Source organism: Limibacillus sp. MBR-115 (assembly GCF_040549425.1).
GTDB classification, from domain to species: domain Bacteria; phylum Pseudomonadota; class Alphaproteobacteria; order Kiloniellales; family CECT-8803; genus Limibacillus; species Limibacillus halophilus.
Window position 1 is genome coordinate 1 of sequence record NZ_JBEPTJ010000009.1, and the last position, 57,671, is coordinate 57,671.

At 55.4% G+C, this 57,671-nt stretch carries 55 protein-coding genes (1 of these 55 running past the window's edge); 13 read left to right on the forward strand and 42 right to left on the reverse strand.

Annotation, left to right across the window (positions count from 1 at the left end):
• The 11 genes from ABIE63_RS15530 to ccsA form a co-directional block, all read right to left on the reverse strand.
• A partial coding sequence (locus ABIE63_RS15530; RefSeq protein ID WP_354505737.1) for a TCP-1/cpn60 chaperonin family protein occupies positions 1-416 on the reverse strand: 416 nt, incomplete at its 3' end.
• 70 nt (positions 417-486) lie between these two features.
• Positions 487-774, reverse strand: coding sequence for a co-chaperone GroES (locus ABIE63_RS15535; RefSeq protein ID WP_354505740.1), 288 nt, complete (start codon positions 772-774; stop codon positions 487-489).
• A gap of 151 nt (positions 775-925) precedes the next feature.
• On the reverse strand, positions 926-2,206 hold the full coding sequence (gene hflX, locus ABIE63_RS15540; protein WP_354506087.1) for a GTPase HflX: 1,281 nt from the start codon (positions 2,204-2,206) through the stop codon (positions 926-928).
• A gap of 73 nt (positions 2,207-2,279) precedes the next feature.
• The gene (hfq, locus tag ABIE63_RS15545) at positions 2,280-2,531 is read right to left on the reverse strand and encodes an RNA chaperone Hfq (RefSeq protein ID WP_183416738.1); all 252 of its coding nucleotides are present in this window, start codon (positions 2,529-2,531) and stop codon (positions 2,280-2,282) included.
• A gap of 120 nt (positions 2,532-2,651) precedes the next feature.
• Positions 2,652-3,359, reverse strand: a complete 708-nt coding sequence (locus ABIE63_RS15550) for an HAD family hydrolase (protein ID WP_354505744.1) — start codon at positions 3,357-3,359, stop codon at positions 2,652-2,654.
• A 9-nt stretch (positions 3,360-3,368) separates the two neighbouring features.
• Positions 3,369-4,745: a Trk system potassium transporter TrkA gene (gene trkA, locus ABIE63_RS15555; RefSeq protein WP_183416736.1), complete on the reverse strand. Its 1,377-nt coding sequence runs from the start codon at positions 4,743-4,745 to the stop codon at positions 3,369-3,371.
• Positions 4,746-4,773: 28 nt separating this feature from the next.
• Positions 4,774-6,165, reverse strand: coding sequence for a sigma-54 dependent transcriptional regulator (locus ABIE63_RS15560; RefSeq protein ID WP_183416735.1), 1,392 nt, complete (start codon positions 6,163-6,165; stop codon positions 4,774-4,776).
• 10 nt (positions 6,166-6,175) lie between these two features.
• On the reverse strand, positions 6,176-8,467 hold the full coding sequence (locus ABIE63_RS15565) for a PAS domain-containing sensor histidine kinase (RefSeq protein WP_354505748.1): 2,292 nt from the start codon (positions 8,465-8,467) through the stop codon (positions 6,176-6,178).
• A gap of 8 nt (positions 8,468-8,475) precedes the next feature.
• The gene (gene ntrC / locus ABIE63_RS15570; RefSeq protein ID WP_354505751.1) at positions 8,476-9,987 is read right to left on the reverse strand and encodes a nitrogen regulation protein NR(I); all 1,512 of its coding nucleotides are present in this window, start codon (positions 9,985-9,987) and stop codon (positions 8,476-8,478) included.
• Positions 9,984-11,189: an ATP-binding protein gene (locus ABIE63_RS15575; protein ID WP_354505754.1), complete on the reverse strand. Its 1,206-nt coding sequence runs from the start codon at positions 11,187-11,189 to the stop codon at positions 9,984-9,986. Before ABIE63_RS15575 ends, ntrC begins: the two co-directional genes overlap by 4 nt.
• Positions 11,190-11,217: 28 nt before the next feature.
• The gene (gene ccsA / locus ABIE63_RS15580) at positions 11,218-12,030 is read right to left on the reverse strand and encodes a cytochrome c biogenesis protein CcsA (protein WP_354505757.1); all 813 of its coding nucleotides are present in this window, start codon (positions 12,028-12,030) and stop codon (positions 11,218-11,220) included.
• A gap of 83 nt (positions 12,031-12,113) precedes the next feature.
• On the opposite strand from ccsA, the gene ABIE63_RS15585 reads away from it, so the two are divergent.
• Genes ABIE63_RS15585 through ABIE63_RS15595 form a run of 3 tightly spaced genes read left to right on the forward strand, consistent with a single transcriptional unit; the run spans position 12,114 to position 14,274 of the window.
• Positions 12,114-13,295 (forward strand): bifunctional 2-C-methyl-D-erythritol 4-phosphate cytidylyltransferase/2-C-methyl-D-erythritol 2,4-cyclodiphosphate synthase, encoded by a 1,182-nt coding sequence (locus ABIE63_RS15585; protein ID WP_354505760.1) that lies wholly within the window; start codon positions 12,114-12,116, stop codon positions 13,293-13,295.
• A complete protein-coding gene (locus ABIE63_RS15590; protein ID WP_354505763.1) occupies positions 13,292-13,807 on the forward strand; it encodes a phosphatidylglycerophosphatase A in 516 nt (171 codons plus the stop codon). The genes ABIE63_RS15585 and ABIE63_RS15590 overlap by 4 nt, the downstream gene beginning before the upstream one ends.
• Positions 13,786-14,274 carry a CinA family protein gene (locus ABIE63_RS15595; protein ID WP_354505766.1) on the forward strand — a complete coding sequence of 163 codons (489 nt, stop codon included), beginning with the start codon at positions 13,786-13,788 and terminating at the stop codon, positions 14,272-14,274. The genes ABIE63_RS15590 and ABIE63_RS15595 overlap by 22 nt, the downstream gene beginning before the upstream one ends.
• Here the strand turns inward: ABIE63_RS15595 and ABIE63_RS15600 are convergent.
• The 13 genes from ABIE63_RS15600 to tpiA all read right to left on the reverse strand — a co-directional run bounded on the left by ABIE63_RS15600 (position 14,271) and on the right by tpiA (position 28,151).
• A complete protein-coding gene (locus ABIE63_RS15600; RefSeq protein WP_183416728.1) occupies positions 14,271-14,711 on the reverse strand; it encodes a type II toxin-antitoxin system RatA family toxin in 441 nt (146 codons plus the stop codon). The genes ABIE63_RS15595 and ABIE63_RS15600 overlap by 4 nt on opposite strands.
• Before the next feature lie 53 nt (positions 14,712-14,764).
• Positions 14,765-15,814 (reverse strand): TauD/TfdA family dioxygenase, encoded by a 1,050-nt coding sequence (locus tag ABIE63_RS15605; protein ID WP_354505769.1) that lies wholly within the window; start codon positions 15,812-15,814, stop codon positions 14,765-14,767.
• Positions 15,811-16,770 (reverse strand): lipoyl synthase, encoded by a 960-nt coding sequence (gene lipA, locus ABIE63_RS15610; protein ID WP_354505772.1) that lies wholly within the window; start codon positions 16,768-16,770, stop codon positions 15,811-15,813. Before lipA ends, ABIE63_RS15605 begins: the two co-directional genes overlap by 4 nt.
• Before the next feature lie 28 nt (positions 16,771-16,798).
• The gene (gene lpdA, locus ABIE63_RS15615) at positions 16,799-18,199 is read right to left on the reverse strand and encodes a dihydrolipoyl dehydrogenase (RefSeq protein ID WP_354505775.1); all 1,401 of its coding nucleotides are present in this window, start codon (positions 18,197-18,199) and stop codon (positions 16,799-16,801) included.
• Between the two features lie 19 nt (positions 18,200-18,218).
• The gene (locus ABIE63_RS15620; RefSeq protein WP_354505778.1) at positions 18,219-19,553 is read right to left on the reverse strand and encodes a pyruvate dehydrogenase complex dihydrolipoamide acetyltransferase; all 1,335 of its coding nucleotides are present in this window, start codon (positions 19,551-19,553) and stop codon (positions 18,219-18,221) included.
• Positions 19,554-19,616: 63 nt separating this feature from the next.
• Positions 19,617-21,005 (reverse strand): pyruvate dehydrogenase complex E1 component subunit beta, encoded by a 1,389-nt coding sequence (locus ABIE63_RS15625; protein ID WP_354505781.1) that lies wholly within the window; start codon positions 21,003-21,005, stop codon positions 19,617-19,619.
• A gap of 34 nt (positions 21,006-21,039) precedes the next feature.
• A complete protein-coding gene (pdhA, locus tag ABIE63_RS15630; RefSeq protein WP_183416722.1) occupies positions 21,040-22,122 on the reverse strand; it encodes a pyruvate dehydrogenase (acetyl-transferring) E1 component subunit alpha in 1,083 nt (360 codons plus the stop codon).
• Positions 22,123-22,261: 139 nt separating this feature from the next.
• Positions 22,262-22,618 (reverse strand): septum formation initiator family protein, encoded by a 357-nt coding sequence (locus ABIE63_RS15635; protein ID WP_354505785.1) that lies wholly within the window; start codon positions 22,616-22,618, stop codon positions 22,262-22,264.
• A gap of 191 nt (positions 22,619-22,809) precedes the next feature.
• Positions 22,810-24,084 (reverse strand): phosphopyruvate hydratase, encoded by a 1,275-nt coding sequence (gene eno, locus ABIE63_RS15640; protein ID WP_354505788.1) that lies wholly within the window; start codon positions 24,082-24,084, stop codon positions 22,810-22,812.
• 122 nt (positions 24,085-24,206) lie between these two features.
• Positions 24,207-25,058: a 3-deoxy-8-phosphooctulonate synthase gene (kdsA, locus tag ABIE63_RS15645; protein ID WP_183416720.1), complete on the reverse strand. Its 852-nt coding sequence runs from the start codon at positions 25,056-25,058 to the stop codon at positions 24,207-24,209.
• A gap of 18 nt (positions 25,059-25,076) precedes the next feature.
• Complete coding sequence (locus ABIE63_RS15650) at positions 25,077-26,702, reverse strand: CTP synthase (protein ID WP_183416719.1); 1,626 nt, start codon at positions 26,700-26,702, stop codon at positions 25,077-25,079.
• Positions 26,703-26,909: 207 nt separating this feature from the next.
• Positions 26,910-27,287 carry a preprotein translocase subunit SecG gene (secG, locus tag ABIE63_RS15655; RefSeq protein ID WP_183416718.1) on the reverse strand — a complete coding sequence of 126 codons (378 nt, stop codon included), beginning with the start codon at positions 27,285-27,287 and terminating at the stop codon, positions 26,910-26,912.
• Between the two features lie 120 nt (positions 27,288-27,407).
• On the reverse strand, positions 27,408-28,151 hold the full coding sequence (tpiA, locus tag ABIE63_RS15660) for a triose-phosphate isomerase (protein ID WP_354505793.1): 744 nt from the start codon (positions 28,149-28,151) through the stop codon (positions 27,408-27,410).
• Positions 28,152-28,394: 243 nt separating this feature from the next.
• Here tpiA and ABIE63_RS15665 point away from each other — a divergent pair, with 243 nt between their 5' ends.
• Both ABIE63_RS15665 and trpE read left to right on the forward strand, forming a co-directional pair.
• Positions 28,395-30,302 (forward strand): SurA N-terminal domain-containing protein, encoded by a 1,908-nt coding sequence (locus ABIE63_RS15665; RefSeq protein WP_354505796.1) that lies wholly within the window; start codon positions 28,395-28,397, stop codon positions 30,300-30,302.
• Positions 30,303-30,315: 13 nt separating this feature from the next.
• Positions 30,316-31,827 carry an anthranilate synthase component I gene (gene trpE / locus ABIE63_RS15670; RefSeq protein ID WP_354505799.1) on the forward strand — a complete coding sequence of 504 codons (1,512 nt, stop codon included), beginning with the start codon at positions 30,316-30,318 and terminating at the stop codon, positions 31,825-31,827.
• Positions 31,828-31,859: 32 nt separating this feature from the next.
• On the opposite strand, the gene ABIE63_RS15675 is transcribed toward trpE, so the two are convergent.
• Positions 31,860-32,894, reverse strand: coding sequence for a divergent polysaccharide deacetylase family protein (locus ABIE63_RS15675; protein WP_354505802.1), 1,035 nt, complete (start codon positions 32,892-32,894; stop codon positions 31,860-31,862).
• A gap of 198 nt (positions 32,895-33,092) precedes the next feature.
• Positions 33,093-33,494, reverse strand: a complete 402-nt coding sequence (gene cueR, locus ABIE63_RS15680; RefSeq protein WP_183416713.1) for a Cu(I)-responsive transcriptional regulator — start codon at positions 33,492-33,494, stop codon at positions 33,093-33,095.
• Positions 33,495-33,658: 164 nt separating this feature from the next.
• Here cueR and ABIE63_RS15685 point away from each other — a divergent pair, with 164 nt between their 5' ends.
• From ABIE63_RS15685 to lexA, 6 genes are all read left to right on the forward strand, one after another.
• Positions 33,659-34,252: an aminodeoxychorismate/anthranilate synthase component II gene (locus tag ABIE63_RS15685; RefSeq protein ID WP_354505806.1), complete on the forward strand. Its 594-nt coding sequence runs from the start codon at positions 33,659-33,661 to the stop codon at positions 34,250-34,252.
• 15 nt (positions 34,253-34,267) lie between these two features.
• Entirely contained in the window at positions 34,268-35,302 is a 1,035-nt protein-coding gene (gene trpD, locus ABIE63_RS15690) for an anthranilate phosphoribosyltransferase (protein ID WP_354505809.1), read from the forward strand.
• Positions 35,299-36,108, forward strand: a complete 810-nt coding sequence (gene trpC, locus ABIE63_RS15695; protein ID WP_354505812.1) for an indole-3-glycerol phosphate synthase TrpC — start codon at positions 35,299-35,301, stop codon at positions 36,106-36,108. Before trpD ends, trpC begins: the two co-directional genes overlap by 4 nt.
• A 3-nt stretch (positions 36,109-36,111) precedes the next feature.
• Positions 36,112-36,588 (forward strand): cyclic pyranopterin monophosphate synthase MoaC, encoded by a 477-nt coding sequence (gene moaC, locus ABIE63_RS15700; RefSeq protein ID WP_183416709.1) that lies wholly within the window; start codon positions 36,112-36,114, stop codon positions 36,586-36,588.
• Positions 36,588-37,790, forward strand: coding sequence for a gephyrin-like molybdotransferase Glp (glp, locus tag ABIE63_RS15705; protein ID WP_354505815.1), 1,203 nt, complete (start codon positions 36,588-36,590; stop codon positions 37,788-37,790). Before moaC ends, glp begins: the two co-directional genes overlap by 1 nt.
• 128 nt (positions 37,791-37,918) lie before the next feature.
• On the forward strand, positions 37,919-38,614 hold the full coding sequence (lexA, locus tag ABIE63_RS15710) for a transcriptional repressor LexA (RefSeq protein ID WP_183416707.1): 696 nt from the start codon (positions 37,919-37,921) through the stop codon (positions 38,612-38,614).
• A 41-nt stretch (positions 38,615-38,655) separates the two neighbouring features.
• Here lexA and ABIE63_RS15715 read toward each other — a convergent pair whose 3' ends face one another.
• Positions 38,656-40,626 carry a ComEC/Rec2 family competence protein gene (locus ABIE63_RS15715; protein ID WP_354505819.1) on the reverse strand — a complete coding sequence of 657 codons (1,971 nt, stop codon included), beginning with the start codon at positions 40,624-40,626 and terminating at the stop codon, positions 38,656-38,658.
• A gap of 400 nt (positions 40,627-41,026) precedes the next feature.
• Between ABIE63_RS15715 and gltX the strand changes: the two genes are divergently transcribed.
• Positions 41,027-42,454, forward strand: coding sequence for a glutamate--tRNA ligase (gltX, locus tag ABIE63_RS15720; protein WP_354505822.1), 1,428 nt, complete (start codon positions 41,027-41,029; stop codon positions 42,452-42,454).
• 67 nt (positions 42,455-42,521) lie between these two features.
• A complete protein-coding gene (locus ABIE63_RS15725; RefSeq protein ID WP_183416704.1) occupies positions 42,522-43,817 on the forward strand; it encodes a citrate synthase in 1,296 nt (431 codons plus the stop codon).
• A 30-nt stretch (positions 43,818-43,847) separates the two neighbouring features.
• Here the strand turns inward: ABIE63_RS15725 and lpxB are convergent, their stop codons facing one another.
• From lpxB to rpsB, 15 genes are all read right to left on the reverse strand, one after another.
• On the reverse strand, positions 43,848-45,053 hold the full coding sequence (lpxB, locus tag ABIE63_RS15730) for a lipid-A-disaccharide synthase (RefSeq protein ID WP_354505826.1): 1,206 nt from the start codon (positions 45,051-45,053) through the stop codon (positions 43,848-43,850).
• A complete protein-coding gene (locus ABIE63_RS15735; RefSeq protein WP_354505829.1) occupies positions 45,043-45,903 on the reverse strand; it encodes a UDP-2,3-diacylglucosamine diphosphatase LpxI in 861 nt (286 codons plus the stop codon). The genes lpxB and ABIE63_RS15735 overlap by 11 nt, the downstream gene beginning before the upstream one ends.
• Positions 45,881-46,669, reverse strand: coding sequence for an acyl-ACP--UDP-N-acetylglucosamine O-acyltransferase (gene lpxA, locus ABIE63_RS15740; RefSeq protein ID WP_183416701.1), 789 nt, complete (start codon positions 46,667-46,669; stop codon positions 45,881-45,883). The genes ABIE63_RS15735 and lpxA overlap by 23 nt, the downstream gene beginning before the upstream one ends.
• Positions 46,669-47,142, reverse strand: a complete 474-nt coding sequence (fabZ, locus tag ABIE63_RS15745; RefSeq protein ID WP_354505834.1) for a 3-hydroxyacyl-ACP dehydratase FabZ — start codon at positions 47,140-47,142, stop codon at positions 46,669-46,671. Before fabZ ends, lpxA begins: the two co-directional genes overlap by 1 nt.
• Before the next feature lie 2 nt (positions 47,143-47,144).
• Positions 47,145-48,161, reverse strand: a complete 1,017-nt coding sequence (gene lpxD / locus ABIE63_RS15750; protein ID WP_354505837.1) for a UDP-3-O-(3-hydroxymyristoyl)glucosamine N-acyltransferase — start codon at positions 48,159-48,161, stop codon at positions 47,145-47,147.
• Positions 48,162-48,184: 23 nt separating this feature from the next.
• Complete coding sequence (locus ABIE63_RS15755; RefSeq protein WP_354505840.1) at positions 48,185-48,742, reverse strand: OmpH family outer membrane protein; 558 nt, start codon at positions 48,740-48,742, stop codon at positions 48,185-48,187.
• Between the two features lie 26 nt (positions 48,743-48,768).
• Positions 48,769-51,078: an outer membrane protein assembly factor BamA gene (gene bamA / locus ABIE63_RS15760; RefSeq protein WP_354505843.1), complete on the reverse strand. Its 2,310-nt coding sequence runs from the start codon at positions 51,076-51,078 to the stop codon at positions 48,769-48,771.
• A 43-nt stretch (positions 51,079-51,121) separates the two neighbouring features.
• Entirely contained in the window at positions 51,122-52,258 is a 1,137-nt protein-coding gene (gene rseP, locus ABIE63_RS15765) for an RIP metalloprotease RseP (protein WP_354505846.1), read from the reverse strand.
• Between the two features lie 151 nt (positions 52,259-52,409).
• Complete coding sequence (locus ABIE63_RS15770; RefSeq protein ID WP_354505849.1) at positions 52,410-53,588, reverse strand: 1-deoxy-D-xylulose-5-phosphate reductoisomerase; 1,179 nt, start codon at positions 53,586-53,588, stop codon at positions 52,410-52,412.
• Entirely contained in the window at positions 53,581-54,414 is an 834-nt protein-coding gene (locus tag ABIE63_RS15775; RefSeq protein WP_354505852.1) for a phosphatidate cytidylyltransferase, read from the reverse strand. Before ABIE63_RS15775 ends, ABIE63_RS15770 begins: the two co-directional genes overlap by 8 nt.
• Positions 54,392-55,135 carry an isoprenyl transferase gene (locus ABIE63_RS15780; RefSeq protein WP_183416693.1) on the reverse strand — a complete coding sequence of 248 codons (744 nt, stop codon included), beginning with the start codon at positions 55,133-55,135 and terminating at the stop codon, positions 54,392-54,394. The genes ABIE63_RS15775 and ABIE63_RS15780 overlap by 23 nt, the downstream gene beginning before the upstream one ends.
• 5 nt (positions 55,136-55,140) lie before the next feature.
• Positions 55,141-55,698, reverse strand: a complete 558-nt coding sequence (gene frr, locus ABIE63_RS15785) for a ribosome recycling factor (RefSeq protein ID WP_354505856.1) — start codon at positions 55,696-55,698, stop codon at positions 55,141-55,143.
• A gap of 5 nt (positions 55,699-55,703) precedes the next feature.
• Positions 55,704-56,438, reverse strand: coding sequence for a UMP kinase (gene pyrH, locus ABIE63_RS15790; protein WP_183416757.1), 735 nt, complete (start codon positions 56,436-56,438; stop codon positions 55,704-55,706).
• A gap of 112 nt (positions 56,439-56,550) precedes the next feature.
• Entirely contained in the window at positions 56,551-57,474 is a 924-nt protein-coding gene (gene tsf / locus ABIE63_RS15795; protein ID WP_183416691.1) for a translation elongation factor Ts, read from the reverse strand.
• Positions 57,475-57,521: 47 nt separating this feature from the next.
• Positions 57,522-57,671, reverse strand: partial view of a 30S ribosomal protein S2 gene (rpsB, locus tag ABIE63_RS15800; RefSeq protein WP_183416690.1) — the 3' portion only. It continues 714 nt past the right edge of the window; the window shows 150 of its 864 coding nt (coding positions 715-864); its start codon lies beyond the right edge, outside the window — the gene reads right to left on this strand; its stop codon occupies positions 57,522-57,524.

Below are 57,671 nucleotides of genomic sequence, written 5' to 3' on the forward strand. Positions count from 1 at the left end.
CTCTTGATCTTCTTCGAGCGCTTCTGCAGGTCTGCAACAACCGCCGCGACCGCCGTATCGACGCCGCGCTTCAGGTCCATCGGGTTCATGCCCGCAGCAACCGCCTTGGCGCCTTCGCGAACAATAGCCTGTGCCAGAACCGTCGCCGTGGTCGTGCCGTCGCCCGCAACGTCATTAGTCTTGCTGGCGACTTCGCGCACCATCTGCGCGCCCATGTTCTCGAACTTGTCGGAGAGTTCGATTTCCTTGGCGACCGAAACGCCGTCCTTGGTGGTCCGCGGCGCACCGAAGGACTTGTCCAGCACGACATTGCGGCCCTTAGGACCCAAGGTAACTTTAACAGCGTCTGCCAGGGTATCGACGCCGCGCAGCATCCGCTCGCGCGCGTCCTGACCGAATTTTACTTCTTTAGCCATAGATCGCAAACTCCCTTGCGTTATTTGGCATTAATTACAGATACTTGATCGTCGTTTTTAAAGCAATAATCTAGGCCATAATGCCCATGATATCGGACTCACGCATGATCAAGACGTCCTTACCATCGACCTTGACCTCGGTGCCCGACCACTTGCCATAAAGCACGACATCGCCGGATTTCACGTCGAGTGGGCAGAGTTTGCCACTATCGTCGCGTGATCCCGGACCCACTGCGAGGACTTTACCCTGCATCGGCTTTTCCTTGGCGGTATCGGGAATGATGATCCCACCCGCGGTTTTCTCTTCAGACTCGAGCGGTGCTACGACCACGCGATCATGAAGCGGCCTGAATTTCATGGCTCTTCTCTCCATCGCTTCGCGGTTAACAGAATAGGGTGAAACGATCGACTTCATCGATCGATTAGCACTCATGCCAGCAGAGTGCTAAGGGTGTTTAACGAACCCCAGAAAGACTGTCAACGCTTTAGCCCTGCTTCGATTGCCGGACTCACACGTCTGAACGTTTGCGAGGGAATTTCCGATCAAACCGCGCGATATCCGCAGCGGCCAACCTAACCTCCAAATGAGCCGCGGCATCATCATCTTCACGCGCTATAATTTCGCCGTGGCTATACAGCCATGCCAAGGCTTTGCCATCATTCAGAGGAACGTCTCGTTGGACTGTATCGCGACCCAGGGCAAGATGATCCTCTATCGCCTGCAAAAGCAACTCGGCACCCTGCCCGGTCAGCGCTGAACAGGCGATCGCCCTTCGATCCCTGTCCGTTTGGTTTAAGACAATGTTAGCCTGCTCGGCCGGAAGAAGATCAATTTTGTTCAGCACTTCAATCACGCTGCCGTCGAGCCTTTCTTCGAGCCCTAGATCACGCAGGACATCCAGGACTTCCGATCGCTGCAGTTCACTGTCCGGATCCGCAATATCGCGCACATGGACAATCAAATCCGCTTCGACCACCTCTTCGAGCGTTGCTCGAAAAGCAGCGACGAGGTCTGTTGGCAAGTCGGAAATAAACCCGACGGTGTCGGAAAGGATCACCTCCCGTCCCCCGGGCAACTTCAGGCGCCGCAGAGTTGGGTCAAGCGTTGCAAACAGCAAATCTTTCGCGAAAACCTTGCTGTCGGTGAGACGATTGAACAACGTGGACTTTCCGGCATTTGTATAGCCAACAAGCGCAACCACGGGGCTGGGCACGGCTTTGCGCGCTTTGCGGTGCAGTCCCCTTGTTCGGCGCACTTGCTCAAGCTGTCTTTTAAGTTTTGTGATCCGCTCGGTGATCAATCGTCGATCAATTTCAATCTGGCTTTCGCCAGGACCGCCGATGAATCCCAGACCGCCACGCTGACGCTCCAAATGCGTCCAGGAACGCACTAAACGCGATCTTTGGTAGGTCAAGGCAGCCAGTTCAACCTGAAGCTGACCTTCCCTCGATTGGGCTCGCTCACCAAAAATCTCGAGAATCAAACCGGTGCGATCTATAACCTTACAATTCCAGGATCGCTCCAGATTGCGTTGCTGTACGGGCGTGAGCTGCGCATCCACGAATGCAACTTCAATCTCCAAATCTGCAATCAGCTCGCAAAGGCGCGCAACCAAGCCACCACCCAGCAAGGTTGCGGGCACCACTTTGGAAAGCGAAACCGCTTCCTGGTACGCCACTTTCAGAAAAATTGCCTGAACCAAACCGACGGCCTCCGCCAGTCGGCGCTCCGGATCGCGTGCTACCTTGCCAGCTTGCTGCTGCGCGGCGCGGCGGTATTGTGGGAAAATGACAAGAGCGCGGCCACTGCCGGCGCCTCGCCAGCCCTGACCACGCTCCGATCCATCATGTCCTTGCGCCAGATTAGGCCTCCTCGTCTTCCTTGCCACCGTCAAAGAGCTGTATCGGCGCCGCCGGCATTACCGTTGAAATTGCATGCTTGTAGACAAGCTGTGCGTGGGCGTCGCGCTTCAACAGCACAGAGAAATTATCGAACCAGGATACAATGCCTTGCAACTTCACGCCGTTCACCAAGAACACGGTGACAGGCACCTTGTTCTTACGGATATGATTGAGGAAAACGTCCTGGACGTTCTGGGATTTTTCAGCGGCCATTTTTTGGCCCCTCCTTATTTTTGGCTCGTGGTTATAGGGGTCACTCGCTTCTTGTTTGGAATCGCCGCTGCTTCACCGTCCTCGCTGAAAGCCCGGCGAAACGTCGATCCCTCGTGTTTTCTAACACGGAAGTTGCGATTTAAAAAAGCCATGCTGAGCAAGCAAAGTATGCAATTCTGAAAAATTCTTAGCATGGAGGTCCGGCGGGCATTCAGCAAACTCCCGCGCAATTGGCGGCGTATCGCGCAACAATACAGACGTACACCCGGCATTCTTGGCACAAACCAGATCGACGTCGGTGTCACCGACAAACCAAACCGACCTACCGGCTTCTACGCCACTTATCGAAAGAGCCATGAATACAGGCGCATGTGATGGTTTGTCACACTCTGCGTCTCCAGCACCAATCAAGGCGCTGAAAAAGCCTGTCCAACCAAGCTGTGCGGCTTCATCTCGTAAAGTCGCTCCAGTCTTGTTACTGACCACCGACAGAGGGCCGCAGCCTTCGTTTGCTGCTTTCTCCAGAAAGGCCTGACTACCTTCCAAACCCTTGAGTTTGCCAATGCTTATCTCTCGGTAATGCTGGATATAGGTCGCGATTGCCTGCTCGGCACGGTCCCCGAAAAGTTCAGGAAAGGTTTCTCTCGCCGAACGGCGCACATGCTGCCGTGTTTCCTCAAAACTCCAGGGTTGGAGGCCAAACTCCCGGAACGTGGGTTCCAGAGCCGCATGAAGCAGCGCCCAGGTATCGATCAGTGTATTGTCCCAATCGAAAATCAACGCTATCGGCGGCTGAATTTCCACCACTTTTCTAGAGAAAGGCTGCACGGTGAAATCCTAGAAAAATTCAAGCCTGACCGAGAACAGTTTCTCGACCTTTTTTACAGCTTCAGCACTGGCAAACAGGACAACGCGATCATGCGCTTTGATGACCGTATCACCGCGGGGGATAATCACTTCCGGCGGGCGCACGATTGCACCGATCAAAACGCCTTCGGGAAGTCGAGCTTCCCGTAGAGGAATGCCTACTAACCCGGAAGTTTCAAGCGCCTCTGCCTCAATGACTTCACCAAAACCGTCCGCCAAGCTATGAACTGACCGGATGCGGCCGCGGCGGACATGCTGAAGAATTGTCGACACGGTAATGGCACGCGGGCTAACGATAGCATCAATTCCTAGTGAACCGACTAAGGCTCCATAAGAAGTCTTGTTGACCAGTGTAACGGCCCGCTGACAACCAAACTGCTTTGCCAAAAGCGAGCAGAGAATATTGACCTCGTCATCGTTCGATACCGCGATCAAGGTCTCCGTTGCCTTTACATTTGCTTCCTCAAGGATATCCGAGTCCAAGGCGTCGCCGTGGATAACAACCGTGCTTTCCAGGGTTCGAGCCACGAACTCTGCGCGACCCTTATCAACCTCTATGAGCTTCAGATTCACGTGCGGATGCTTTTCCTCGAAGCTCTGCGCCAAATTGAGCCCAATGTTTCCGCCGCCGACGATGATTACCCGCCTGGCTGCTCGTTCCTCGTGCCCAAAGGAGGCCATCGCGCGCTGCAGATGATCGCTATCGGCAATGAAATAAACGTCATCGCCCTCTCTCAGTTCATCTTCGGGGCGCGGAACGAAACCTTTTCCCCCTCTTTGAACGCCAACGATCACAATATGCAAATCCGGGAACAAATCAGTTAGCTGTCGCAATGGGGTATTTAGGATCGGCGTTTCTTTTGAACAGCGCACGCCGATCAGCGTGACCTTCCCATCCGCCAGCGCGATCGCGTCGAAGGCGCCGGTGATCTGGAGGCGTCTTTCAATACCGCGGGCGACCTCCAGCTCCGGCGAGATGATATGGTCGATCGGCATGTGGTCACTACTGAACAAATCCGACCACATGGGCTCGAGATAACTTTGGTTCCTGACGCGGGCAATCTTCGTCGGTACTTCGAAGATCGAGTGGCAAATCTGACAGGCCACCATATTGACCTCGTCGGCGTAGGTAACCGCGATCACGAGGTCGGCATCGCGCGCGCCTGCGCGCTCAAGCACCTCGGGATAGGAGGCGAATCCCACAAGACCCTTTACATCCAGGTTGTCGCTAATCTTCTGGACAAGGTCCGGGTCGCGATCGACGACCGTGATATCGGCCCCCTCGCTTGCAAGGTAACGCGCAATATTGAAGCCAACCTGTCCGGCTCCGCAGATGATTACCTTCATGGACTATTGCCCTTGTTGCACCGACATCTCAATGGCGATCGGCTGAAGATGAAATGCCAAGGCTTCGTAGTTTTCTGTGGAGTGCTGACCGCTCCATCCCCACAAAAGCCGCCGTCCGTGAAATGTTACCGCCGAACCGAATCACTTGCGCCTCAAGATACTGCCGCTCGAACATCTCACGCGCGTCGCGCAGCGGCAATGACATCAACTCCGAGGCTCCTTCACTCCGCAGAATCACGGGAGTAATCGCACCGATCTCCACTGGCAACATATCAGCCGTGATCACGGCCTCGTCACCATCTCCTCCCATGATCAGCATCCATTCCACAGCGTTACGTAACTGACGCACATTCCCCGGCCAGTCGTATGACTGGAGAGCCGCTAGCGCATCTTCACTAAAGACCCTTTTCGCAACACCTGCCGCCTCTGCGGAGCGTTGCATGAAGTGTTGGGCCAACATAGGAATATCCTCGCGCCTCTCACGCAAGGGTGGAACCTTCATCGGGACGACATTCAAGCGATAATAGAGATCTTCGCGAAATGTCCCCTCCTCGATACGCTTTGCCAGATCGCGATTTGTCGAGGCGATGACGCGGACATCAACTTCGACCCGCCGATCGCCCCCGAGACGCTGAAAAGTTTGTTCCTGCAAGACGCGAACGATCTTGCCTTGAGTTTCCAGCGGCATATCCGCGACTTCATCCAACAACAAGGTGCCGCCGTGGGCGCGTTCTAAAGTGCCAGCCTTGGCAGTGCGGCCAGCCTCTCCGTCCCCTTCAATTCCAAACAGCTCTTCTTCCAGTCGGTCGGGATGCATCGAGGCACAATTAACAACAACGAAAGACGCATCGGCCCGGCGAGACTGTAAGTGCAAACAACGAGCGACAACTTCTTTTCCGGTGCCGGCTTGGCCGGTGATCAAGACTCGGCTGCCCGTCGGTGCCACCTTTTTGATCGTCTGACGAAGGTTGTTGATACTTATCGTCTTTCCGATCAACTTTTCCTCTGGCCCGGCGCGCATCTTTAATTCGCGGTTTTCCCTGCGAAGACGCGATGCCTCCAATGTGCGCGTCAAGATCAGCAAAAGCCTATCGCTATCGAAAGGCTTCTCGATGAAATCGTAAGCCCCCATCTTTATGGCCTTAACCGCAGTCTCGATAGTGCCATGACCGCTGATCATGATGATTGGCAGGTCTGGGTCGTGTTGACGTATCCATTTCAAGATTCCCAAACCATCCAAGGGAGAATTGTTGAGCCATATATCCAAGATGACGAGGCTTGGCCGGCGTGCTTGAATCGCAGCAATTGCGGCATCACTGTTTGCCGCATCCCGCGTTTGATATCCCTCGTCCTCAAGGGTTCCCGCAATAAGCATCCGGATGTCGGATTCGTCGTCAACGATCAGAATTTCTGTGGCCATGGTTACTTTTTTAGTTTCCTTCGTCCTGAGAAGTGACACCTGAGCGATCTTCTTTTGTGAAGACGAGCCGCACCATTGCCCCCCCTTCCGGGATATCCTCCAGCCCCAAATGACCTTGATGATCTTCCATTATTTTTTTGACAATCGCCAGTCCTAGGCCGGTCCCTTTTTCCCGGGTCGTAACGTAAGGCTCTGTAAGTCTGTGCTTTTCTAACGGCGGCAAACCCTTTCCGTTGTCGCTAAACAGCACCTCAATCTGGTCGCCTTGCAGCGAGACCTGGATGCGAATCCGCCCTTGAGGTGCGTCCTCCCCCCGGCCTTCAATTGCCTCTGCGCCGTTTTGCAGAATGTTTGTAAAGGCACGTCCTATCTGTTTGCGGTCACAGTGAAGTTCTACCGGTGCTTTAGGAAAATCCTTTTCGTAGATTATACCAGTGTTGCTTTGTTCCTGCAGAACCAAAGCCTCTTTAAGCACGGAAACCAGGTCCTCATTCTTAAACACCGGTTGCGGCATGCGGGCAAACGACGTGAACTCATTTACCATTTCGCCGATGTCAGACACATGACGCCGGATAGTGTCTATGCACACCTCAAAAGTGTGTGGGTCGCTTTTTATTTCCTTGAGATATCGCCGCTTTAAGCGCTCTGCAGATAATTGAATCGGTGTAAGAGGGTTTTTGATCTCGTGCGCAATGCGGCGCGCGACATCCGCCCAAGCTGCCTTTCGCTGTGCGGAAACCAACTCCGTGATATCGTCAAATGTGATTACAAAGCCCAGCAGAAATCCTTCTTTTTGAAACTCTGCCGTCACGCGGATCAAGAGGCTCCGTGCATGACCATCGGTATCGATAACCTGTATCTGGCTTTCCGCCGGCCGCCGTAGCCGCTTTCGCGACAGTTGAATCAGCTCTGCAGCTTCGGGCAAAACATCACTTAGCGGCCTGCCCTCAAGTTCATCGGCGCTTTGCCCCAGAAAATCCGTAGCAAAGCGGTTTGCCAGCGTGATACGGCCCATTTCATCCAAGCCGATAATCCCCGCCGTGACGCCCGCAAGAACCGCTTCTATGAATCCTTTCCGGTGTTCAAGTTCAGCGTTGGCTTGCAACAAAGCGTTCTGCTGGCTTCCCAGTTGGCTCGTCATGCGGTTGAAAGCGCGCGACAGATGCGCAAGTTCGTCTGTATCTTCGCCTTCAACCACCCGGGCTTGGAGATCGCCAGCACTCACTTTCTCCGCAGCACCGATCAGGTTTCTGATCGGCTCGCTCAATCGGTTGGCAAACGCCATGCCCACCCAAAACGAACAGAGCAGAAGAAGTGTCGCGACCAACAAGAAGACAACCGCGAATGTCACTTGAAGACCTGACCGTTGTCCTTCCAGCTCGGTGTAGAGTTGGTAAGCGCCTCTCGTTCGATCCATGTGGCCGATGACCCGGGGGTCGATCAATCGGCCGATAACCAAGAAAGCATCGGCGAAGCTCTCGAGCTTAACGATGGCCCGCACACGTCCTTCCGACTCGCTCGAATAGACCACGACTTCACTGGCGCGTGCGCGATCCAAGTAACGCTGTGGCACGGTTGGTGGGATCGACAAACCCAAGACAAGGTCGGAACGGGCAAATATGTTCCCGCCACTATCGATAACCGTTGCATCACTTAACGCACGGATCGCAGCCTGCTGCTTCACGAATGATTGAAGGCGTTGCGGGCTGTAAAGCAGCGCAGTTCCGGCTCGTCCCATGTCCTGTGCCATCGCGACCGCATCGCCAGCAATAGTTTGACTGTGCTCGTCCATGTAGGCTTCGGCAACCTCGAGCGAGTTCCGGATCGCTGTAGAGACTTGATCGCTAAACCAAGCGCGAAGCCCATACTCGAACACGATTGCCGAGAATGCCGCGACCACCACGGCCGGTAACGCCGCAACAAGGCCAAACAGTCCCACCATCCGCGCATGTATTCTTGCGCCTGCGAGCCCCTTCCGCCGCTCTAACCAGATATAGACCAAGCGTCGGCCCACAAGGACCAATAGGCTTAGCAGGAACACCATATCCAGGATCAAAAGCGCTGTTAACGTCCGGTCATCGACCTCCACCAAAGCGTTGCCGGTCGTAATCAGAAAAGTGGAGACGCCACTTACCACCGATGCAAAAACCAACAGGAAAACAAGCTTCCGCTCGAGTCCTATTCGCCGAGCCCAACGGCTCCAACGCCAAATCAATGTCTCTTTTGGTGAGCCGAGGAATTCATCGGGCAATTTTCTATTGCTTTCGACGACAGCTGCCTTGGCCTCGATGCTTTCTGGCATGCTTTTCTCTATTTGCGCCGACGTGGTGTTAAACGGCTCGTCGGCCGCGTTCGAATGCCCCCGGAGGGGTACTTTAAACTACGGACAACTTGAATGTCCAAATCGCGTATTTTTTTCCGCAAGGTATTGCGGTTTAGCCCCAACAATTGCGCCGCGCGAATCTGATTGCCTTTCGTCGCAGCAAGCGAAAGCTCAATCAGCGGTCTTTCAACCTCTTGCAAAACGCGCTCATAAAGGCCGGAAGCCGGCAAGGAACCTTCATGCGCCTCGAAGTACTGCCTGAGGTGCCGTTCCGTCGCATCGGAAAGAGATTCCTCGCGGAGTTCCGACATACTCGCCGGATCTTTTTGCTCGGCCTGCTCGGTTAATTCCTGAGCAATAATATCGAGGTCTATGATCTCTTGAGTATAGAGTGCCGCCAATCGGCGCGTCAGATTCTCTAGCTCACGCACATTGCCCGGCCAGGGATAATTCTTGAGGTAAGCCATTCCGGCAGGATCAGGTGATTTGAGCGGCAATCCTTCCCTGTGGGCCAGATTGAAGAAATGTCTTACCAGTTCGGGAATATCCTCACTTCGTTCACGCAGAGGCGGAATACGGATTGGCACGACATTCAAGCGATAATAGAGGTCCTCCCGAAACTGACCGGCACGCACCATCTGACGTAAATCACGGTGTGTTGCCGCGATAATACGAACATCTGCTTTGATCGGTTGGCGCCCGCCGACCGTGGTGTATTCGCCTTCCTGCAAGACCCGAAGCAAACGCGTCTGCGCATCCAGGGGCATATCGCCGATCTCATCAAGAAACAGTGTCCCCGCTTTTGCTTGTTCAAAACGGCCTGCTGATCTTTGAGTCGCGCCCGTAAAAGCGCCCTTCTCGTGCCCAAAAAGCTCGCTTTCTATCAATTCCCTCGGAATCGCGGCCATGTTAAGGGCAATGAACGGGCCTTCCTTGCGTTTTCCATAATCATGCAGCGCCCGGGCGACCAGTTCCTTGCCTGTGCCAGACTCACCAAAAATCATGACGGTGAGATCGGTGCCCATAAGCCGCGCCAACACACGGTAGATCTCTTGCATCGCCGGCGAACGTCCGATCAATGGCAAGCGTTCCTCGTCGCCGTCGCCAAGCTTTGCGAGAGATGCATCATCACCGGGACTTGCTAACGCCCGCCGCACCGTTTCGACAAGTGTCTGAAGATCGAAGGGTTTGGGAAGATACTCGAACGCGCCCCGCTCGGTGGCTTTAACCGCTGTCAGTAATGTGTTTTGTGCGCTCATTACAATAACCCGCAAATCCGGACGCGCTTTACGGATTCGGGGTACCAAATCCAACCCATTCTCATCCGGCATCACGACATCGGTAATAACCAAATCTCCGTCGCCACCACTCACCCATTGCCAGAGCGCAAGTCCGCTGCCTGTGGCGCGCACATCATAGCCCTGTCGGCTCAGCGCTTGCGAAAGCACGGTGCGAATCGCCTTATCATCGTCGGCGAGAAGGATGGTGGCGCCGGTCATGACCGTTTGTTCCGCATGGGGGCAAGAGGAAGCATAATTCTGAACTCCGTGCGCCCCGGCTCGCTGTCGAACTCAATGACCCCACCATGAGAATCGACAACTTTCGCCACTAAGGCCAGACCTAGGCCCTTACCGCTTGTTTTCGTCGTAACAAAAGGATCAAACAAGCGCAGTTGAATATCTTCCGGTATCCCGCCTCCGTTGTCCCTAACACTCACCATCAACGGCAGGTCCACACGGTCTCCGCCACCACGTACCGCCAATCGAACACCCTGCAAGAATCTAGTTCCAATATGTATCTCCCCCCCTTGATCCGGCACCGCCTCCGCCGCGTTTTTGACGAGGTTCAAGAGCGCTTGAATCAAAAGGTCACGGTTCCCGAGCACTGGCGGCAAGGACGGATCATAGATCTCGAAGAACCTGACATTACGGCCAAAACCACTCTGTGCGATGCGTCGAACATGTTCCAGCACCTCATGGATGTTGACTGAACCACGCTCGATCGGTCTGTCATCTGAAAAGCTTTCCATATGACCAACCAATGAAACAATGCGGTCAGCTTCCTCGCAGATAAGATTTGTCAGTTCCCGGTCTCCAGGATTCTCGACTACGCCCTCGAGCAGTTGAGCCGCTCCCTTAATGCCGGAAAGCGGATTCTTGATCTCGTGAGCCAGCATTGCACCCATCGCGCTGACCGAACGCGCTGCGTTGCGATGGCTTAGTTGATGGTCGATCTTGCGGGCAATGGAGCGCTCTTGAATCGAAACAACCACCTGACCCGGCGTTTCTGCAATTGCAGACGCGTCGATAGAAACAAAATGCGATCCTATTCTTTGCGTCTCAATTGTCAGTCCATACTCCGAGACCGAAGAATGCGACGAGCGCGCCTGCGTGATCAGCGAGAAAACTGTGGAGTCTTCCTGAAGAAAATCGCTTAACGGACGATCTATTAGCGTGGCGCTGCTGGATCTGAAGAACTGCTCGCAAGCTAGATTCACATACAAAAACCGATCCTGCGCATCCAACACGAACACCGGTTCCGGCAGAGCGTTCAAAACAGCGGCAATATCCAACGGCACTGAATCCATGGCATCTGAGGCAATAGCGGCCGCCATAAAGTTACTTCTCCGAAAACGATTTACAAAGCACCTAATTTCAGCAGTTGGGCAGCTGTGCCCAAAATTTGTGCTGTTGTACCGCAAGCGCCAGTCAAGACAAAGCTTTTGCTTTTTAGGATGCCAGCAAAACGTCCGTTACGAACTTCACGCCAGGATAACTGAGGGTCAGCAGCAGATATGCACCAAGGGCCAATCGCGCCGCCCTTTGACCGCGTAAACCGCTTCTGGTTTGAACAAGGAGTAAAAGCCCAATCAACGCAAAAGCCGCCAGCGATAGCAGGGTCTTATGGTCTGGTTCGATCAGAGGCTGATTGTGCATCAAGCGAATGGCAATGCCAGTCACGATACCAACTCCCAAAACCGTTTCGGCGATCTTGAGAAATCCGACCTGAAAGGCCTCGCCTTCAGCCAGTGCCGGAAGCCGCCTGGTTAGCCGCGTTGGTCGCTTGGACTTGAGTGCCGCCTGTTGCAGCAAAACTGCGACACCTGCTACAGCGGCGAGCGTGGTCGCCGCGTAGGTCAACAACGAAAGTAGAACATGCAGCAGAAATAGGCCGTCAAAAGCGCCTTGTAGTCGGTGCGCCTGCGCCGTGCCGCTCCACACGGTTGCCAGCAAGCCCAATAAAAAGAGATAAGGCATTAGCAACGGCGACAGGTCCAAAAGCCCACTCCATCGGAAACTAAGCAACAGCAATACCGTGAGCGTGACCGACAATGACAACCAAAGTGCAACGCTAAATCCGGCGGGCCATCCGGCCGTTGCCAGCAAGGGTCCAAGAAAGCCGAGAAGGCTCCCCACAGCCGCTACAAGCACCAGCAAGCGCTGTCGGCCCTCAAACTCACGGCGCCCAGGACTTCCAGCCGCAAGCAAAGCAGGAAGAAGGGATATCAGGGCAACGAGACTGAACAAAATCGGCTGTGGCATGAGGACTATATAATGCTCTCTTGGCGCTGGTGACAGAGAACTTTAGTCTGCACCACACATTGCTGATCCAAGATAGGGAATTGATGGGACAAAATGTACCAAAAGGCGGGACTATCGCACTGGTCGTAGCGGCAGGCCGGGGAACCAGAGCAGGCGGCGATGTGCCCAAGCAATATCAGCCACTCGGGGGCCGACCATCGCTGCTCTATTGTTTGGAAACTCTTGTGAACCATCAGGCCATTGACGCGGTACGCGTGGTGATTGGTCCAGACGATTCCAGTATTTACAACGCCTCAGTGCCGAACATCGCCTTGTTAGACCCGATTGTCGGCGGAGCGGAACGCCAGGAATCCGTCCGCCTCGGGTTGGAAAGTTTGGTCGCGCTGGAGCCCCGCCGAGTCCTCATACATGATGGTGCACGCCCCTTTATAGATCCTGGCCTTATCGATTGCTTGCTGCAATCGCTGGACAGCTTCAACGGTGCCATTCCAACCATTCCGGTTATCGACACTCTCAAGCGTGGTGATGGTGCGCTTTGTCGAGAAACAGTTCATAGAGAGGGCCTCTACCGCGCACAAACACCACAAGCATTCCAGTTCCAGGAGATTTTAGATGCGCACCAAAGCTGTCGCGGTCAAACCTTGACCGACGATGCCGCCGTCGCGGAAGCCCACGGAATCACCGTAGCCATGGTCGCTGGGGACGAAGACAACATGAAGCTCACCGAGAGCAGAGATTTTATTCGTGCAGAGAAGTTGTTGCGTGCAGCTTTCGAGACACGGAGCGGTCAGGGGTTCGATGTTCACCGCCTCGCGCCAGGGTCCGGCATCATGCTTTGTGGTGTAAACATCCCTTGCGATCTTTCCTTGATCGGCCATTCCGATGCAGACGTCGGATTGCATGCTGTCGTGGACGCGGTCCTAGGGGCCCTCGCGGAAGGCGATATAGGCAGCCATTTCCCGCCAAGCGAGGCGCGTTGGCGCGGCGCGGACTCTTCTTTATTCGTAAAGGAGGCCGTTAGGCTGATGACCACGCACCATGCTAGACTCTTGCACCTTGATGTCACCTTAATCTGTGAGCGCCCGAAGGTTGGCCCTTACCGGGAGGCAATGCGAGATAGATTAGCGGATCTATTTAGCGTTCTGCCGCAGCGAATCAGCGTCAAAGCAACCACCACCGAGCAGCTAGGATTTACCGGGCGTGGTGAAGGAATTGCGGCCCAAGCGCTGGCTACGCTTCAGGGTCCCGTGAGGGAAAGTCTATGAGGTCCGCTCATGGCCCCAAGATAATGGGTTGGTACGACCCCGCTCGCTTGCTCGCTACGTGGTTCGGCAGTGGGCTTTTGCCGGGTGCGCCTGGAACCTGGGGATCGCTTGCCGCCCTCCCCTTCGCTGCCGTCATTCTTTGGATCGGCGGAAGCGCGCTTTTGCTTGTCGCCTCGACCCTCGTCTTTCTGATCGGGATATGGGCATCCAACCGCTATGCGGAATCAATTGGCAAGAAAGACCCCGGCGCCGTTGTCATCGATGAAGTGGCTGGACAATGGCTGGCGCTGACACCCGTTTGCCTTGAACCGGTGGGGTTCCTAGTTGGCTTTGCGCTGTTCCGAACCTTCGATATTTTGAAAACTTGGCCGGCCAACTGGCTAGAGCGCTCGCTACCTGGCGGATTAGGGATCATGAGTGACGATATGGTTGCCGGTTTCTATTCGGCTATTGGTACCGTTCTTCTTTTAGATTTATTCGGAATTGCAAAGTGTTGGACAGTGACATTCTAGATTTGGCTGAAGAAGTTATCGTGCGCTGCACAGCACGCTCGGCTACCCTGGCCACGGCGGAAAGCTGCACAGGTGGCTTGATCGGCGCCGCCCTGACCTCGATCGCGGGTTCCTCCGCTGTGGTGGATCGCGGTTTCATCACCTATTCAAACGAAGCCAAGTCCGAACTATTGGACGTTGCGGCGGATTTGATCGCCATTAAGGGTGCGGTGAGTTCCGAGGTCGCCGCTGCAATGTGCAGAGGTGTATTGGCAAAGTGTCCTGTCGATTTCGCTGTGTCTGTAACGGGCATCGCCGGACCTGGTGGCGCGACCCCGGATAAACCCGTGGGCCTCGTCTTTGTTGCTGTGCAGCGCCGCGGTCGTGACCCAATTGTTACTCACAATGTATTCCCCGGGAACCGCGCGGCGGTGCGGACAGCCTCGGTAGCCACCGCGCTGAATCTGCTGTTGAAGGAACTAAACTAAACGTTTTTCCCGTAGAGCGCTGTCGCCCGCGTTTCAAAAGCGCGCACCATTCGGCGAACGGCTTCATCAAAAAGCGGCTGAATCACTCGCTGCAACAGGCGGGAACGAAATTCGAAGTCCACATAGAAATCGATCAAGCACCCGTCGGGATGGTCTTCAAACACCCAATGATTGTTGAGATAGCGAAAGGGCCCGTCTATATACGACACATGAATTCGTCGAGATTCCGGGTTCAATGTGACCTTGCTTGTGAACCGCTCCCTGAACATTTTAAAACCGATGATCAGGTCCGCGATTATCAAGGCTCCCTCTCGTTTGCGGATGCGCGCCCCGATGCACCACGGTAAGAATTCGGGATAACGTTCGACGTCGGCAACCAACTCATAGAGCTGCTCTGGACTATGGGGCAGAACTCGTTTTTCAGCGTGCGTCGGCATGTCCAGCTAGTCTCGTTGGTGCGGGTGAAGGGGGTGACTAACGGTGTTAGCCATCAAACGTCAAGGATAACCTGAGGAATTACGCCAGGAACCCTGATACCGCCCCGAATTTCACCGGGCGTGACAGTGCCGTAGCGCTCGCAAAACACGGGTGGCAATGCCCGCCCATTTGGCGTCGAGAGCCAAAGCCGCAAAAGGTGTCGCCGGCGCTCCACTTCGGACCAATCCTCATAGGCCGCCCGCGCATGCAAAATCTGATGATTGTGTAAAAGCTGAACATCGCCCGGTTGGAAATCCATCGCCAGATAAAGACTTGGGTCATTTGCAAGACTATCCAGATAATCCAGAGCCTCAATCTGCCTGTTCGTCAAACGCGGGATCTCAGCAAAGCGCTGCTGGGCCGCCTCAATGAAATCCCTTGCATAGAACCCAGTGATGCGGTCGCCATATCTATGGAAAACCGGTATCTCGTAATAGGGCCCCTTTCCCTCGGGTACTTCATTCTTCCGATCCAGGACGAAGGGCTCATAGAGGACATTCAGTAAGTCTGGGCGCCTCGCCAGCATCTCATTGTGTAAAGTACTCGAACTGACGATCCTGCTCTCTCCACCTTGTTTGGCAGGACGAAGACAAAGCAGGCCGACAATATCGCAGGAATCCGTATGGAAAGGCTGGCGGTAGTTTGTTTGATAAATCCGTACGGCGGGATCTCGATAGTCTTTGCCAAGGTTTTTCACATGGCCAAGCAAATGCCCGTCTCCATTCTGAGGCACGGGGATCCCAAAATAGAGACCAAGCATCCAATAGACCCAAGCGGTCGTTTCGCGATCCCAACGCTCGACCGGCAAGCCACGCAGTAAGATGAAGCCTCTGCCGGTCAGCACCTCTTCGGCGGCGCGTTGGAACTCTGGAAACTTTGGCACCTCGGAAAAATCCGTATCCTGCAGCTCCTTCCCGGCATGCCGCAGAATCTCAATGGCACTTTCAAATGCCATGATCTGTTCGGTGGTAACTTCGACGATCCAATCACCGCGTCCGGCCATCTCGGGGCCAAACCAGACCCCTGGGCCAACTTCCGCCGCCATTGCGACGGTCGCGGTCATCCCGCGACAGCAGCTAAGCGCTCTTCGCGTGTCCGACGCATCTTCTCGAAATCCTCATCTGCGTGGTACGAAGAGCGCGTCAAAGGTGACGCTGAAACCATCAAAAAGCCTTTGTTGTAGGCTTTCCGTTCAAAAGCCTTGAACTCATCGGGCGGCACGAACCGGTCAACGTGATGGTGCTTGGGAGTCGGTTGCAGATACTGACCAATAGTCAAGAAATCGACGTCGGCCGACCTCAGGTCGTCCATGACTTGGTAGATTTCTTCTTTGGTCTCTCCAAGACCCACCATCAATCCCGATTTCGTAAAAATCGTCGGGTCGATTTGTTTGACTTGGTCTAGTAAACGAATGGAATGGAAGTAGCGTGCGCCCGGACGGACGGGTCCATACAAGCGAGGTACCGTTTCCAGATTGTGGTTGAAGACGTCCGGTTTGGCGGAAACCACAACCTCCAACGCTCCATCCTTCCGCAAGAAGTCCGGCGTCAGAATTTCAATGGTCGTATTTGCAGACGCCTCACGAATCGCGAGAATCGTATCGGCAAAGTGGCGCGCTCCACCATCATCCAGGTCATCCCGGTCAACCGAGGTGATAACAACATGCCGAAGACCCAACTCTTTCACCGCCTTGGCAACATTGAAGGGTTCAAAGGGGTCCAACGCGCCTGGTTTACCTGTGGCTACGTTGCAAAAACTGCAGGCGCGGGTACAGATACCGCCCATGATCATCATTGTAGCGTGCCGCTTGGCCCAGCATTCTCCGATATTGGGACAAGCCGCCTCTTCACAAACCGTCGTCAGTTTGTTCTCGCGGACGATCTTGCGGGTTTCGTGATACTCCTTGCTGACAGGCGCTTTTACCCGAATCCAATCCGGCTTTTTGCGGTGAACCGGCTGATCGGGTTTGTGGGCCTTCTCCGGATGGCGAACGCGGAGCTTTTCAATTTCAGCGGACATTGCGAACCTTTATTCCTTGGGATGTGCCCTAGAAGTGGATCGCCCGACCATAGGCGTCAAGCACGGACTCATGCATCATTTCCGAAAGTGTCGGATGCGGGAAAACCGTGTGCATCAATTCTTGTTCCGTTGTCTCCAGATTCATGGCCACAACATAGCCCTGGATCAACTCAGTCACCTCCGCGCCCACCATATGTGCGCCTAGAAGCTCGCCCGTTTTCTCATCAAACACGGTCTTGACCAATCCTTGATCCTCACCCAGAGCAATTGCCTTGCCATTCGCTATGAACGGGAAGCGGCCCACTTTAACTTTATGCCCCTTCTCTTTGGCCTTGGCCTCCGTAAGGCCAACACTGGCGATCTGTGGGTGGCAATAGGTACAACCGGGTATCTTCGACTTGTCGAAGGCATGGACATTCTGGCCAGCTATCTTCTCAATACAAACGACACCCTCATGTTCTGCCTTGTGCGCCAGCATCGGCGGGCCCGCCACATCTCCGATAGCATAGACACCAGCGACATTGGTCCGCCCATAGCCATCGGTTACGACACATCCGCGGTCGGTTTTGACTCCCAAAGCCTCCAGCCCCAGATTCTCGATGTTGCCAACGACACCGACAGCGGAAATAACTTTCTCAACAGTAATTTCCTGCGTCTTACCCTTGGCGTCCTCAAGGTGACAGGTGACCGAATCCTTTGCTTTCTTGACCGAAGCCACTTTGGTTCCGGTCATAATCTTGATGCCCTGCTTTTCAAACTGCTTGCGCGCCAGGCCTGCAATCTCCGCGTCCTCTACCGGCAGCACCTGGTTCATCACCTCTACAACGGTCACTTCGGATCCCATCGTGCGGTAAAAAGAAGCAAACTCTATGCCGATTGCCCCAGATCCAATCACCAGTAGCGATTTGGGCAAGGTCTCCGGAACCATGGCCTCGAAATAGGTGAGGATTTGCTTCTTGTCAGGCTCGATACCTGGCAAAGCGCGCGGCCTGGCGCCGGTTGCAACAATGATATGTTTGGCGGCGTACTCGCCCACGGCCTTCCCGTCTTTCGATACGGAAATCTTGCCCTGACCTTGCAGGACCGCCTCACCGTCGATCACCTCGACCTTGTTCTTCTTCAAGAGGTGTCCAACGCCGCCATTCAAGCGCTTAGACACCCCCCGCGAGCGCTGCACCACGGCTTTCATATCGAAGCCGACTTTCTCTGCCGACAAGCCATAGTCCTTGGCGTGGGACATATAGTGAAAAATTTCCGCGCTCCGAAGCAAAGCTTTGGTCGGGATGCAACCCCAGTTGAGACAGATTCCACCAAGATGTTGCTTCTCTACTATCCCAACCTTCAGGCCTAGCTGCGCCCCGCGAATAGCGGTCACATAACCACCTGGACCGGCACCGATGATGAGTACGTCGAAGCTTTTCTCAGCCATGCGTCTAATTTCTCCGTTCTCAGAGCAACATCGACAGCGGGTCTTCGATCAACACCTTGAAAGCTGCCAGATACTCAGCGCCGACCGCGCCGTCCACGACACGGTGGTCGACGGAAAGAGTGCAGCTCATGACCGTACCGATGGCCAAGGCTCCGTCTTTAACCACAGCGCGCTGCTCACCGGCACCAACCGCCAGGATGCAACCCTGCGGCGGATTGATAACCGCTTCGAAGTGCTTCACGCCGAACATGCCTAAATTCGAGATGGAAAAAGTACCGCCTTGGTATTCCTCCGGGGTCAGTTTTCCATCGCGGGCTCTAACCGCCAAGTCTTTCATTGCGTTTGATATTTCGGCCAAGCCCTTACCTTCTGCAGCCTTGATGATAGGCGTTATCAAACCGGCGGGCGTTGCCACCGCAACCGATATATCCGCGTGCTTGTAATAGAGGATGCCACTTTCATCGTATGAAGCGTTGGCCGCCGGGACTTTCTTTAACGCAAGTGCCGCCGCCCGAATTACGAAGTCATTGACCGAAAGCTTATAGGCGTCAGAACGAGAGTTCAGGTCCTTACGGACCTTCAATAACTCATCCACCTGGCAATCGACTGTCAGGTAAAAATGCGGGACGGTTTGCTTCGATTCAGTCAGGCGTTTGGCAATTACCTTGCGCATGGAAGTCAGCGGCTCTTGCCTGTACTCCATTCCCAACATGTCGGCGAGTTTCTTGGCACCCGGACCGGAAGCCGTAGGCGCCGACGCTGGCGCCGTGACGGCCGTGGTAGCTGCAGCTGCAGCGGCTGCTCCTGGCTGTGCGGCCGCCGTCGTGCCACCCTTGACCGCCGCCTCGACATCCGCTTTGACGATCCGACCGTTGGGACCGCTTCCGCTGATCTTCGACAGTGTTAATCCTGCCTGTTCCGCCATGCGTTTTGCGAGGGGGCTAGCCAGAACGCGTTCCTCGCCAGCGCCACCTTTTGGCGCGCTCTGCGGTTGCGTTGCTTGCGCCGCGGGCGCCGTATCCGACTTAGAGGGGGTTGTCTCGGTCGGCTCAGGCTTCGACGGCGCTGGGCTCTCTTCGCTCCCGACACCCTCCAGGGCGGATTTATCTTCGCCCTCCTCAAGCAGGATTGCGATCACGTCGTTAACGGGAACGCCCTCTGTGCCTTCTGCCACAACAATCTTACCGACAACGCCTTCCTCGACGGCCTCAACCTCCATGGTTGCCTTGTCGGTCTCGATCTCGGCGATGACATCGCCGGAGGCGACTTCATCACCTTCCTTAACCAGCCACTTAGCCAGTTTGCCCTCTGTCATCGTGGGCGATAACGCCGGCATAAGAACCTTCACGGTCATAGTTGGTCCTCCGCGCCCTGGCCACTTCCCTTGAGAAGCCCCAGGCATATCAAAGTCCTAAAATCAATCCGCATAACAAACGGCTTTAGCGGCTGCCACAACATCCTCAGCCTGAGGTAACGCCAGTTTTTCGAGATTGGCCGCATAAGGAAGCGGCACATCCTTACCGCAAACACGTGCGACCGGGGCATCCAACCAGTCAAATGCCTGTTCCATGCAAATGGCGGCGATTTCCGACCCAATGCCACAGGGCGCCCAACCCTCCTCGACGCTAACGATTCTATTGGTCTTCTTGACCGACTGGATGATTGTTGCCGCATCGAGAGGCCGCAGACTGCGCAGGTCGATGACTTCTGCCTCAATCCCGTCTTCCGCCAGTTTCTCAGCGGCCTGCAATGCCTTGGCCACGCAAATTGCGTAGGCAACGATCGTTACGTCGCTGCCTTTGCGAACGACTTTGGCCTTACCAATCGGCACAACCCAATCGTCGCTCTTGGGAACCTCGAACGATTGCCCATAAAGTATCTCATTTTCCAAGAAGACAACGGGATCCGGATCACGAATGGCTGCCTTCAGCAACCCTTTCGCATCGGCGGCACTGTAAGGCGCCACCACCTTGATGCCGGGTATATGCGCATACCAGCTCGCATAGTCCTGCGAGTGCTGAGCGGCAACACGTGCTGCGGCACCGTTGGGACCACGGAAAACAATGGGAACGTTCACTTGACCGCCTGACATATAAAGCTGCTTTGCCGCCGAGTTGATGATGTGATCAACCGCCTGCATGGCGAAGTTCCAGGTCATGAATTCGACGATGGGTCTCAACCCGTAATAGGCCGCGCCCGTGCCCAAGCCGGCAAACCCCATCTCGGTTATAGGCGTATCAATGACACGCTTGGCCCCAAACTCCTCCAACAGCCCTTGCGTGACCTTATAAGCGCCCTGGTACTCAGCGACCTCTTCACCCATTACAAATACTTTTGAATCGGCACGCATTTCCTCGGCCATCGCGTCGCGCAAAGCCTCGCGCACGGTCAAGGTCTCGGTTTCGCCGTCCCATTCCGGTTCGGGTTCAGGATCACTGCTCTGGGCGGAAACCACCGGCGCAGGCATCGCGGCTGGCGTCGACGCTTCGGCCTCCGCTGCCGCAGCCTTTGGCGCAGCTATGGTTTCACCGCCGCCTGCGCCTTCGAGAGCACCGGCATCCTCACCTTCCTCCAGCAGCAAAGCGATAGCGGCGTTGACGGCCACACCCTCTGTTCCTTCTGCGACCAATATCTTGCCGAGCTTCCCCTCCTCGACCGCCTCCACTTCCATGGTGGCCTTGTCGGTTTCGATCTCGGCGATAACGTCGCCGGAGGAAATATCGTCCCCCTCCTTAACCAACCACTTTGCCAGCTTGCCTTCCGTCATGGTGGGCGATAGCGCCGGCATCAAAATCTCGATAGGCATCCTGCGGCCTCCCTATATCCTGTTACCGGCTGCCCTAAAGCGGCGCTGCATAAACATCTGTGTAGAGCTCAGACGGATCCGGCTCCTGGCTGTTCTGAGCGAATTCCGCGGCATCTGAGACGATATCTTTCACCTCGCGGTCGATCTTCTTCAACGCATCTTCCTCGCCGAGTTTGTTGTCCAGAATCAGCTTTTTGAGTTGATCTATCGGATCATGCTCGCTGCGCATTTTCTGAACTTCCTCGCGAGACCGATACTTCGCCGGGTCAGACATTGAATGCCCGCGATATCGATAGGTCATGACTTCGAGAATATAGGGTCCCGCGCCACCACGAACCTTCTGGATCACTTCACGTGCGACGTCACGCACTTTGATTACATCCATACCGTCGGCTTGAACGCCTGGAATGCCGTAAGCCATTCCGCGTTTATAAAGCTCGGTTGATGCAGACGCGCGCTGCACGCTGGTTCCCATGCCGTAGCGGTTGTTCTCGATTACATAGACGATCGGGATTTTCCAGAGCGCGGCCATATTAAAGGATTCGTAAACTTGCCCCTGGTTCACCGCGCCGTCACCCAAGTAGCAGAAATGAACACTGTTCTCGCCCAGATACTTTTGCGCGAAGGCTATGCCGGTGCCAATCGGTACCTGAGCGCCCACTATGCCATGGCCGCCGAAGAAGTTCTTCTCGCGGCTAAACATATGCATAGAGCCACCCTTACCCTTGGAATAGCCACCGCGCCGGCCAGTCAATTCCGCCATCACGCCCTTGGCGTCCATACCGCAAGCGAGCATGTGGCCATGGCACCGATAGGAAGCCACGACCGAATCGCTTTCCTGCATTGAGGCTTGAATACCCGTTACGACCGCTTCTTGTCCGATATAAAGGTGACAGAACCCGCCTATGAGGCCCATGCCGTACATCTGCCCGGCCTTCTCCTCGAAGCGTCGGATCAGCAGCATGTCGCGGTAATACTTCAGAAGTTCGTCGGCACTGTAATTTGTGGATCCGGCCTTTTGAGTTCGAGACTTTTGGGCCGTTGTGGCTTTGCGGCTTCGCGAACGAGTCGCTCCAGAAGCCGCCTTACTGGCGGCAGCACCACTCTTGGTCGCCATTGGCTCTCCCCGCTTTTGATTGCTGGGCGGCCGCGTCAGGGCGGTCGCGTTCCATAACAATCTCAAGGTAAGGCTAAAAACGACAAATTGCAATGAGCGTTAACTCATTGCAATTGCCGCATTTTCTTTGTTTAACTTGTTATTGGTTATCTTCGCCCGTGACCGGCTCGACAGCACTCTCGCCAGATGCTTCACCGAGCCAAACAACGGCTTCGTCACCGCCGCCATAATTGAGTAAAAGCCGTGCTCGTTCATCGAGTAAGTCGAGGTCAAGGCTCTCCGGCCTCAAGCCCGCGACCTGTGTCTCTAACTCACGTCGCTCTTTGGAAACGGCAGCCTCTTGGGCTGCAATCTGAGCCAATTCCTTATTTAGCTTCACATAAGACAGGAAACCGCGCTCACCCTGTACAGCGTGATAGCCAAAATACACCACCATACAGGCCGCGAAGGCCTGCAGTGAAACGGCGACACCCCGTTTGCGTATTTCCTGAACCATTGTCATGCCCTTATGGAATCACGAAACGACTCGGAGAACAAGTCAAAAAACTCAATGATTCCAAGAGGATTCCATTTGTTGCTCAGATAGCGCTTTGTTCTGGTTTTGGACTCTCTCTGGAACGCCATCACAACCACATCTTGTGGTTTTTGCGCGCAGTGAACACAACTCCGGATCTATCAAACGATCTATCACCGGCGCAGAGAAACGCCATTATATCGCCCTGCGCCACCTAACTCTTCCTCGATTCGAAGAAGCTGGTTGTACTTTGCAAGGCGATCAGAGCGCGACAGCGAACCAGTTTTGATCTGCCCACAGTTCGTTGCAACGGCCAGGTCGGCAATTGTCGAATCCTCGGTTTCTCCGGACCGATGCGACATGACGGCGGTAAAGCCCGCACGATGGGCGGTTTCTACGGCCTCCAATGTTTCACTTAAGGTGCCAATCTGATTGACCTTCACAAGAATCGAATTTGCCGCTGATTCGGCGATGCCCCGGCGCAGGCGCTCAGGATTGGTGACGAACAGGTCGTCTCCCACCAGCTGCACTTTAGAGCCAATTCGCCCGGTAAGGGTCTTCCATCCTTCCCAATCATCTTCGGCCATACCATCTTCTATGGATGCAATGGGGAAGATTGAACTGAGGTGCTCCAGGTATGCCGCCATTTCCCCGCCATCAAGCTTACGCCCCTCACCCGTCAGGTCGTAGAGACCATCGCGGTAAAACTCGGTCGAAGCACAATCCAACGCCAGCAAGACATCTTCGCCCGGGCGATAGCCGGCTTTCTCGATAGACTTCATAACGAAGCCCAAGACTTCCTCGGATGAGCCAATATCAGGCGCAAAGCCACCCTCGTCGCCAACATTCGTATTGTGACCCGCATCGGAAAGCTGATTGCGCAAGGAGTGAAAAACTTCGGCGCCGCAACGTAAGGCCTCGGCAAAGGATTCCTGCCCGACCGGCATAATCATGAACTCTTGAAAGTCCAAGGCATTGTCCGCATGTGCACCGCCGTTGATGATGTTCATCAAGGGAACCGGCAGTGTCCGGGCATAGGCCCCGCCAAGGTAACGATAAAGCGGCAACCCGGCCTCCTCTGCCGCAGCTTTTGCGATTGCCAAGCTGACGCCGAGGATAGCGTTGGCCCCCAAGCGGGATTTGTTTGGTGTGCTGTCGAGCTCGATCATCAACTGATCAAGGTGAACCTGCTCTTCGGCATCGTAACCCAGAAGTGCTTCACCGATCTCATCATTGACGGCCTCAACAGCTTTTAAGACCCCTTTCCCGCCATAGCGCTTCTTGTCGCCATCCCGCAATTCGACCGCTTCATGCGCACCCGTTGATGCACCCGACGGTACGGCTGCTCGACCAAAAGCCCCGCTTTCAAGCACCACATCGACTTCAACGGTCGGATTGCCTCGGGAATCCAGGATTTCGCGCGCATGAATGTCGACAATGACGGTCATCTCAGATCACAGCCTCTTTTTTGAAAGGGGTCCAAACATTGGGCGCAGGAATACCCGCTCCGCCCCCTCGGAGCAAGAACGACGGCATGAAGATGGAAGAAATTGACGCCGTTAGCGCCCGGTTAGATCCGAACGGGATTGGCTTTGGCTATAGCGTCGAGCGCCACCAAAATGGAAAGCACGCCTTCTAGCTCCTTGAGCGGTATCATATTCGGACCATCGGACGGCGCTGAATCGGGATCTTGATGTGTTTCTGCGAAAACACCGGCGACACCGACTGCGATTGCCGCTCTCGCCAATACCGGTGCGAACTCGCGCTGCCCACCCGAAGCCGAGCCCTTGCCGCCAGGTTGCTGAACTGAGTGAGTCGCGTCGAAAATCACCGGGCTGCCCGTATCACGCGCCATGATTGGTAGGCTCCGCATGTCGGCAACAAGCGTATTGTAACCAAACGACGCTCCTCGCTCCGTAACCAACACCCGGTCGTTGCCGGAACCATGGAGCTTGGCCACAACCTGGATCATGTCCCATGGAGCCAGGAATTGACCTTTTTTTACATTGATCGCAGCGCCGGTTTGCGCCGCGGCTACAAGCAAATCGGTCTGGCGGCACAGAAAAGCCGGTATCTGAAGCACATCGACCGCCTCGGCAACCGGCGCACACTGTTCGGCTGCATGGACATCGGTCAGAACCGGGCAAGCGTAAGTCGCCTTGACGTCCGCGAGAATATCAATGCCTTCGGCCATGCCGATCCCACGCACGGCCTTTAGGCTCGTGCGGTTGGCCTTGTCGAACGAGGATTTGTAAATCAAACCGATTCCCAGACGATCGGTGATCTCCTTAATCGACGCACAAGTTTCCAGCGCATGGGCCCGGCTTTCAATCGCACAGGGTCCGGCAATCAGGGTAAAGGGTCTATCATTCGCGACCTCCAGTTCCCCGATTGAAACGCGTTGCGCGGACGTGCCGGACATAATGTATCTCTTCCTGCTCTACATGAGCCTAGATTGTTCGACCGCTGCCTTGATAAAGGCAGTGAAGAGCGGATGTGGGTCGAAGGGCTTCGATTTCAACTCCGGATGAAATTGTACGCCAATAAACCAAGGATGGTCGGCCAGTTCGACAATCTCAGGTAACTCACCATCCGGTGACAAGCCGGAAAAGGTCAAACCGGAACGCTCCAACGCTTCCCGGTAATTGATATTGACCTCGTAGCGGTGGCGATGGCGTTCGGTGATCTCGCGCTCTCCGTAAATATCCAAGACCCGAGAACCGTCGCGCAGTATACAGGAATAGGCGCCAAGGCGCATCGTGCCACCCAATTCGCTGTCGTTGTCCCGTCGTTCGACCCGATTGCCACGGGTCCATTCAGTCAACAATCCAACGATCGGATCTTTTGGGGTCCCGAATTCAGATGATCCCGCGCCGGGAAAGCCTGCCAGGCTTCGCGCTGCTTCGATGACCGCCATCTGCATCCCGAAACAAATGCCGAAATAGGGGACTTGCCGCTCGCGCGCGAAACCGGCCGCCTTGATTTTGCCTTCGCTCCCCCGCTCTCCAAAACCGCCGGGGACGAGGATTCCATGCACGTCTTCCAAATGCTGGATTGCGCCGTCTTCCTCAAAAATCTCCGAATCAAGCCAGTTGATCTTGACCTTGACGTTGTTGGCAATACCGCCGTGTGTCAGGGCTTCGGCCAATGATTTATAGGAATCGATCAAACTGGTATACTTGCCGACTACGCCAATTGTCACCTCACCGTCGGGCTGGCGCACTCGCTCGACGACACCGTCCCACACTGTAAGATCAGGCTCCTTGACGTCCAATCCAAAGTGTCGGCAAACCTCCGTATCCAGTCCTTCCTCATGATAGGCCCGTGGAACTGCGTAGATGCTGTCGACGTCGAGAGCTTGAATCACTGCCTCGGGTCGCAAGTTACAGAACAAGGCGATCTTGCGCCGCTCGCCCTCGTCGATCGGCTGCTCGGTGCGGCAAACTAAAACCTCCGGACGAATACCGACGGATTGCAGTTCCTTCACGGAGTGCTGAGTTGGCTTCGTCTTCAATTCACCTGCGGTCTTGATATAGGGCAAGAGGGTCAGGTGAATGAATAAAGCCCGTTCGCGCCCCAGCTCGTTGCCAAGCTGTCGGATCGCCTCGAGAAACGGTAAACCTTCGATGTCGCCGACGGTTCCGCCGATCTCGCAAACGATAAAATCCTCATCGTCAATATCGCCGAGAACGAACTCTTTGATGGCATCTGTTACATGAGGAATGACCTGTACCGTTGCGCCGAGATAATCGCCGCGGCGCTCTCGGGCGATCACCTTCGAGTAAATCTGACCAGTGGTGACATTGTCGCTCTTGCGTCCAGGAACACCGGTGAAGCGTTCGTAGTGACCGAGGTCGAGGTCCGTCTCAGCTCCGTCATCGGTCACGTAAACCTCACCATGCTGGGTGGGGCTCATCGTACCGGGGTCGACGTTCAGGTAGGGGTCAAGTTTACGCAGCCGAACCTTAAAGCCTCGAGCCTGCAACAGCGCGCCCAGCGCTGCCGAACAAAGACCCTTACCCAAGGAGGAGACCACGCCGCCAGTTATGAATATGAATCGCGCCATGGAAGGACACTATCGGGCCTAAACCCCTGCAGGGCAAGCCTCGCCTCTCTACTTGTTAACCAAAGCATTCTCTTTTGTGGAAGCGAACGCCTAACACATTGAAACTAGGCCAATTCCAATTTTTAGAACCAACCCCGGCAATTAACGACAGTCAGCAAAACGCCGGGGCAGACAACCACCCCGGCGCGACTCGGCACTTCCGGTATCTTACTGCACCGGAACTTGCGAACTGCCACCTTCCTGACCACCAGCCGGAGCTCCCTCGGCAGGGACACTTTCCAGCGGACGCAACGGCTGTAGATCACTACCACCGCCTAAGTTATCTAGGATTGATCGCTGCTCGCCGCCGCCGCCAGAGAGAATTGTCAGCGCAATGCTTGTCATCATGAAGGCAGCCGCCAGAACGGCGGTAGAACGCGTTAAAAGGTTTGCGGTACCGCGGCCGGTCAAAAATCCGCCACCGCCGCCGCCGCCGCCACCGCTGCCACCGATACCCAATCCGCCGCCTTCGCTGCGTTGGAGCAACACGACGATGATTAGGGCCAGGGTGATCAGCAGATGTATTACAAGAATGATCGAGAACATGAGCCCAACGCTTCTCTTCAATAGTTACAAGGCCGCGCAGCCTAAAATCGGAGGCGGTCTCCATCTCCTCTCTAGGTAAGGAGTGTTCGGCGGGTATTTAACCGCTTTGACCGCCGATTGCTAGGGGCAAGCCTGCGCAATAGCCCAAAAATCTTCGGCAACAAGACTAGCGCCACCAACCAACGCGCCATCTACGTCTAGTAACTGCAGCAGTTCACCTGCATTTGCCGGCTTTACCGAACCGCCATAGAGAATTCGGCAACGCGCAGCATAATCAGCACCCCGCACCTCGCCCGTGACCTTCCGAATGGCCTCATGCATACGTGCAACGTCTTCTGGCGTCGCACTTCGCCCTGTGCCGATTGCCCATACCGGCTCATACGCCAGCACAGCCTCTCCGTCGTCTGGCAATGAACCTCGAATTTGATCGGCCACACAGGCCTCGGCCTGCCCCGCTTCCCGTTCTTCCAAGCTTTCACCAACGCAGATCACCGGTATCATTCCCGCTGCCTGGGCGGCACGGGCTTTTTGTCGTACCACTGTATTGCTCTCGGCATGATCGTTGCGCCGCTCTGAGTGGCCGACAATCACAAACCGGCATCCCAGATCCGCGAGCATCGCAGCAGAGATATCGCCTGTATGCGCGCCCTTCGGTTCACAATGGCAATCCTGCCCACCCAACGCTATGCCCGAACCCGAAAGCAACGTAGCCAGCGGTGAAATCAGCGTCGCTGGCGGTGCTATCAACAAATCACAGTTCACGGAATTGGTAGCTTGTAAATTGACTAATGCTTCCGCCAGAGCGGTCCCTTCTGCCAGAAGTCCGTTCATTTTCCAGTTTCCGGCAATAAGTTTGCGTCGCATGGCTCAAACCCTTCGTACTGTCATGTTCGGCAAACGAGGTAGCACAGCGATAGGTCCAAAGCCAGTACACTACCGGCGTTGAATCTTTGCTTGTTGCCGGGTTAGCTTGGCCTCACTAAGATGCGCGCCGGTCGGTCCACAGGATAGTCCCGATGGGGGATCGCCAGCTAGGTGAAGGCTATACTGCGGTAACAAAAGCTGAACCGGCGGCTTGGGCAGAAGATAAGAAAGGACCTCTCCTCGATGCTCATGAAAATGCGCAGCAAGGGTGCGAAATTCGTAACCTTTATACTGTTTGGGCTTTTGATCCTCAGTTTCGTGGTCTGGGGCATTGGCGATATCTTCCGCACCGTCGGCGTCGATACCACAGTGGTAACGGTCGGCGACCGTGAGGTGACGCAGCAGGAGTTCGCAACCAATCTGCAGCAAGAGGTACGTCGAACGCAGCAGGCCCTGGGCCGTACAATCGGCCAGGAGGAGATTCAGACCTTTGGACTGGCACAGCGTGCGTTGGATCGTATTGTTACCCAAGCTGTGTTCGATTCACTGGCCGATGATTTGGGTATGACCGTAAGTGAAGCGCAGATCGAGGAGCGTTTGCGGAACGATCCAAACTTCAAGGGGCCTGATGGAAAGTTCGATCCCAACATCGTACGTAGTGCTTTACGGGCGAACAACCTTTCGGAATCTGGATTTGTCCGCAGTCTTAGCGATGGCACCAAACGTCAGCAGGTCCTTGATTCGAGCATGTCCGCGGTCAAGCTTCCCGGTTTTGTAGCCGAGCGCCTGTTCGCCTATGAAGAAGAGAAACGCGTCGGGCGCTACGTTGTCGTTTACAACAACAGCTTTGTTGATGTGCCAGACCCCGATGAAGTCACGTTCCAGAGCTACTACAACGACAACAAGCAGTCCTTTCTGTCGCCTGAATACCGATCTGCGACAATCATCCGCTTTACTGCTGAGGATTTGGTCGACGAAGTCAGCGTGACCGAGGAGGCGCTGTTGGCGGCCTACGAGGAACGCCGCGAGGAATTCAACGACCCGGAAAAACGCAGCATCACTCAGCTTGTCGTTCCCGATAACGAGACGGCCGATAAAGTCCTCGCGCTAGTCGAAAACGGTAAGACTCTGGAGGAAGCCGCAACCGAATTGGCAGTCGGAACACCGGTCACTCTAGGTGAGATCGTGCCAGGTGAACTGCCGGAGAATCTGGAGAAAACGGCATACGCGCTTCGGAATGGAGAGGTCGGCGGTCCCGCAGAATCGCCTCTTGGATTTCATATCGTGCGCGTCGACAACATCGTACCGGGTGTGCAACGCGGTTTCGAAGAGGTCCGCGATCAAGTTGAACGTGACCTCCGGCTTCGCGAAGCCGTCGATACGCTGGTTTCCATCGCAAACTCGCTGGATGATACGCTCGCCTCGGGTGCGAGTTTGGAGGATGCGGCCCGTGATTTGAACCTACCGATCGAAAGCTTCGATGCGATCGACCGTTTCGGCAGGGATCGTGATCAAGAACCGATTGCGTTCCTTGAACCACGCAATCGAATCGTAGGCACCGTTTTCGAAACCAACGCCAATGAAGAAAGCATTGTCACGGATACCGGTGACAACGGCTATTACGTCGTGCGCGTCAACGGCATCACACCCCAGGCCGAGCAACCGCTGGACGCTGTCCGTGAGCAGGTCCTGCGGGCATGGAAACGCCAAGAACGGGAGCGCCTTGCCGAAGAGCTTGCCAAGGCGATTGTCGCAAAGGTTCAAGAAGGAGTAACCCTTGATGCCGCGATCAAGGCTGTCGATGCACCCGACACCGCCAATCTGGCGGTAGAGGAAACATCCCCCGTCAAGCGTGACGAGCGAAGCGGTGAGAAAGTGCCATCCCCGCAGTTCACCCGCAGCCTATTTTCCCTTGCACCGGGAGACACTGAAACGACACAAGGGCAACTCAGTCAGATTGTCGTTCAATTGAAGGAGGTCATGCCGGCTGACCCGCAAAGCGGGACGGCTGACCTCGAAGCCATCGAGGCCGCAACCGCCATTGATATGGAAGGGGATTTGTTCGTACAGCTTATGGGCGCCTTGCGGCAACACTACGGCGTTAGTGTCAACCAGCAGCAGGTCAATCACTTGCTTTCGAATTACTTCTGAAGGTCTTAACCCGATGACTGCCGCCACCACGCCCGAAGATTTCTACAAAGCCTACGACGACGGCAGACCTCAGGTCTTATCTCTAACGTTGATGGCCGACTTGGAGACACCGGTTTCCGCATTCATAAAGCTGACCGACGGGCAACGGTACCGCTGTTTGTTTGAGTCGGTCGAGGGCGGCAAGACGATCGGGCGCTATTCCTTTATCGGGTTGAAACCCGATGTGATCTGGCGCTGCAAGGACGGCAAGGCGGAAGTCAACCGTAATGCCCGTGCCATGCCTGATGCTTTTGAGTCCGTCACGGAAGATGCGCTGGCCAGCCTGCGCGGATTGATCGACGAGAGCCGCATTACCCTGCCCGAAGGGTTCCCGCCAATGGCCTCCGCTCTGATCGGGTACTTCGGCTATGACATGATCCGGCTTTTCGAGCGCATTCCGGCGACAAACAAGGATGTTCTGGGGGTTCCAGATTCCTTGTTTCTGAGGCCGACGATCGTGGCCGTTTTCGACCGACTCGAAGATCGTATCACGGTTTTCACACCGGTTTGGCCGAATGCGGGCATCAACGGTGCCCAGGCCTTTGCAGAAGCACAAACCCGGTTGAACGAGGTTGCATCCGACTTTGAGCGCTCGCTTCATGATCGGCGTATGCCGGTTGTCGGCGCAGCAACATCGCTTCCCGAACCAAAGGCCAATATGGCGCGAACGGCATACCATGCCATGGTGGAGAAGGCGAAAGAGTACATCCTGGCCGGCGATATATTCCAGGTCGTGCCATCTCAACGCTTTGCGCTGCCGTTCGACCTACCGCCCCTGAGCCTTTATCGGTCTCTGCGACGGCTTAACCCCTCGCCTTTCCTGTTCTTCTTGGAACTCGATGACCTCGCGATCGTCGGTTCAAGCCCCGAGATTCTTGTCAGGTTACGTGGGCCGCAGGTCACGATACGACCCATCGCCGGAACCCGCCGTAGAGGCCAGACGCCGGAGGAAGACAAAGCGCTCGCTGCAGACCTTCTGAGTGATCCCAAGGAACTGGCGGAGCATCTGATGTTGCTAGATCTAGGACGCAACGACGTCGGTCGTGTCGCAGAGATTGGCAGCGTGAAGGTGACTGAACGAAATACTATCGAGTATTACAGCCACGTCATGCACATCGTATCCAACGTCATCGGCAAACTGAACCCGAACCACGATGCCTTGGATGCCTTGGCTGCCGGTTTCCCTGCCGGCACTGTGTCGGGTGCACCGAAGGTTCGCGCGATGGAGATCATCGAGGAGTTGGAGCAAGAGCGCCGCGGCATCTATGCGGGCGCTGTCGGCTATTTCGGCGCCAATGGCGATATGGATACTTGCATCGCCCTCCGGACAGCCGTGATCAAGGGCGGCACAATGTACGTTCAGGCTGGCGGCGGAGTCGTGGCGGATAGCGATCCTGAGGCGGAATACCAAGAAAGCTGCAACAAGGCCCGCGCTTTGATTCGCGCGGCGGAAGAAGCTGTGGCCTTCGCTAAGAACCGCGGATGAGGCTCTAAAGCACCCTTTCCGCTCCTAGCCGTTCAACCAACGCCTTCCAAACGCCTAGCAATCACGCTGATCGGCACGATATCAAAGCCCCTTGCCCTTGCTATCGGAAGCCAGGCACGTATTACGTCCAGCGTGAATGTCTGGGGATGGCCTATCCCAATGGCGAACCCCTTTGCCTTCGCGCGCTGCTCCAACAGAGCGAGTTGGCGCCTCACCTCCTCAGATGTCGGGATGTGATCCAGAAAGATGTCCCGCTCCAGCACGGTCAAGCCCACCCGTCGAGCCTCTGCTGCCGCCACACTGCTACCGGTGGTCATGGAATCCAGAAAGATTAGACCACGCTTGCGCAGCGCAAGCGCGACCCGTCGCATGCCAACTCTGTTTCGGGTAAAGCGGCTACCCATATGATTGTTGAGCCCAACGAACCCTTTGAAACGATTGAGACCCCATTCAAGGCGTCGATCCAATTCCGTCTCCGACAATCCAACCATAAGAGCATTTGGACCCGGGTCGTTGCGCTTCAAATCATCGGGCTCCATTGGAAAATGCAGCAGCAATTCATGCCCACGCCCTAGCGCTTGCTGAGACAATTCCTCAAGGTTGTCCGCATAGGTCATAAACGCCAATGTCAGCGGTGCTGGCATTTCCACAGCCATTTTGGCGCCCCTGTGGTTTACGCCAACATCGTCGATAACAATAGCGATCCAAGGTTTGGTCGGATCCGCGTCATAACTGACCGCAAATTGTTTCCAGCTATCTAGCGCGCCATTGGTTACGGTCGGCGAATGCTGTTTTTCCGAAGGTCTTGCTGGCTGCACCAAGTCTCCGGGTTCCAGAGGTAAGGCCGCCGATACCTTAAGGGTATTCAACATGCCATCCGATGGCGGGATCAATGGAAGCGGGAATGGCACATCGAGCGCCGTACCGCGGGACACTTCAATCGGATTTGAGCTTTGCACCGGAGCCTGCATCAACACCTTCACCCGCAAGTCCTGCGCCGTGTGAGATGGTCCAAATGGCACCGAAATGAAAAAGCCCGCAAGCCAAACAAGCTTTAAATAAGCCATCGGCTTATTTGACGCTCCAGTTTCTCTGCTAGGCTTCTGACATGGCTCTTCCGTGTCCAGGATCGAAATCGGCACACTGCCAGTAGTATGCTCGTGTCGTGCCGCGCCACGATACTTGGTGTGCTCCACCCTTGCCCCCTCCGGTCAAATCGCTCCCGATTCGCGGAGGAATTATATCATGCCTAGGCCGCAAGTCCTTCAAGCGTCGCTGGTTTTTCCCTCAAGGCCTTCCAGGATTGGGCAATCTGGGCGGTCATCTCCGTGGCAATTCTCCATCAGGTGCGACAGAGTGCCTCGAATCGACCGCAATTCCGCGATCTTTTCATCAATTCTCCGCAGATGTTCTGCCGCCACTTGCTTCACTTGCGCACTGTTGCGATCGCGATCATTCCACAGCGCAAGCAAATCCTCCACCTGAGCTACGGTGAATCCCAGACCCCGCGCCCTTGAAATAAATCGCAGGGTTTCCAACTCATGATGACCATAATCCCGATACCCGCTAATTGTGCGAGATGCTGCATCGATGAGGCCAATTTCTTCGTAATAGCGAATTGTCTTTGACGGAACGCCAGTACGTCGTGAAACCTCGCCTATTCGCATGTCCGTGGTTCCTTTGCCGAAAAGAACATCAACCATTCAAGATACGATATCTGGCTTCCAGTAGCTGGAAGGTCAAGGGTTCTTTCCACGGCCCTGAAATCGCTGCTATAAAGGCAGACCCGAACCGGATTTGAGCCGGAAACACTTCTCTATAAGGCATTGTTATGTTTGCGCTGATAGATAACTACGACAGCTTCACCTATAACCTCTTCCACTTCCTGGGAGAACTTGGGGCTGAAGTTCGCGTATGGCGCAACGATGCTATTACGGTAAAGGACCTTGCCGCCATCAAGCCGCAAGGGATCATCTTATCGCCGGGCCCTTGTGACCCTGATAAAGCAGGCATTTGCCTAGAGGTTGTCAAACAACTGGGCGACAAGGTGCCGTTATTGGGCGTGTGTCTCGGGCACCAGGCCATAGGGCAGGCTTATGGCGGCCAGGTCGTGCGGGCCGCTGTTCCGATGCATGGGAAGCTCAGCAGTATATCGCACGAGAGCAACGGCGTGTTTTCCGGGTTGCCGTCTCCCTTCGCCGCGACACGATACCATTCGCTAACGGTTGAGCGGACATCGCTCCCCGAGGTTCTAGAGGTGACAGCGGAGACCGAAGACGGCCTCATCATGGGGCTTCAACACCGGGACTTACCAGTACATGGCGTGCAGTTCCATCCGGAATCGATTGCCTCGGAGCATGGCTACAAACTACTGGGCAATTTCCTGCGCCTTGCCGGACACAACGCCGTACGTGACGTCGCCTGACAAGGATACGAGAGCATGCCAGCAAGCAGCAATGACCTGAAACCGCTCATTGCGCGTGTGGCCGATGGCCACAGCCTGAGTGAAACCGAAGCTGAATCGGCCTTTGACATTATGATGTCTGGCGCCGCTACCCCTACCCAAATCGGCGGCTTTCTAATGGCGCTTCGTGTTCGGGGCGAAACAGTACCGGAGATTACCGGTGCGGCACGCGCCATGCGCGCGAAGATGGATCGTATCGTCGCACCACCGGAATCTCTGGATACCTGCGGCACGGGTGGCGACGGCAAGGGAACACTCAATATCTCAACAGCGATTGCCTTCGTCGTGGCGGCTTGCGGCGTCCCCGTCGCTAAGCACGGAAATCGAGCTGCGTCATCGAAGAGCGGTGCCTCCGATGTGCTGACGGCATTGGGCGTCAACATCGATGCCGACAAGACTAAGGTTGAAAAGGCACTCAAGCAGGCAGGAACGGCATTTCTCGCAGCGCCGCGTTATCACAGTGCCATGCGGCACGTTGGCCCATCACGGGCTGAATTGGGGACGCGGACGATCTTTAATCTGCTCGGTCCACTCTGCAACCCGGCGGGCGTGAAACGCCAGGTAATTGGCGTATTCTCACCCGATTGGGTCCTGCCATTGGCGCAAGTTCTACGGGAACTTGGGAGCGAAGCCGCATGGGTTGTTCATGGTGATTCCGGCCTCGACGAGCTCTCGATCACCGGGCCGACCCAAGTTGCGGAACTCAAGGACGGCAATATCCGCGAATTCCAAGTCACGCCAGAAGACGCGGGATTATCACGTAGCCCGCTGGAAACTATTCTTGGTGGAACCGGAGAAGATAACGCGAAAGCCCTCTCCTCCTTACTCGCTGGCGAGAAGAGCGCCTACCGGGATATCGTCCTCCTCGGTAGCGCAGCGGCACTCCTCGTTGCCGGAAAGGTCGACGATCTCAAGTCGGGTGCTACGAAGGCCGCGGCCGCTATCGATAGCGGCAAAGCCGCAGCCGTTCTCAAGCAGATGGCGGAAATAAGCCGGGAGGGCGCCGAGTGAGCGACGTACTGACAAAGATTTGCGCTGATAAAACCAAGCATATTGCGGCAATGAAGGCCCAAAACAACCTGGCTTCCTTGGAAGCGAAGGCAAAGGCCCATTCAGCACCTCGGGGGTTTGCAAAGGCTCTCGCCAAGGCGGCGGCGACGCATGGTTACGGGTTGATTTGTGAAATTAAGAAGGCCTCTCCCTCCAAAGGGCTTATCCGGGCCGACTTCGATCCCTGTTCGTTGGCAAAAGCTTATGAGGAGGGTGGCGCCACCTGCCTTTCGGTGCTGACCGACGAACCCTATTTCCAAGGCGCTGATCATTACCTTGAGGAAGCGCGGACGGCTACAAATCTCCCGGCGCTCCGCAAAGATTTCATGCTCGACCCCTATCAGATCGTCGAATCGCGCGCGCTTGGCGCAGATTGCGTCCTGCTGATAATGGCTGCTCTGGAAGACGCTCAGGCCGAGGAACTGGAAACGACAGCCATCGAATTTGGCATGGATGTCCTGCTTGAGGTTCATGATCGCACCGAGTTGGACCGCGCCTTGGCGTTACAATCGCCGCTGATTGGTATTAACAACCGAAACCTCAAAACCCTGGAGGTTGATCTCGCAACGACGGAGCAGCTGGCCCCAAACGTGCCGAGTGACAGGTATTTGATATGTGAAAGCGGGCTTTACAGCACACAAGACCTGAACCGCATGACTGCTGTCGGAGCCACCGCGTTCTTGATCGGCGAATCTTTGATGCGCCAACCTGACGTTATAGCGGCAACCCGGGCGCTGGTGCCCCAGTCCCTCTCTGAAAGCGCCTGAATCATGAGTGATTTCACGCATTTTGATAGTGACGGCAAGGCAATCATGGTCGATGTGTCCGGTAAGGCCGCGACAGAACGAAGCGCCACCGCACGAGGATCTATCGTCATGGCGCCCGCAACCTTTGAACTTGTGCGCGGCGGCGGAATGAAAAAAGGCGATGTCCTGTCCGTTGCTCGTCTCGCCGGAATTATGGGGGCGAAGCGAACACCGGACCTTATTCCGCTTTGCCACCCTTTGAGCCTCAGTTCCGTGAAGGTAGACCTAACACTCAACGAAGAAAAACAGGCAATCGATGTAACGGCAACCTGCAAGCTAGTCGGACAAACCGGCGTCGAAATGGAAGCGCTGACCGCAGTCAGTGTGGCTTGTCTGACCGTCTATGACATGTGCAAGGCCGTGGATAAGGCCATGATCATTAGTGATATAAGACTAGTTCATAAATCTGGCGGAAAATCTGGCACTTATGAGGCGTCTTAATGATTTCTGTTGAAGAAGCGCAGGCGCGCATTCTCAAGGAGTTTGCGGCTACCTCCGCGGAAATAGTCACACTTTCCGACAGTCTGGGCAGGGTCTTGGCTGACGACCTGGAGTCTCGCCGTACCCAACCCCCCATGGACGTATCCGCAATGGATGGTTACGCAGTGCACGCAAGCGATGTGCTTCACGTGCCGACAACATTGAAGGTTACAATGGAGATTCCGGCCGGGAGCCTGCCACCGCAAGCGTTGGCTGCCGGCGAAGCGGCGCGTATCTTTACCGGCGCTCCCCTCCCGCCAGGCGCCGATAGCGTGGTCATCCAGGAGGACACTGAAGCAGCGGAAGACGAAGTCACGATCCTGGAGACCGCAAAACGCGGCGCCTATGTAAGGCGCGCCGGATTAGACTTTCGGGAGGGCGAGGTCAAGCTCAGGGCCGGCACGCGCCTTGGTGCCCGTGAAATCGGTCTTGCCGCCGCCATGAATAGGCCATGGCTGCCGCTTCGCAGACGCCCACGGATCGCGCTTCTGGCAACGGGCGATGAAGTCGTGATGCCAGGTGATCCTATTCGAGGAAATCAGATTGTCAGCTCCAACGTCCTGGCGCTCGCAGCCTTGATTGAGCAGGCTGGCGGCGTCGCAGTCAATTTGGGTATCGCGGCGGACCGGGAAGACGCTCTGGATAATTTACGTGACCGCGCGCGCGGCTGTGATCTTTTGATTACGACAGGCGGGGCTTCCGTCGGCAAACATGATCTCGTTCAGTCGGCCCTGCAGCGGTCCGATCTATCGCTTGATTTCTGGAAGATAGCGATGCGTCCCGGCAAGCCGCTGATGTTTGGCAGATGGCCTGAATTACCCGTACTGGGCTTGCCCGGCAACCCGGTTTCCAGCCTCGTATGCGGATATCTTTTCTTGCTGCCGATTATGGCCAAGCTCTTGGGCGCTCCCGATATCGCCCTGAGCGAGGAAACGGGATTGCTCGAGCACGGTTTGAAAGAGAATGACCGACGCCAGGATTACCTGCGCGCTCTTTTTGTCGAACCTGACGGAAATGGCCCCAAGCTCAAAGTTTTTGAACGGCAGGACAGTTCGATGCTGGCTACGCTACAACACGCGGATGCCTTGATCATACGCCGCCCGCAAGCCAGAGCGGCCAAGGCCGGTGAGACCTGCTCCTTCCTTCGCCTGCCCCGGCCATAATGCGCGCGCATCCTTTGGCTCACGACTGGCAACAGTCATAAAAATGCTTGACCGGCGCAATGGAACTAAACTAGAACATTTATAACGTTTCTATTTTGTTCTTGTCTTGCCTGAACGGGGAATGCGCGATGTTGACGCGGAAACAACGGGAACTACTACTCTACATTCACGGTCATCTATCCGAGAATGGTGTTTCCCCCTCCTTCGATGAAATGAAGGACGCGCTGGGTCTCAAATCCAAGTCTGGCATTCACCGTTTGATCAGCGGATTGGAGGAACGTGGCTTTATTCGGCGGTTAGCCCATAGGGCCCGCGCAATTGAAGTACTGCGTTTGCCAGAAGACCATGATCAGTCACATGACCTTGGCCATGATACAAATGTCATCCATGGTGTGTTCGGACGCGTACAACGCCTGCCCTCACTGGCGGGCGACGGCAGCAATCGCCAACTACCATTGTACGGCCGGATCGCGGCAGGTACACCGATCGAAGCGTTGCGCGATACCAGCAACTTCGTCGATGTCCCAGCAACCATGTTGGGCAATCGCGCGGAATACTATGCGCTGGAGGTTGAAGGCGATTCGATGATCGAGGCAGGTATCTTCGACGGCGATACGGTGATCATCGAAAGGTGTGAAACGGCAGAGAACGGCGCGATCGTCGTAGCCTTGGTCGATGATGGCGAGGTCACCTTGAAACGGATCAGAAGGCGCGGCCAGTCAATCGCATTGGAACCAGCCAACAAGAGTTATGAAACCCGAATCTTCCCGCCCGACCGCGTTCAAGTTCAAGGCAAACTCGTGGGGCTGTTAAGGCGCTATTGAGTGGTGTACTGCAGCTAGCATCACGATCCAGCACACTCACTCTAATCCGGACCACCGCTCCAAGGACGCAGTCCGCGCAGGCTTTCGACGGTTCGATATGTGACTGATGCGCGCTGGGCATCCAACCAAAAGGCGTGCGTCCCGTTCCTCCAGAAATCAAAGCGGTCGAAAAGCCGGTCGCGGGGGATATCGTCGCAGTGTGCGCTACGAACCGGTTCCAGGCTTATGACCAGAGCCGCGCGCCGGCAGTCCTCCTCCAATCCACGCCCGTCAAAAGAAATTGCGACCGGCCATCCATCCTTGCGATAGAGACACCCCAATCCATCGCAGCTCAGCCAATCGTTACGATCACCCTTTTCATCCCAGGCGAAAACGGATTGGCTGCCAAGCGCCTCCATCCAGATTTGCCGCTCGAAAGTTTGGCGTCTGAGAGTGGAGAAGCCGTAGTGACCATTCGGGTCGCGCAGGGCAACCAGATCGGCGGACTCGTCAATGATGATGTCAGGGAGAGTGCGAGACAGCGGCGCGACAAGACTCAAAAGGATGATTGGTAGTGCGATGTAGCGCCACGGCCTGCGCCAGATACACAACCAAAGCCCAGCCACGGCGATCACGACCAAAGGCAGGGTCGGCAAACTGGGTATCTTCACGACGGCGCCTGGCAAGCTGGCAACATAGTGAGCGACTGTAAGCAATAGCTCCAAGAGGATAGCCATCAGCTTCAGTATCCAAGCGTCTGCAGTGAACGGCGCCAGTAATAGAGCACACAGCACCAGTGGCATTATGCCAAATGCCATCAACGGCACAGCGATTAGGTTGGCAAGAAGACCGTACACAGCGAAGCGACCAAAATGGTGTAATGCGAAGGGGGTTGTCGCCACTATCGCCACAACCGATGTAATGCTGAGGACCGCAAGATAACGGATGGGCACCCCGAGTGCTGACAACCCCGGCTGCCTGGCCGCCCTCACCTGACGACCCTCCGGCTTTTCGAATACAGCGATTAGCGCTACCACAGCGGCAAAAGAAAGCTGAAATGACGCCGAAACCAGACTCTCGGGTCGCAAAAAAAGTACCACTAACGCGGCAGCGCCAACCAGTCTCAATGAAATTGGTGATCGGTCAATAAGCACTGCAACAAGCGCCAGCAGAACCATGATGAATGCTCGTTCCGCAGGGATTGAAGACCCGACAAGTAGGAGATAAGAGAAAGCCACCGGTGCTGCGGCAACCGCAGCGATCTTTTTGATCGGTGCTCTAAGGGCAAAGAACGGCAAAAGCGCGAACAACGCGCGAAGACCCCCAAACACCAAACCCGCGATCAACCCTAGGTGCAGACCGGAAATTGCCAGAAGATGCGCAAGCCCCGCATCGCGCATGGCTTGCGTGCTTTCCGGCGAAATAGCCCCCCGATCACCGGTCATTAGAGCGGCGGCCAGCGCACCTGTGTCACCGGGGAGTACTCCCCGGACGCGCGCAGAAAGTGATTGTCGAGCCGTGGCCAACCAGGTCGCCAAATCGGTGTGGTTGTCGCCCCCATGAGCCCGCGCGACCAGCAACGGCTTACCAAAGGAAAAGCCGACAGCGCCAATGCCTTGGAAGTAGGCATTGCGAGCGAAGTCGAAGCCGCCGGGAAAGGCTGGACGTGCTGGTGGCAGCAACATGGTCAGCACCGTGACACGGTATCCGGGACGGATTTCCTGCCAACCGTCCCGAAGTGAAATCCTGATGCGTGTTGGCAATTCAGAGACTGGTAATTCCGGCCCTTTGAGGTCTTCCAGGACGATCCGGGCGCCCATTTCTCTCGCCTCTACCGAGATGACCCTGCCGGAAAGTTCGACCGGGCCGACCTTGCGTTTCAACGCTCCAACATCAAGAAGATCGGTGCGGATCTTTGCGGTGGTCAAGCCTGAGGCAATCAGGGCGACCAGCAAAAACGGCCAAAGGACACCGCGGCCTTTGGACAGCAGAACTGCGATCCAAGCCAGAAGCGATACCGTGGCGAGCGGCATTAATGCAGGTTCTTCTGAGAGCGAAAAGTAAATGCCCACGCCAGTGCCGAAAAAGCCTGGCACCCAAAGGATCCATCGGCTTCGTTCTTCCAAAAAATTTTCCGCAAACGCGCGAGCCAGAAACCCGCACACTGAACAGCGTCTTGCGCCCAAATCGCTCGCCCCCCAACGATACCCGGCGTCGCCGCTTTACTTCGATTTTGTTTTAGCGATCACCGTTCCGAAAATCCCAACCGGGACATCGGTTCGAACCAAGAATGACGACCCGACAACAGCCTGACAACCTCCATTGGAGAGAGTTATCCAATGCCCAAGGATGGCATAAGGTACGTAATATGTGGTAAGAGCCCCATCCATCCTGACGACCTCCCGCCTTGCAACAGGAAATCGCTAGACAGCCATGACCATTGTAACCCGCTTCGCACCCTCACCCACCGGATTCCTTCACATTGGTGGCGCACGCACAGCTTTGTTTAATTGGTTGTATGCCCGCCACCATGGTGGAACGTTTCGCCTTCGCATCGAAGACACCGATCGGCAACGATCCACGCCGGAGGCGATCGCAGCAATCCTTGAGGGTTTACAGTGGCTGGGTCTCGATTGGGACGAAGATGTTGTCTACCAGTTCGAGCGCGCCGGTCGCCATGCAGCGGTTGTGGAGGAACTCCTTGCAAAGGGTTTAGCCTATCGCTGCTATGCCTCTCCGGAAGAGTTGGACGCCATGCGAAGCGAGCAGCGGGCCAAGGGACTGCCAGTCCGCTATGACGGCCGCTGGCGTGATCGGGACCCCGCCGATGCACCCGCAGGGGTGCAACCTGTCATTCGTCTAAAGGCGCCACAAGAGGGCGAAACCGTGATTGAGGACCACGTCCAAGGCGCTGTGACGGTCATGAACGCCCAACTTGATGACATGGTGATGCTGCGCGCCGACGGAACGCCGACCTACATGCTGTCTGTCGTGGTGGATGACCATGATATGGGAATCACTCATGTTATCCGTGGGGATGACCATCTGACCAATGCCTTCAGGCAAACGCAGCTTTACCGAGCGATGGGTTGGCAGGTTCCTGCTTTTGCACACATTCCCCTCATACACGGGCCTGATGGCGCAAAACTTTCCAAACGACACGGAGCGCTCGGGGTCGAAGCCTATCGCGACCTGGGGTACCTGCCCGAGGCCATGCGGAACTACCTGCTGCGTTTGGGTTGGGGCCATGGCGATGACGAGATCATCACTACTGAACAAGCTGTGGCTTGGTTTGAATTGGGAGCCGTTGGCCGCTCGGCTTCAAGGTTCGATTTCGCAAAACTCGATAGCTTGAATGCGCACTACATAAAGAATAGCGACGATCACAGGCTGGTAAGTTTGATTGCCCCACGGCTTGAGAAAGCACTGGGTGCGACGCTAAGCCAAGATGACAACGAGCGCTTGACTAAGGGTATGAACGGACTCAAGCAGCGAGCAAAGAATCTGAATCATCTCGCAGAGACGGCGCTTTTCTACGTGAAGCGGCCGGACAGCCTCTCACAAAAGGCAGGGAAAATTCTCGACCATCAGGGTAAATCCACGATAGAGGAGCTCTTGCCACTGCTGGAAGACTTGAAAGCATGGAGCGAAGAGGCTTGCGAGAGCACAGTGAAAGCCTATGCCGACTCACACGATATGAAGCTTGGTAACGTTGCCCAACCATTGCGTGCCGCGCTGACCGGAACAAACGTATCGCCAGGTATTTTCGAGGTCATGGCGATTCTAGGGCGCGATGAAACCCTGCTGCGCTTGCGAGAGATACCGACGATTGTTCTGGCTGATGAACGCGCTGTGAATTGATCCACCAATACTTTAGCTCTATGCTGCGCTGCATCTAAATAATGACCAAACCAAAGAGGATCGGGAGATGACAGAAAAAAAACATATGACCCTCACCGACAATTCCAGCGGCAAGAGCTGGGACCTCCCGGTTATGGAAGGAACTCTTGGGCCGAGCGTGGTCGACGTACGCAAGCTCTATGGCGACACCGAGCACTTCACATTCGACCCGGGGTTTACCTCAACCGGTAGCTGTGAATCCAAGATTACCTATATTGATGGCGATGAAGGAATACTGCTGCACCGCGGTTACCGGATCGAAGATCTTGCCGAACACAGTGATTTCATGGATGTTTCCTACCTGTTGTTACATGGCGAGCTTCCCTCCCGTTCTGAGAAGCTGGCGTTCGAAAAAGCCATCACTTATCACACGATGGTTCACGAACAGCTCAACTACTTCTTTCGGGGGTTCCGTCGAGACGCGCACCCGATGGCCATCATGGTTGGGGTCGTCGGCGCCCTCTCATCCTTCTATCACGACAGCACGGACATTGGTGACCCACACCAGCGGATGATCGCCAGCCATCGCCTGATTGCCAAAATGCCGACTATTGCCGCCTGGGCGTACAAGTATTCGGTCGGCCAGCCTTTTATGTATCCACGGAACAGCCTCAACTACGCCGAGAACTTCCTGCAAATGACTTTCGGGGTCCCTGCTGAGGAATACAAAGTCAGCCCCACGCTTGCTCGGGCCATGGACCGTATTTTCATCCTTCATGCAGACCACGAGCAGAATGCTTCGACTTCCACGGTTCGGATCGCCGGCTCTTCGGGCGCCAATCCCTTTGCCTGCATTGCAGCAGGCATAGCGTCTCTCTGGGGACCGGCGCATGGTGGAGCAAACGAGGCCGTTCTACTGATGCTCCAGGAGATTGGTCATAAGGACCGCATCCACGAGTTCATCAAGCGCGCAAAAGACAAGGATGACCCCTTCCGGCTGATGGGCTTTGGCCACCGGGTCTACAAGAACTACGATCCACGCGCCAAGGTAATGCAGAAATCCTGCCATGAGGTTCTTTCAGAGCTGGGTGTTGACGACCCGCTTTTAGAACTCGCCATGGAGTTGGAGAAGATCGCACTGGAAGACGATTATTTCGTCTCGAAGAAACTCTTCCCGAACGTTGACTTCTATTCGGGCATCATTCTTAAGGCGATGGGATTCCCCACGACCATGTTCACTGTCCTTTTTGCGCTCGCCCGCACTGTCGGATGGGTCGCCCAGTGGAAGGAAATGATCGAAGATCCCAACCAGAGGATCAGCCGCCCACGTCAGCTCTATACGGGCTACGCCGAACGGCCCTACAAACCAATCGACAAACGATAAACTTTTGAATTAACAAACAAAAAAGCGGTCTCATCCAATGTGAGGCCGCTTTTTTTCTACCGATTCGCTCAGCAGTTTCTGCAATACCTCACCGGCAAGCCCTGCCGGGTTTCCCGTTGGACCTTGCATCAGGGCGAGCGCCGGTTCCAGTGCTGCGATCTGGCGTGCACAGGCTGATCCGTCGCCAAGGTATTGTAGGATTGCAGAAGCAAGGAGATCCGGCCGGGCACGATCTTGTATAAACTCGGGCTGTATCTCGCGTTCCATTATCAGATTAACCAGGCTTACATAACGAACCTTCAGCATTCGGCGAGCAAAGAACGCCGAAACAGCATTTACTTTGTAAGTTATGATCGCTGGCACTTTAGCCGCAGCCAGTTCAACAGCAACGGTACCGGACGCCGCCAAAGCCAGGTCGCTGATGGTAAAAGCTGCCCGCTTCAATTGGTCCTTATCGAGCACGGTCACCTGCCAGGGCCACTTTGCAACCTCCGCACGGACGTGGCTCGAAACGGCCGGAACTGTCGGCAAAAGAATCTTCAGATTTGCCACTTCTGGCAATACAAACCCAAGGGTTTGTTTGAACAAAGGAAGGAGCCGCGCGATCTCCATTCGACGGCTGCCGGGTAGCAAGCATAGAACCGGGAAATTCGGCTCTTCTGCCAAACCAAGCGTTCGCATTGCCGCGGCTTTGGTTGGCGCATCCGCCGATAGATGTGCCGCAGGGTGCCCGACGAAAGTGGCAGGCAGTCCATGACGTTGAAAGTAGGGCGGCTCAAAGGGAAGGAGCGTCAGGAGATGATCAAGGTACCCCGCCATCGCCTTCGCTCGCCATGCTTTCCACGCCCATACGCTGGGCGCAACTAGATGAACAAGGGGCAACGAACCATCTGGATGCCTTTTCCTTAGCCGTTCTGCGACGCGCAACGAAAAGGATGGACTATCTATCGAAAGGAATAAATCCGGCTGGAAAGAGACCGCTGCATCAATGGTTTCTTGCATTCTCCGGGTCAAGCGCGGCAGATGACCCAGTACTTCTACCAACCCCATCACGGATAGATCTTGCATTGGGAACAGGCTTTGAAGACCCTGATCTTCCATAGCCGGCCCCCCAACACCGGCGAATAGAACCCGCCCGTTAAGTTTACCGGCAAGATCCTTCATTACAGCAGCGCCTAACTGGTCGCCGGAAGGCTCACCCGCGAACACAAAGACCTTTACCGTGTCAGGATTCATTGCCTGTTACACCGACTATGAAGCAACCTCTCTCGTCCGCAAACTCAATCGTCTTCTCCGGCTCCAAGAGCAGTGTCCGTCCCGCTTCCAACGCGACGCCGTCCAGGCCACTTTCAATGATCCTATGCAAGGTTTCAGGACCAACCGTGGGCATATCAACGCGCATCTCCTGCTGTGGCTTGGCGACTTTGATCAGCACCCCCCCAGGACCGGGCCTTTTAAGCTCCCTCACCCGATCCAACAGGCAATCCGTCCCCTCGATTGCCTCGACACCCAAAACCAGGCCCTGTTGAACGACGACAGACTGACCGACATCAAGCCGACCCAAGGCCCTGGCAATTAAAAGGCCGCGCTCAATATCCTGTCGCGCAAGATCATCCGGCGCGTGGCGCCCTAAGACACCGACAACAACCGGCTGGGTCCTGGCCAGAAACTGCTCTGGGCCAAGCACCCTGAATCCCTCTTCATCCTCCAACAGACGGACAATTCCGCCGAGAAGCCCATCATCGCCAAATACGGACTTTCCAGCCCTCATCAGCGCTTTGCGGGCACGTTTATCGAGTGCAAGAGCAGAAAATCCGGGACGCCGGATTGGCCCCACCAACACGACGTCTCTCACCTTGGCGCTATGCAAGCGAGCGAGAATTTCACCGGCCGCCCCAAGTTGCGTCCAAAAATGGCTGAAACCCTCAACTGCTTCAGGATCGGTTTGCCCCTCAAAGGCAACGACCAGAACGCCGTACCCACGCCTTTGGGCCTCCAGAGCAACTTGCCGGGGAAGATCGCCGCTGCCTGCTAGGATCCCAAGAATCCCTGGCTCTTTCTGATTAGTCGGGTCGGCAGATTCCATGCTGCGATGGCTCCAGGACGAATTCTATCAGGGCTTTCCCCGCCGGACCGTATTCAGCTAGCTCGCGTAGACGTGCGGCCCGCTCCGATAATGGCTCCCCTATCGGGCCGAACAGAGAATCGTAAATTGACCGAAGCTGGCCCAACTCTTGGCTCGGCATCGAACTGCGTTTCAATCCGATTAAGTTCAAGCCGACTAGGGCCGCCCGGTCTCCCTTAACAAGTCCGAAGGGGATGACGTCCTGTTCTACCCCCGACATCCCGCCAATCATGGCCCCTTTGCCGATCCTGACAAACTGTAAGACCGCCGAGAGCCCCCCGATCACGGCTCCCTCGCCGACATGCACATGCCCTGCCAGAGTAACGTTGTTGGCCAAAATCACTCGGTCACCAATTTGACAGTCATGCGCAACATGAACGCCAACCATCAGCAAACAATCGGCGCCCACACTTGTGATCATTCCGCCACCAAGGGTACCGGTGTTGATGGTAACCTGCTCCCGGATCACCGTACGCTCACCGATGACCAACTCCGAAGGTTCGCCCGCATACTTCAGGTCCTGCGGTATGTGCCCGATTGAGGAAAACGGGTACAGCGTGCAATGCGAAGCAATACGGGTCCGACCCATAATGGAAACATGACTGATCAGTCGGCAGTTATCACCAATAACGACATCGCTTCCAACGTGGCAAAATGGGCCAATTTCTACACCATCGCCCAGCGTCGCACCGGGCTCCACGATAGATGACGGGTGTAGCTTGGCCATCAATGATCCATAATCATCGCCGAAAACTCGGCTTCAGCCACATTCCGCCCTTCTACCTGAGCCTCGCCTTTGAAACGCCAAACGTTGCCACGGTTCTTAGTCTTACGGACCAGAATCCGGACCTGATCACCAGGCACGACGGGCTTGCGAAAACGAGCGTTGGCAATCGTCATAAAATAAACCAGCTTGCCAGCTGCCTCTCCTTCCAAGGTCTCCACCACCAGTACGGCAGCCGTTTGGGCCATCGCCTCTACCAAAAGGACACCCGGCATTACAGGTTGACGTGGAAAGTGCCCCGCAAAATAGGGCTCGTTTATTGTTACATTCTTTATCCCCACGGCAGATACGTCTGGTTGAATCTCAACGACCCGGTCAATCATCAAAAATGGATAACGATGCGGAATCATTTCCATGATTCCTAAAATATCCACGTTCCCTTTGTCTGCACGCGCTCCCGATGGGTTTCCGACCATTCCTATTTGTCCTTACCACGCAATTGTCTTTTCCAAAGTGCGACAAGCTTGAAATATTCCCGCAAAGGCATCGCCGGAAGGCCGCCCACGGTCTGACCTGCCGGTACGTCTGCCATCAAACCAGACTTAGCGGCCAGTGTCGCCCCATCCCCCATCTCCAGATGCCCTGCAACCCCTGCTTGGGCACCCAGAGAGACAAAATTACCAAGTTTAGTGCTTCCTGCCACACCTGATTGAGCAACCAGGATGCAATTTCTTCCAATGTCGACGTTATGCCCAAGTTGCACAAGATTATCGATCTTTGTATTTGCGCCGACGACTGTATCCGGCCCTGCTCCACGATCAATCGTGACATTGGCGCCGATTTCACAATCATCTTGGATCAACACGCGACCGAGTTGGGGAACATCTAAAAACCCATCTGCACCGGTCGCAAATCCGAACCCTCGCTGTCCGATTCGCGCGCCGGGGTGGATGGTAACCCGCTCACCAACGATACTGTGCGAAATGGATACGCTGGCCCCAATCCGACATGCCGAGCCGATGACGACACTGCGCCCAAAATAACAGTAAGGGCCTATTTCGCAGCCTTCACCGATCTCGACGCCCTCTTCCACAACCACGTAGGGCCCGATACTGCACCCCTCACCAATTATCGCGCCTTCATGAATGACAGCGGTGTGATGCCGAGCGGGCACCACGGGTGGCTCCGGATAGAAGTGAGCGGCGATTTTTGCGTAGGCATGATAAGGGCGGGCTGTCAGTATTTTTGCCATTCCCGCTGGGGCCCTATCGCCTTGTTGAGGCGTTAGAACGCAGGCAGATGCTGCGCTGGTTGCAAGCATTGCCGAATAACGTTTGTTATCCAGGAAGGTCAACTCGCCTTTGGCGGCGCGCGCTATAGGCGCCACATCGTGAATCAACAAGGCTTCATCGCCCACCAACTCGCCTTGCGTGATCTCTGCAAGTTCAGCGAGTGCGAAGGGCCCTCTACGATCGAAGAAACGCGGATCTGGCATCCGTTCTAATTCCTGCCTTTGATTTACTCAGGCAAGGTTACAGCAGGAAGAGATTTGTTCAAACGACCTAAAGCTTCGTCCGTGATTTCCAATGCTGGGCGCACGATCACAACGGTGGATTTTGATAATACCAAGTCGGCATTTCGTTCTTCAGCGATTTGGCGAATAACGACAATCAGAGATTCCTGGATACCAGCCATGGCGTTAGCATAGAGCCGGTCCAAATCAAGCTTCGATCCCTGAATACTCTTCTGAACCGAGGCCACTTTCGCCTCGAATGTTGCTCGCTCTGCTGCGAACTCATCGTTCGTCAATGAACTGCGGCGTTCCACCAAAAGCTTTTCATCGTCCCGAAGTTCTTCTTCCTGCTCACGGATCTGAACCTGTAACGCTCGCCTGCGTTGTTCCATTTCAACCTGAAGCGCTCGAACGGCCGAAGCTTCTCGTAAAATCTGCTGCAGATCGGCAACCAGGTAGCTAGGACTGCTGCCCGTGGTGTCTCCTGATGTCTTGTCAGCCCCAAAGGTGCTCCCTGTCATCAGAGACAGCAACAAAAGAGCGCTAAGAAGCAGGCGTTTCACTCAATTATCCAAACGGCGCATGGCCACTAAAACTGCGTGCCGAGGCTAAAGTAAAGGATGCTGGTATCGTCGAAATCTTCCTTAACCACAGGGAAACCGAAGTCGATCGCCAATGGGCCAAGAGGAGATGACCAGGAAAACCCGAATCCAACGGACGCACGAAGACCGGACTCATCGGCGATGTTTGCGCCTGTGATGCTGGGCGTATCAAATGCTGTGCCGAAGTCTGTGAATAACCGTCCCTTGATACCGATCGATTCCGGCAACCCCAATGGGAACGTCGCCTCAATCGTGCCGACCGCGAAGTTCTCAGCGCCCAGCGAATCATCGGTATTGGTGTCACGCGGACCGACGCCACCGATCGCAAAGCCACGGAACGTTGCACCACCGACAAAGAAACGATCGCTGACGCTCGTATCATCATGCAATGAGGTAATGTTACCCGCTTGGGCACCAAGACGGACCACTACATCTTCCGCAGCCGGAATATAGTAGTTCGCATCAACCCGATTCTTGACGAAATACTCCGTGCCACCTAGGCCCGCCAACTCGGTTGCAAACGTGACGTTGACGCCATCGGTTGGTGAAAGCCGATTGCTGATCGTCGAATAACGCAAGCTGTGCTCTAACGAAGATTTTACTGTCTCTCCTTCTTCCGCCTTGATGGCCGTGGAAGCTGTGGAATCGACGTCGGTAATTTTGCGAACCGTCAGCGTGTAGTCCCAAAGCTGGCGCAAATCGTTGCTTAAATTATAACCCGCGCGCACACCGCCGCCCGTGCGCTCTTCGTCAAAAGAGCTTTCGTCTTGCTGGGTCGTGACCCGGAACAAATCGAAGCCCGCAGCCAAGTTACGATCCAGGAAGTAAGGCTCCGTGAAGCTCAGGTCGATCTGAGACCGGGACCCTGCTATCAAAAGGTTGATCTGCAAATCTTGTCCCTTACCCAGCAGATTGCGTTCACGAACGCCAACCTGACCAATGGGACCGAGCGACGTTGAAAATCCAGCGCCAAAACTAAACTCCCCGGTGGACTGCTCCGTAACTTCCACATCAATGACGGTGCGATCCGGTGTTGTTCCCGGCTGAGAATCCACCTCTACCGTCTCAAAGAATCCGAGGTTGCGAATCCGGTCACGGGACCGACGAATTTTTGTCGCGTTGAAGGCATCGCCTTCTACGACCTGAAACTCACGCCGGATTACGCGGTCAAGTGTCCGGGTGTTGCCGGATATGTCGATACGCTCGACAAAAACCTTTGGACCCTCGTTGATCTCGTAAACAAGATTGATCAGTTTGTTCTCAAGATCGCGTTCGACGCGCGGTGTGATATCGACGAAGGCAAATCCTAACGTCCCCACCTGATCTGATAGGTTGCTGACCGTATCGCTGACTTCTTTGGCGCTATACCATTCGCCTTCTTCTGTGAGGATAGCTTCCTGTACAGCCTCGACATCTAGATTGCGAAGAGTCGTCGCGACATCAATGCTTCCATAGCGATACCTTTCGCCTTCTTGCAAAACGAAAGTAATGATGAAGCTGTCGCGCTCCGGCGTCAGTTCGGCAGACGTCGAGAGTACTTTAAAGTCGGCGTATCCTTCGTCCTTGTAGAAGTCTGAAAGCAACTGTTCATCAAACTGGAGACGATCCGGATCATAGGTATCTGTCGTCGTCAGAAAATTCCAGAAACTGTACTCATCGGACAGAACCTCCGAACGCAGCGAACCGTCCGAGAATGCTTTGTTACCGATGAAGTTAATGGCGCTGATTGTTGTCTTGGGCCCTTCGTCGATCTCAAAAACGAGATCGACGCGATTTTGTTCCAACCGAATGATATTGGGCTCAACCGTCGCGGCAAATCGTCCCTGACGCCGATAAAGGTCACGAATACGATCCGAATCGCTCTGTGCTTTGGAACGTGTAAAGACCCGGCTTGGCTGCAGCTCGACTTCCGACTGCAAGGTCTCATCATCAATCCTGTCATTACCTTCGAAGGCGATACGATTGATGGTCGGGTGTTCTTCGACTATCACGACTAACGAATCAGCCTCGCGGCGCAAAGCCACGTCGGCGAAGAAGCCAGTCTCGAACAGGCGTTTCAGCGTTTCATTCAACGCGATCGCATCAAATGGATCACCGGGATCCACCGTCATGTAGGAGCGGATAGTTCTGGGATCTATTCGCAGCGATCCTTCAATGCGAATTTCCTCAATCGTGCCGCCTTCTAGCAACGATTGCGCATTACCCGCTTCTGTATGCAAAAGCATCAGCGCAAGAGCAAGAAATGAAAGTCTCTTGGCGATAGCTCGAGCGATCCGCAAGATTTCCCCCTTCGTCATTCGGTCTACTTGAAGGAACGCTGCCCTGAACCCAAACAAAGACCTAAGAGATCAGATTAATCAGGTAATCAAAAACCTTTAGGCTGGCCAGATCATTCCAAGTGACAAGCACCATGAGGCTCAATACCAGAGCCAACCCTATCCGGAAACCATATTCTTGCGCCCGCTCACCCAATGGTCGACCGCGCACCCATTCAAAGGCGTAGAACATCAGATGTCCACCGTCCAACATCGGAATAGGGAAAAGATTAATCAAACCAAGGTTGATCGAGAGCACTGCTGCGAACCAAAGTGCCGCTGAGATGCCCAGTTCGGCAGCCTGCCCGGACATCTGAGCGATTCGAATCGGCCCACCAAGTTCTTCAGTGCTGCGATCACCCACGATGATCTGCCCAACAGCTCGCAAAGTCCCAACCACCAGGTTACCGGTTTCGGTAAAAGCAACACCGATTGCCGAAACCGGCCCCAGCGAGCGATATTCGACTCCGCTGCGGGTGATGCCCAGGCGTCCCACCATGCGCTTGTTGCCGAGGTTGTCGTCGATCTCCACCTGTTGTGGCGTAACCGGAAGCGATAGCACCGATCCGTCTCGAAGAACGTCGACCTGCAGCTCCGTTCCCGGATTCAAGATAACCAGCCGCTGAATGTCCTCGAAGCGCTCGATCGTTTCACCATCGATCTTGATGATGCGGTCATCCGGTTGGAAACCTGCGGCTTGAGCGGCGCTGCCCTCTTGAATCTGCCCTACTACAGGCGGCGTGAAGGGCTGGCCATAAGCCAGAAACAGCCCTGCAAGCAGTATGATGGCAAAAATGAAATTGGCGATCGGACCGGCAGCCACGACTGCGGTCCGCTGTCCCAAGCGTTTATGATGGAAGGAGACCGCCTTTTCCTCTGGCGTCATCTCCTGCACACCCTCACCCGGGCGACTAGCCGGGTCACTGTCGCCGAACATTTTCACGTAGCCGCCAAGCGGCAAAAGTGAAATCTTCCAGCGCGTTCCGCTCTTGTCATTCCAGCCAAATATCTCTCGACCGAAACCAATAGAGAAAACCTCGACTCGCACGCTGTTCCAGCGCGCAACGAGGTAGTGACCCATCTCGTGAACGAACACCAAGATTGAAAGAATCACCAGGAACGGGACTACAATTTCCCAAAACCCGTTCAGGACCGATAGCATGTTTCAGAGCTCCAGAGATGGTTTCGAGAGAGACTGCATATATTTATCAATACTGTCCAGCACCACGACATCCCTGGAAACCTACAACAGAGTGCATCGACGGCTGAAGTCCTTACACAAATAGTAAGATCCAACGAAATTTCCACATCTTTCAAGCTTGCTGCAGGGCCGTGCTCAGCGCATCACGGGTAACACGCCGCGCCTCTTCATCCGCGAGCAACGCATCTTCTACCGAATTGGGAGTCGGCCAATCGAACGATTCGACTATCTGCCGAACCAGCTTGGCGATCTCCAGGAATCCCAGGCGACCGGCCAGGAACCCTTCGACAGCGATTTCGTTTGCGGCATTCAAAGCCGTTGGGGCGCAACCACCGGCAACCAAAGCGTCACGGCATATCGAAAGTGCCGGAAAGCGTTCCGGATCGGGCTTCTCAAAAGTTAGTTGTGCAAGGTCTGCCAGGTTGAGACGCGAAACCGGTGCTTGCATTCGTTTTGGCCAGGCCAAGGCATAGGCGATGGGAATACGCATGTCTGGCGCGCCTAGTTGGGCCAACAAGCTTCCATCCACATAGGCCACCATTGAATGAATAATCGACTGCGGGTGCACAAGGATTTCAATCTGCTCCTGAGGCATCCCGAAAAGATGGTGCGCTTCGATTAGTTCAAGGCCTTTGTTCATCATTGTTGCCGAATCGACGGAGATCTTGGCGCCCATGTCCCAGTTCGGATGGGCGACTGCTTGTGCCGGCGTTACGCGTTCCATTCCCCTTTGATCAAAACCTCTGAATGGCCCGCCCGATGCTGTCAGGACGATGCGCTCAACCGTCTCCGGTTGAGTCCGATCAAGCACTTGAAAAATAGCGTTGTGTTCTGAGTCGACCGGCAGAAGCGTCGCACCGTGCTCGGCAACCTCCCGCATCATGATATCGCCTGCACATACCAGCGTTTCTTTGTTTGCCAACGCCACAATACAGCCACGCCGAACGGCTTCGAGCGTAGGCGCCAGGCCAGCGGCACCGACGATTGCGGCCATCACAAGGTCGCTGGGACGTTTTGCGGCTTCCAGTAATGCCTCACGACCGGCAGCCACTTCGATGCCGCTCCCCGATAGCAGGGATTTCAAATCTGCGTACCGGGCCTCGTCCGCCGTTACCACGAATCGCGCATTGAACCTCCGCGCTTGCGCGGCCAAAAGCTCAATATTGTTGTTTGCCGTCAGAGCCTCAATCTGGAAACGATCCTTGTGATGCGAAACGAGATCAAGCGTACTGGTTCCAACGGAGCCCGTGGAGCCCAGTATCGTCAAGCAGCGGGGCAAACCGTCAGTCATGCATCCCCCCAGTCCCCACCAGCGTTATATAGGCGGCAGCGGCCACACTCGCCAGCAAGAGGCCGTCGGTGCGGTCCAACAGTCCACCATGCCCCGGTATCAAGGCGCCGGTATCTTTGACCCCGAAGTAGCGTTTTAGCATTGATATTAATAGGTCCCCGACCTGCTCGATTGCGGCAAGGCCTGCAGCCGCTAAAACCAGCGCCATGGATGACCAGGCACCGACCACTTGTACGAAAATCCATGACACTAGAGCCGCCATGATCATGGCTCCCGTGAAGCCAGCCCATGTTTTTTTCGGGCTGATTTTCGGGGCCAGCTTGGGCCCGCCAATGACCCTACCGAAAAGATAGGCGCCACTATCCGCCGCCCAGACTATCGCGACGAGCCATAAGGCAAGGAAACGACCATCCGGTGTATATCCCCGTATCAGCAAGAATGCGAGGCAAGCCACACCGATGTAGAGCGTTCCCAGAATCACCAACCGGGGCTCAGCCCGGTCTCTTGCTGCAAACAAGGCGGCAACCACAGCGCCGAGCAGTAACAACGGCCACGACAGCGATACCCCAAAGGCGGGCAACGCCAACAAGGGAACAATCACGGCGACCATCATAACCCAAGATGATCGTTCAGGGCCGCTCCGGCAGCATAGTCGTCCCCACTCACGCGCCATGATCCCTGCGCTGATGATAATCAAGGGTTCGATGAAAGGTGTGCCGGCATAGATTGCCAAGACTACAGGTGGCGCCAACAACAATGACGCCATCACCCGAACGTTGAGCCCAGAGGCCTTGGGTCCTGGGTTATGTTCGGGAGATGCTGGCACCGTAGCGCCTTTCCCGCGTCTGATACTCTTCAATCGCGGCAAGGAAATCAGCTTCGCCGAAATCCGGCCAAAGGGTATTGAGGAATACTAACTCGCTATAGGCCGATTGCCATATCAGGAAGTTGCTAATGCGTTGCTCTCCACTGGTTCTGATAATCAAATCGGGGTCAGGCAAATCGACCGTGTAGAGATGTGCTTGAAACTGCTCTGCATCAATTTCATCCGGCGTCAGTTCACCGGCACTAACGCGTTCTGCCAAGGCGCGAGCTGCTGCGACGACCTCCTGTCGCCCACCATAACTCAGGGCTATCATGAGGTTGAGGCGGGTATTCTCCGAAGTTAGAGCCTCGGCTTCCTCTATAAGCTTGATAATATCGGTGGCTAGGCGCGATCGATCGCCGATCACGCGCAATCGGACGCCGTTGTTGTGGAGCTCGTCAATCTCACTTTTCAAATACCAGCGCAGTAGCCCCATCAATTCGTCCACCTCCTCCAGTGGACGTTTCCAATTCTCCGCCGAGAAACTGAACAGCGTCAGGTGGCGGATTCCTAAATTGGCGGCGGCTCGTACACAGCCGCGCGCAGCCTCGGCACCCCGTCGATGCCCGGCTGAACGGGGCAAGCCACGCGACTTGGCCCACCGACCGTTGCCATCCATGATAATGGCAACGTGCCCGGGCATCGTACCGCCTTCAGGTGCTTTGGGTTCAATCGCTGCCATTCCGATCAGACCTGCATGATCTCCGCTTCCTTGCTCGACAGCATTTCATCGACTTTCTTGATGTGAGAATCCGTCAACTCCTGGATTCGCTCTGCCAAACGCTTGTGCTCATCCTGAGAAATCTCATGATCCTTTTCTTGCTTCTTCAGCTTGTCCATACCATCGCGGCGAACATTGCGAACCGCCACTCTCGCTTGCTCGGCATACTTCCCGGCCACGCGAGTCAATTCCTGTCTGCGTTCCTCATTGAGCGCTGGAACTGGAACTCTTATTAACTGACCATCGGTGGCAGGATTGAGACCCAAATCGGACTCACGAATGGCTTTCTCGGTCGCCTGTACCAGCGATCGGTCCCAAACCTGAACCGTGATCATGCGCGGTTCTGGAACGCTGATGGTGCCGACTTGCATCAATGGCATCAAGCTGCCGTACGCATCGACCATGACCGGCTCAAGAAGCCCTGCCGATGCACGTCCTGTGCGCAGGCCGACGAATTCGCGCCGCAAGGCCTCAAGCGCCCCGTCCATGCGATGTTCGATATCTTTTAAGTTTGCGTCAGCCACGGTTGTCACTCCCGATATTTGCTGTCTGAAACAATGGTAAACTGTCCGCGCCCTGCAATCACCTCCGCAAAAGCTCCGGGCTGATTAATCGAGAAAACTGCGATCGGAATCCGGTTCTCCCGAGCGAGTGAGATCGCCGAATGATCCATTACACCAAGATCTTCCGTCAGGACTCTGTGGTAGGTCAGTCGATCATAGCGCTTCGCCCTTGGGTTTTTAACCGGGTCGGCGTCATAAACACCGTCGACCTTCGTGCCTTTCAGCAAAAGATCACAGTTCATTTCCGATGCGCGCAATGCCGCTGCTGTATCCGTGGTGAAGAAAGGATTCCCCGTACCGGCACCAAAGATGATAATCCGACCCTTCTCGAGATGCCTGACCGCTCGGCGGCGTATGTAAGGCTCGGCCACAGTCGACATGGGAATTGCGGATTGAACACGCGTTGGAACGTCTAACCGCTCTAAGGCGTTTTGCATCGCTAGCGAGTTAATCACGGTTGCCAGCATACCCATGTAATCCGCGGTGGCCCGTTCCATTCCAGCGGCCGCCCCGGATAGCCCCCGGAAGATGTTTCCTCCGCCGATCACCAAACAGATCTCGACGCCCAGCCCATGGACCGTGCGCACCTCTTGAGCAATCCGCTCGACCATGTCGGGATCAAGCCCATATTCACGCTGACCCATCAGGGCCTCACCCGAAATCTTCAAGAGGACGCGCTTGTATTTGACCTTATCGCCCATGTTTCCTCCGGGTTTTCTGGTGTGGGACATACTTTCGCCCCTTTGCAAAAGAAAGCGCCGCCCTTTTTAGGGGGCGGCGCTCAATCAGACAAGCGTTCTGCAACGCAAAGCGTCAGTTACCAAGCTGCGCGGCAACCTCGGACGCGAAGTCTTTTTCCTCTCGCTCGACGCCTTCGCCAAGCTGCATCCGAACAAATCCCGTGATTTTCACGGCTGCGCCCAGGTCCTTGGAAAGGCCTTCCACCGCTTTGGCAACACGGCTCTCCCCGTCAATGACGAAAACCTGCTCCAAAAGTACAACCTCTTCGTAGTACTTGCGCAAACGCCCTTCGACCATCTTGCCGATAATCTCTTCAGGCTTTCCGGAAGCGCGCGCCTGTTCGCTAAGCACGTCACGCTCACGCGCCAGCAATGCCGGGTCCAACTCATCAATGTTGACGGACTGCGGGTTGGTGGCGGCGATATGCATCGCCACCTGGCGACCAAACGCCTCCAGCTTGGCCTTGTCCCCAGTGGACTCAAGAGCCACCAGAACGCCAATTTTGCCGAGCCCCGGGACTTCCTGGTTATGAACGTAGCTCGCCACGACACCGTCGGAGACCTCCAAATAGGCCGTCCGGCGCAGGTTCATGTTCTCGCCAATGGTACCAATGAGCTTGCTCACCGCGGCTTCAACCGTATCACCATCACCGAAATCCGATGCCTTGAGAGCGTCGATATTCCCCTTCGCATCAAGCGCTTTTTCCGCCACCGCACTTACGAATGAGCGGAACTGATCGTTGCGTGCCACAAAGTCGGTTTCCGAGTTGACTTCTACCACAGCACCGCGGGTTCCCGCGGACGCTATACCGACCAATCCCTCGGCTGCGGTACGCCCTGCCTTCTTCGCGGCGGCGGCCAAGCCCTTCTTCCGCAGCCAATCGACTGCCGCTTCAAGGTCGGCACCCGATTCGATAAGCGCCTTCTTACAATCCATCATGCCGGCGCCGGTCTTCTCGCGAAGCTCCTTGACCTGCGCTGCTGTGATTTCAGCCATTTTTATTCACCTATTCTATTAAAATGCCACTATAAGAGGTTGATCTCTTAAGCGCTTTCTTTCTCGCTCTTTGATTTCTCTTCGGTAGAAGCTTCTTCAGCAACCGCCTCTTCGGCAGGTGCAGCAGCTTCAACCGGAGCAGCTTCCTCGGCAGGCGCGGCTTCCTCCAGCTTTTCCGCAGGCGCCACTTCAGCGGC

Bases quoted from the DNA above. Each gene is read 5' to 3' on its own strand.
- pyrH (WP_183416757.1), bottom strand. From the start codon at position 56,438: ATGGGCGATAAGGTCAAATACAAGCGCGTCCTCTTGAAGATTTCGGGT.
- lpdA (WP_354505775.1), bottom strand. From the start codon at position 18,199: ATGGCTGAGAAAAGCTTCGACGTACTCATCATCGGTGCCGGTCCAGGT.
- ccsA (WP_354505757.1), bottom strand. From the start codon at position 12,030: ATGCCACAGCCGATTTTGTTCAGTCTCGTTGCCCTGATATCCCTTCTT.
- fabZ (WP_354505834.1), bottom strand. From the start codon at position 47,142: ATGGTCGGAAACCCATCGGGAGCGCGTGCAGACAAAGGGAACGTGGAT.
- ABIE63_RS15685 (WP_354505806.1), top strand. From the start codon at position 33,659: ATGTTTGCGCTGATAGATAACTACGACAGCTTCACCTATAACCTCTTC.
- moaC (WP_183416709.1), top strand. From the start codon at position 36,112: ATGAGTGATTTCACGCATTTTGATAGTGACGGCAAGGCAATCATGGTC.
- pdhA (WP_183416722.1), bottom strand. From the start codon at position 22,122: ATGGCGACCAAGAGTGGTGCTGCCGCCAGTAAGGCGGCTTCTGGAGCG.
- kdsA (WP_183416720.1), bottom strand. From the start codon at position 25,058: ATGTCCGGCACGTCCGCGCAACGCGTTTCAATCGGGGAACTGGAGGTC.
- lexA (WP_183416707.1), top strand. From the start codon at position 37,919: ATGTTGACGCGGAAACAACGGGAACTACTACTCTACATTCACGGTCAT.
- lpxD (WP_354505837.1), bottom strand. From the start codon at position 48,161: ATGCCAGATCCGCGTTTCTTCGATCGTAGAGGGCCCTTCGCACTCGCT.
- lpxB (WP_354505826.1), bottom strand. From the start codon at position 45,053: ATGAATCCTGACACGGTAAAGGTCTTTGTGTTCGCGGGTGAGCCTTCC.
- cueR (WP_183416713.1), bottom strand. From the start codon at position 33,494: ATGCGAATAGGCGAGGTTTCACGACGTACTGGCGTTCCGTCAAAGACA.
- tsf (WP_183416691.1), bottom strand. From the start codon at position 57,474: ATGGCTGAAATCACAGCAGCGCAGGTCAAGGAGCTTCGCGAGAAGACC.
- ABIE63_RS15620 (WP_354505778.1), bottom strand. From the start codon at position 19,553: ATGACCGTGAAGGTTCTTATGCCGGCGTTATCGCCCACGATGACAGAG.
- lpxA (WP_183416701.1), bottom strand. From the start codon at position 46,669: ATGGCCAAGCTACACCCGTCATCTATCGTGGAGCCCGGTGCGACGCTG.
- ABIE63_RS15715 (WP_354505819.1), bottom strand. From the start codon at position 40,626: ATGCCGCTCGCCACGGTATCGCTTCTGGCTTGGATCGCAGTTCTGCTG.
- ABIE63_RS15635 (WP_354505785.1), bottom strand. From the start codon at position 22,618: ATGGTTCAGGAAATACGCAAACGGGGTGTCGCCGTTTCACTGCAGGCC.
- ABIE63_RS15770 (WP_354505849.1), bottom strand. From the start codon at position 53,588: ATGACTGACGGTTTGCCCCGCTGCTTGACGATACTGGGCTCCACGGGC.
- ABIE63_RS15650 (WP_183416719.1), bottom strand. From the start codon at position 26,702: ATGGCGCGATTCATATTCATAACTGGCGGCGTGGTCTCCTCCTTGGGT.
- ABIE63_RS15605 (WP_354505769.1), bottom strand. From the start codon at position 15,814: ATGACCGCGACCGTCGCAATGGCGGCGGAAGTTGGCCCAGGGGTCTGG.
- hfq (WP_183416738.1), bottom strand. From the start codon at position 2,531: ATGGCCGCTGAAAAATCCCAGAACGTCCAGGACGTTTTCCTCAATCAT.
- secG (WP_183416718.1), bottom strand. From the start codon at position 27,287: ATGTTCTCGATCATTCTTGTAATACATCTGCTGATCACCCTGGCCCTA.
- tpiA (WP_354505793.1), bottom strand. From the start codon at position 28,151: ATGCGACGCAAACTTATTGCCGGAAACTGGAAAATGAACGGACTTCTG.
- lipA (WP_354505772.1), bottom strand. From the start codon at position 16,770: ATGTCCGCTGAAATTGAAAAGCTCCGCGTTCGCCATCCGGAGAAGGCC.
- rseP (WP_354505846.1), bottom strand. From the start codon at position 52,258: ATGCTATCGGTCCTGAACGGGTTTTGGGAAATTGTAGTCCCGTTCCTG.
- ABIE63_RS15675 (WP_354505802.1), bottom strand. From the start codon at position 32,894: ATGGCTTATTTAAAGCTTGTTTGGCTTGCGGGCTTTTTCATTTCGGTG.
- glp (WP_354505815.1), top strand. From the start codon at position 36,588: ATGATTTCTGTTGAAGAAGCGCAGGCGCGCATTCTCAAGGAGTTTGCG.
- ABIE63_RS15600 (WP_183416728.1), bottom strand. From the start codon at position 14,711: ATGCCGACGCACGCTGAAAAACGAGTTCTGCCCCATAGTCCAGAGCAG.
- ABIE63_RS15665 (WP_354505796.1), top strand. From the start codon at position 28,395: ATGCTCATGAAAATGCGCAGCAAGGGTGCGAAATTCGTAACCTTTATA.
- ABIE63_RS15585 (WP_354505760.1), top strand. From the start codon at position 12,114: ATGGGACAAAATGTACCAAAAGGCGGGACTATCGCACTGGTCGTAGCG.
- ABIE63_RS15560 (WP_183416735.1), bottom strand. From the start codon at position 6,165: ATGGCCACAGAAATTCTGATCGTTGACGACGAATCCGACATCCGGATG.
- gltX (WP_354505822.1), top strand. From the start codon at position 41,027: ATGACCATTGTAACCCGCTTCGCACCCTCACCCACCGGATTCCTTCAC.
- ABIE63_RS15625 (WP_354505781.1), bottom strand. From the start codon at position 21,005: ATGCCTATCGAGATTTTGATGCCGGCGCTATCGCCCACCATGACGGAA.
- ABIE63_RS15725 (WP_183416704.1), top strand. From the start codon at position 42,522: ATGACAGAAAAAAAACATATGACCCTCACCGACAATTCCAGCGGCAAG.
- ABIE63_RS15780 (WP_183416693.1), bottom strand. From the start codon at position 55,135: ATGGCAGCGATTGAACCCAAAGCACCTGAAGGCGGTACGATGCCCGGG.
- ABIE63_RS15735 (WP_354505829.1), bottom strand. From the start codon at position 45,903: ATGGAATCTGCCGACCCGACTAATCAGAAAGAGCCAGGGATTCTTGGG.
- bamA (WP_354505843.1), bottom strand. From the start codon at position 51,078: ATGACGAAGGGGGAAATCTTGCGGATCGCTCGAGCTATCGCCAAGAGA.
- ABIE63_RS15565 (WP_354505748.1), bottom strand. From the start codon at position 8,467: ATGCCAGAAAGCATCGAGGCCAAGGCAGCTGTCGTCGAAAGCAATAGA.
- ABIE63_RS15590 (WP_354505763.1), top strand. From the start codon at position 13,292: ATGAGGTCCGCTCATGGCCCCAAGATAATGGGTTGGTACGACCCCGCT.
- eno (WP_354505788.1), bottom strand. From the start codon at position 24,084: ATGACCGTCATTGTCGACATTCATGCGCGCGAAATCCTGGATTCCCGA.
- ABIE63_RS15535 (WP_354505740.1), bottom strand. From the start codon at position 774: ATGAAATTCAGGCCGCTTCATGATCGCGTGGTCGTAGCACCGCTCGAG.
- trpE (WP_354505799.1), top strand. From the start codon at position 30,316: ATGACTGCCGCCACCACGCCCGAAGATTTCTACAAAGCCTACGACGAC.
- ntrC (WP_354505751.1), bottom strand. From the start codon at position 9,987: ATGACCGGCGCCACCATCCTTCTCGCCGACGATGATAAGGCGATTCGC.
- trpD (WP_354505809.1), top strand. From the start codon at position 34,268: ATGCCAGCAAGCAGCAATGACCTGAAACCGCTCATTGCGCGTGTGGCC.
- trkA (WP_183416736.1), bottom strand. From the start codon at position 4,745: ATGAAGGTAATCATCTGCGGAGCCGGACAGGTTGGCTTCAATATTGCG.